This window comes from Pseudonocardia sp. McavD-2-B (assembly GCF_024124365.1).
Taxonomy (GTDB): domain Bacteria; phylum Actinomycetota; class Actinomycetes; order Mycobacteriales; family Pseudonocardiaceae; genus Pseudonocardia; species Pseudonocardia alni.
Window position 1 is genome coordinate 56,069 of record NZ_JAMXSG010000001.1, and the last position, 57,108, is coordinate 113,176.

The 57,108-nt window shown below is 70.7% G+C and carries 55 protein-coding genes and 5 pseudogenes; 27 read left to right on the forward strand and 33 right to left on the reverse strand.

Translation table 11 applies throughout. The annotated features are described in order from the left end of the window. Positions 1-108: 108 nt before the first annotated feature. From NH602_RS00270 to NH602_RS00315, 10 genes are all read right to left on the reverse strand, one after another. On the reverse strand, positions 109-288 hold the full coding sequence (locus NH602_RS00270) for a hypothetical protein (RefSeq protein WP_253066660.1): 180 nt from the start codon (positions 286-288) through the stop codon (positions 109-111). After that, a complete protein-coding gene (locus NH602_RS00275) occupies positions 285-956 on the reverse strand; it encodes a DUF4397 domain-containing protein (protein WP_253066661.1) in 672 nt (223 codons plus the stop codon). The genes NH602_RS00270 and NH602_RS00275 overlap by 4 nt, the downstream gene beginning before the upstream one ends. 233 nt (positions 957-1,189) lie before the next feature. Next, on the reverse strand, positions 1,190-2,653 hold the full coding sequence (locus tag NH602_RS00280) for a glycosyltransferase family 39 protein (protein WP_253066662.1): 1,464 nt from the start codon (positions 2,651-2,653) through the stop codon (positions 1,190-1,192). Continuing rightward, positions 2,650-4,221, reverse strand: a complete 1,572-nt coding sequence (locus NH602_RS00285) for an alpha/beta hydrolase (protein WP_253066663.1) — start codon at positions 4,219-4,221, stop codon at positions 2,650-2,652. Before NH602_RS00285 ends, NH602_RS00280 begins: the two co-directional genes overlap by 4 nt. A 116-nt stretch (positions 4,222-4,337) precedes the next feature. Then, positions 4,338-5,198, reverse strand: coding sequence for a hypothetical protein (locus NH602_RS00290; protein ID WP_253066664.1), 861 nt, complete (start codon positions 5,196-5,198; stop codon positions 4,338-4,340). Continuing rightward, a complete protein-coding gene (locus NH602_RS00295) occupies positions 5,195-6,082 on the reverse strand; it encodes an ATP-binding cassette domain-containing protein (protein WP_253066665.1) in 888 nt (295 codons plus the stop codon). The genes NH602_RS00290 and NH602_RS00295 overlap by 4 nt, the downstream gene beginning before the upstream one ends. Positions 6,083-6,099: 17 nt before the next feature. After that, positions 6,100-6,480, reverse strand: coding sequence for a GntR family transcriptional regulator (locus NH602_RS00300; RefSeq protein WP_253066666.1), 381 nt, complete (start codon positions 6,478-6,480; stop codon positions 6,100-6,102). A 208-nt stretch (positions 6,481-6,688) separates the two neighbouring features. Continuing rightward, a complete protein-coding gene (locus NH602_RS00305; RefSeq protein WP_253066667.1) occupies positions 6,689-6,937 on the reverse strand; it encodes a hypothetical protein in 249 nt (82 codons plus the stop codon). Positions 6,938-7,383: 446 nt separating this feature from the next. Next, the gene (locus NH602_RS00310) at positions 7,384-8,376 is read right to left on the reverse strand and encodes a hypothetical protein (RefSeq protein WP_253066668.1); all 993 of its coding nucleotides are present in this window, start codon (positions 8,374-8,376) and stop codon (positions 7,384-7,386) included. A gap of 361 nt (positions 8,377-8,737) precedes the next feature. Beyond that, the gene (locus NH602_RS00315) at positions 8,738-10,099 is read right to left on the reverse strand and encodes a hypothetical protein (RefSeq protein WP_253066669.1); all 1,362 of its coding nucleotides are present in this window, start codon (positions 10,097-10,099) and stop codon (positions 8,738-8,740) included. Positions 10,100-10,475: 376 nt separating this feature from the next. Here NH602_RS00315 and NH602_RS00320 point away from each other — a divergent pair, with 376 nt between their 5' ends. Both NH602_RS00320 and NH602_RS00325 read left to right on the forward strand, forming a co-directional pair. Continuing rightward, a complete protein-coding gene (locus NH602_RS00320; RefSeq protein WP_253066670.1) occupies positions 10,476-10,763 on the forward strand; it encodes a hypothetical protein in 288 nt (95 codons plus the stop codon). 139 nt (positions 10,764-10,902) lie between these two features. Next, positions 10,903-11,589: a DUF4352 domain-containing protein gene (locus NH602_RS00325; protein WP_253066671.1), complete on the forward strand. Its 687-nt coding sequence runs from the start codon at positions 10,903-10,905 to the stop codon at positions 11,587-11,589. A 498-nt stretch (positions 11,590-12,087) separates the two neighbouring features. Here NH602_RS00325 and NH602_RS00330 read toward each other — a convergent pair whose 3' ends face one another. The 7 genes and pseudogenes from NH602_RS00330 to NH602_RS00360 all read right to left on the reverse strand — a co-directional run. Next, a complete protein-coding gene (locus NH602_RS00330) occupies positions 12,088-12,324 on the reverse strand; it encodes a hypothetical protein (protein ID WP_253066672.1) in 237 nt (78 codons plus the stop codon). Between the two features lie 122 nt (positions 12,325-12,446). Continuing rightward, complete coding sequence (locus NH602_RS31705; protein WP_253066673.1) at positions 12,447-13,757, reverse strand: helix-turn-helix domain-containing protein; 1,311 nt, start codon at positions 13,755-13,757, stop codon at positions 12,447-12,449. A 952-nt stretch (positions 13,758-14,709) separates the two neighbouring features. Continuing rightward, a complete protein-coding gene (locus NH602_RS00340; protein ID WP_253066674.1) occupies positions 14,710-15,981 on the reverse strand; it encodes a hypothetical protein in 1,272 nt (423 codons plus the stop codon). 71 nt (positions 15,982-16,052) lie between these two features. Further along, positions 16,053-16,547, reverse strand: coding sequence for an STAS domain-containing protein (locus tag NH602_RS00345; protein ID WP_253066675.1), 495 nt, complete (start codon positions 16,545-16,547; stop codon positions 16,053-16,055). Between the two features lie 165 nt (positions 16,548-16,712). Beyond that, the gene (locus tag NH602_RS00350) at positions 16,713-16,952 is read right to left on the reverse strand and encodes an antibiotic biosynthesis monooxygenase (protein WP_253066676.1); all 240 of its coding nucleotides are present in this window, start codon (positions 16,950-16,952) and stop codon (positions 16,713-16,715) included. Between the two features lie 68 nt (positions 16,953-17,020). Further along, positions 17,021-18,169: a glutathione-independent formaldehyde dehydrogenase gene (locus NH602_RS00355; protein WP_253066677.1), complete on the reverse strand. Its 1,149-nt coding sequence runs from the start codon at positions 18,167-18,169 to the stop codon at positions 17,021-17,023. Positions 18,170-18,218: 49 nt separating this feature from the next. Continuing rightward, positions 18,219-18,506: pseudogene (locus NH602_RS00360) on the reverse strand (DJ-1/PfpI family protein); the annotation flags it as partial. Here NH602_RS00360 and NH602_RS00365 point away from each other — a divergent pair. From NH602_RS00365 to NH602_RS00375, 3 genes are all read left to right on the forward strand, one after another. Continuing rightward, positions 18,463-18,654: a hypothetical protein gene (locus NH602_RS00365; protein WP_253066710.1), complete on the forward strand. Its 192-nt coding sequence runs from the start codon at positions 18,463-18,465 to the stop codon at positions 18,652-18,654. The pseudogene NH602_RS00360 and the gene NH602_RS00365 overlap by 44 nt on opposite strands. 1,180 nt (positions 18,655-19,834) lie before the next feature. Next, the gene (locus tag NH602_RS00370; RefSeq protein WP_179762060.1) at positions 19,835-20,101 is read left to right on the forward strand and encodes a GlsB/YeaQ/YmgE family stress response membrane protein; all 267 of its coding nucleotides are present in this window, start codon (positions 19,835-19,837) and stop codon (positions 20,099-20,101) included. A 17-nt stretch (positions 20,102-20,118) separates the two neighbouring features. Then, the gene (locus tag NH602_RS00375; protein WP_308292793.1) at positions 20,119-22,248 is read left to right on the forward strand and encodes a glycogen debranching N-terminal domain-containing protein; all 2,130 of its coding nucleotides are present in this window, start codon (positions 20,119-20,121) and stop codon (positions 22,246-22,248) included. A 400-nt stretch (positions 22,249-22,648) separates the two neighbouring features. Here NH602_RS00375 and NH602_RS00380 read toward each other — a convergent pair whose 3' ends face one another. The 3 genes from NH602_RS00380 to NH602_RS00390 all read right to left on the reverse strand — a co-directional run bounded on the left by NH602_RS00380 (position 22,649) and on the right by NH602_RS00390 (position 25,281). Next, the gene (locus NH602_RS00380; RefSeq protein WP_253066679.1) at positions 22,649-23,839 is read right to left on the reverse strand and encodes a glycosyltransferase family 4 protein; all 1,191 of its coding nucleotides are present in this window, start codon (positions 23,837-23,839) and stop codon (positions 22,649-22,651) included. Between the two features lie 649 nt (positions 23,840-24,488). Continuing rightward, positions 24,489-24,764, reverse strand: a complete 276-nt coding sequence (locus tag NH602_RS00385; RefSeq protein WP_253066680.1) for a hypothetical protein — start codon at positions 24,762-24,764, stop codon at positions 24,489-24,491. A 310-nt stretch (positions 24,765-25,074) separates the two neighbouring features. After that, positions 25,075-25,281 (reverse strand): hypothetical protein, encoded by a 207-nt coding sequence (locus NH602_RS00390; protein WP_157818302.1) that lies wholly within the window; start codon positions 25,279-25,281, stop codon positions 25,075-25,077. Positions 25,282-25,389: 108 nt separating this feature from the next. On the opposite strand from NH602_RS00390, the gene NH602_RS00395 reads away from it, so the two are divergent. From NH602_RS00395 to NH602_RS00435, 9 genes and pseudogenes are all read left to right on the forward strand, one after another. After that, positions 25,390-25,704, forward strand: a complete 315-nt coding sequence (locus NH602_RS00395; RefSeq protein WP_179762057.1) for a hypothetical protein — start codon at positions 25,390-25,392, stop codon at positions 25,702-25,704. Between the two features lie 173 nt (positions 25,705-25,877). Beyond that, complete coding sequence (locus tag NH602_RS00400; protein WP_179762056.1) at positions 25,878-26,873, forward strand: AraC family transcriptional regulator; 996 nt, start codon at positions 25,878-25,880, stop codon at positions 26,871-26,873. A 165-nt stretch (positions 26,874-27,038) separates the two neighbouring features. After that, positions 27,039-27,314 (forward strand): annotated as a pseudogene (locus tag NH602_RS00405) (ANTAR domain-containing protein); the annotation flags it as partial. A 103-nt stretch (positions 27,315-27,417) separates the two neighbouring features. Further along, positions 27,418-27,705 (forward strand): annotated as a pseudogene (locus tag NH602_RS00410) (DJ-1/PfpI family protein); the annotation flags it as partial. A 426-nt stretch (positions 27,706-28,131) separates the two neighbouring features. Next, positions 28,132-28,965, forward strand: a complete 834-nt coding sequence (locus NH602_RS00415; protein WP_179762055.1) for an aldo/keto reductase — start codon at positions 28,132-28,134, stop codon at positions 28,963-28,965. Between the two features lie 204 nt (positions 28,966-29,169). After that, positions 29,170-29,343, forward strand: coding sequence for a hypothetical protein (locus tag NH602_RS00420; RefSeq protein ID WP_179762054.1), 174 nt, complete (start codon positions 29,170-29,172; stop codon positions 29,341-29,343). A gap of 85 nt (positions 29,344-29,428) precedes the next feature. After that, on the forward strand, positions 29,429-29,875 hold the full coding sequence (locus NH602_RS00425) for a hypothetical protein (RefSeq protein ID WP_253066681.1): 447 nt from the start codon (positions 29,429-29,431) through the stop codon (positions 29,873-29,875). Then, complete coding sequence (locus NH602_RS00430) at positions 29,872-31,041, forward strand: alcohol dehydrogenase catalytic domain-containing protein (RefSeq protein ID WP_253066682.1); 1,170 nt, start codon at positions 29,872-29,874, stop codon at positions 31,039-31,041. Before NH602_RS00425 ends, NH602_RS00430 begins: the two co-directional genes overlap by 4 nt. A gap of 92 nt (positions 31,042-31,133) precedes the next feature. Beyond that, positions 31,134-31,439: pseudogene (locus NH602_RS00435) on the forward strand (transposase); the annotation flags it as partial. 1,037 nt (positions 31,440-32,476) lie between these two features. Here the strand turns inward: NH602_RS00435 and NH602_RS00440 are convergent. From NH602_RS00440 to NH602_RS00455, 4 genes are all read right to left on the reverse strand, one after another. Beyond that, entirely contained in the window at positions 32,477-34,129 is a 1,653-nt protein-coding gene (locus tag NH602_RS00440) for an AMP-binding protein (RefSeq protein ID WP_253066683.1), read from the reverse strand. 102 nt (positions 34,130-34,231) lie between these two features. Further along, on the reverse strand, positions 34,232-35,002 hold the full coding sequence (locus tag NH602_RS00445) for a crotonase/enoyl-CoA hydratase family protein (RefSeq protein WP_253066684.1): 771 nt from the start codon (positions 35,000-35,002) through the stop codon (positions 34,232-34,234). Beyond that, positions 34,999-35,763: an SDR family NAD(P)-dependent oxidoreductase gene (locus tag NH602_RS00450; RefSeq protein ID WP_253066685.1), complete on the reverse strand. Its 765-nt coding sequence runs from the start codon at positions 35,761-35,763 to the stop codon at positions 34,999-35,001. Before NH602_RS00450 ends, NH602_RS00445 begins: the two co-directional genes overlap by 4 nt. 19 nt (positions 35,764-35,782) lie before the next feature. Continuing rightward, the gene (locus tag NH602_RS00455) at positions 35,783-36,925 is read right to left on the reverse strand and encodes an acyl-CoA dehydrogenase family protein (RefSeq protein WP_253066686.1); all 1,143 of its coding nucleotides are present in this window, start codon (positions 36,923-36,925) and stop codon (positions 35,783-35,785) included. A gap of 78 nt (positions 36,926-37,003) precedes the next feature. Here NH602_RS00455 and NH602_RS00460 point away from each other — a divergent pair, with 78 nt between their 5' ends. Further along, on the forward strand, positions 37,004-38,083 hold the full coding sequence (locus NH602_RS00460; RefSeq protein ID WP_253066687.1) for a CaiB/BaiF CoA-transferase family protein: 1,080 nt from the start codon (positions 37,004-37,006) through the stop codon (positions 38,081-38,083). Positions 38,084-38,140: 57 nt separating this feature from the next. Here NH602_RS00460 and NH602_RS00465 read toward each other — a convergent pair whose 3' ends face one another. Further along, positions 38,141-38,755: a TetR/AcrR family transcriptional regulator gene (locus NH602_RS00465; RefSeq protein ID WP_253066688.1), complete on the reverse strand. Its 615-nt coding sequence runs from the start codon at positions 38,753-38,755 to the stop codon at positions 38,141-38,143. Between the two features lie 18 nt (positions 38,756-38,773). Beyond that, the gene (locus NH602_RS00470) at positions 38,774-39,940 is read right to left on the reverse strand and encodes a thiolase family protein (RefSeq protein ID WP_253066689.1); all 1,167 of its coding nucleotides are present in this window, start codon (positions 39,938-39,940) and stop codon (positions 38,774-38,776) included. Positions 39,941-40,049: 109 nt separating this feature from the next. Here NH602_RS00470 and NH602_RS00475 point away from each other — a divergent pair, with 109 nt between their 5' ends. The 9 genes from NH602_RS00475 (at position 40,050) to NH602_RS00515 (ending at position 50,601) form a co-directional block, all read left to right on the forward strand. Next, positions 40,050-41,198 (forward strand): acyl-CoA dehydrogenase family protein, encoded by a 1,149-nt coding sequence (locus NH602_RS00475; protein ID WP_253066690.1) that lies wholly within the window; start codon positions 40,050-40,052, stop codon positions 41,196-41,198. A 2-nt stretch (positions 41,199-41,200) separates the two neighbouring features. Continuing rightward, positions 41,201-42,790, forward strand: a complete 1,590-nt coding sequence (locus NH602_RS00480) for an acyl-CoA carboxylase subunit beta (RefSeq protein ID WP_253066691.1) — start codon at positions 41,201-41,203, stop codon at positions 42,788-42,790. Between the two features lie 5 nt (positions 42,791-42,795). Beyond that, a complete protein-coding gene (locus NH602_RS00485) occupies positions 42,796-44,787 on the forward strand; it encodes a biotin carboxylase N-terminal domain-containing protein (protein WP_253066692.1) in 1,992 nt (663 codons plus the stop codon). A gap of 64 nt (positions 44,788-44,851) precedes the next feature. Continuing rightward, positions 44,852-45,676: an SDR family NAD(P)-dependent oxidoreductase gene (locus NH602_RS00490; protein WP_253066693.1), complete on the forward strand. Its 825-nt coding sequence runs from the start codon at positions 44,852-44,854 to the stop codon at positions 45,674-45,676. Next, positions 45,673-47,055 (forward strand): acyclic terpene utilization AtuA family protein, encoded by a 1,383-nt coding sequence (locus NH602_RS00495; protein ID WP_253066694.1) that lies wholly within the window; start codon positions 45,673-45,675, stop codon positions 47,053-47,055. Before NH602_RS00490 ends, NH602_RS00495 begins: the two co-directional genes overlap by 4 nt. Then, positions 47,039-47,362 carry a hypothetical protein gene (locus tag NH602_RS00500; RefSeq protein ID WP_253066695.1) on the forward strand — a complete coding sequence of 108 codons (324 nt, stop codon included), beginning with the start codon at positions 47,039-47,041 and terminating at the stop codon, positions 47,360-47,362. Before NH602_RS00495 ends, NH602_RS00500 begins: the two co-directional genes overlap by 17 nt. 34 nt (positions 47,363-47,396) lie before the next feature. Next, positions 47,397-48,161: an enoyl-CoA hydratase/isomerase family protein gene (locus NH602_RS00505; RefSeq protein ID WP_253066696.1), complete on the forward strand. Its 765-nt coding sequence runs from the start codon at positions 47,397-47,399 to the stop codon at positions 48,159-48,161. Next, positions 48,158-48,925, forward strand: a complete 768-nt coding sequence (locus NH602_RS00510; protein WP_253066697.1) for an enoyl-CoA hydratase/isomerase family protein — start codon at positions 48,158-48,160, stop codon at positions 48,923-48,925. The genes NH602_RS00505 and NH602_RS00510 overlap by 4 nt, the downstream gene beginning before the upstream one ends. Before the next feature lie 20 nt (positions 48,926-48,945). Further along, positions 48,946-50,601, forward strand: a complete 1,656-nt coding sequence (locus NH602_RS00515) for a class I adenylate-forming enzyme family protein (protein ID WP_253066698.1) — start codon at positions 48,946-48,948, stop codon at positions 50,599-50,601. A 113-nt stretch (positions 50,602-50,714) separates the two neighbouring features. Here the strand turns inward: NH602_RS00515 and NH602_RS00520 are convergent. Next, positions 50,715-51,419: pseudogene (locus tag NH602_RS00520) on the reverse strand (acetyl-CoA C-acyltransferase); the annotation flags it as partial. 175 nt (positions 51,420-51,594) lie between these two features. On the opposite strand from NH602_RS00520, the gene NH602_RS00525 reads away from it, so the two are divergent. Next, entirely contained in the window at positions 51,595-51,768 is a 174-nt protein-coding gene (locus NH602_RS00525; RefSeq protein ID WP_253066699.1) for a hypothetical protein, read from the forward strand. A 559-nt stretch (positions 51,769-52,327) separates the two neighbouring features. Here NH602_RS00525 and NH602_RS00530 read toward each other — a convergent pair. Both NH602_RS00530 and NH602_RS00535 read right to left on the reverse strand, forming a co-directional pair. Further along, positions 52,328-52,891 (reverse strand): HD domain-containing protein, encoded by a 564-nt coding sequence (locus tag NH602_RS00530; RefSeq protein WP_253066700.1) that lies wholly within the window; start codon positions 52,889-52,891, stop codon positions 52,328-52,330. Between the two features lie 8 nt (positions 52,892-52,899). After that, on the reverse strand, positions 52,900-53,082 hold the full coding sequence (locus NH602_RS00535) for a hypothetical protein (protein WP_253066701.1): 183 nt from the start codon (positions 53,080-53,082) through the stop codon (positions 52,900-52,902). 214 nt (positions 53,083-53,296) lie between these two features. Here NH602_RS00535 and NH602_RS00540 point away from each other — a divergent pair, with 214 nt between their 5' ends. Beyond that, the gene (locus NH602_RS00540) at positions 53,297-54,145 is read left to right on the forward strand and encodes a serine protease (protein WP_253066702.1); all 849 of its coding nucleotides are present in this window, start codon (positions 53,297-53,299) and stop codon (positions 54,143-54,145) included. A 37-nt stretch (positions 54,146-54,182) separates the two neighbouring features. Here NH602_RS00540 and NH602_RS00545 read toward each other — a convergent pair whose 3' ends face one another. Beyond that, positions 54,183-54,458 (reverse strand): hypothetical protein, encoded by a 276-nt coding sequence (locus tag NH602_RS00545; RefSeq protein WP_253066703.1) that lies wholly within the window; start codon positions 54,456-54,458, stop codon positions 54,183-54,185. A gap of 52 nt (positions 54,459-54,510) precedes the next feature. On the opposite strand from NH602_RS00545, the gene NH602_RS00550 reads away from it, so the two are divergent. After that, a complete protein-coding gene (locus NH602_RS00550; RefSeq protein WP_253066704.1) occupies positions 54,511-54,921 on the forward strand; it encodes a hypothetical protein in 411 nt (136 codons plus the stop codon). 43 nt (positions 54,922-54,964) lie between these two features. Here NH602_RS00550 and NH602_RS00555 read toward each other — a convergent pair whose 3' ends face one another. The 3 genes from NH602_RS00555 to NH602_RS00565 form a co-directional block, all read right to left on the reverse strand. After that, a complete protein-coding gene (locus NH602_RS00555) occupies positions 54,965-55,225 on the reverse strand; it encodes a hypothetical protein (protein WP_253066705.1) in 261 nt (86 codons plus the stop codon). A gap of 76 nt (positions 55,226-55,301) precedes the next feature. Further along, positions 55,302-55,832 carry a hypothetical protein gene (locus NH602_RS00560; protein WP_253066706.1) on the reverse strand — a complete coding sequence of 177 codons (531 nt, stop codon included), beginning with the start codon at positions 55,830-55,832 and terminating at the stop codon, positions 55,302-55,304. 608 nt (positions 55,833-56,440) lie between these two features. Beyond that, a partial coding sequence (locus NH602_RS00565) for an electron transfer flavoprotein subunit alpha/FixB family protein (RefSeq protein ID WP_253066707.1) occupies positions 56,441-57,108 on the reverse strand: 668 nt, incomplete at its 5' end.

A 57,108-nucleotide genomic window follows, 5' to 3' on the forward strand; every position in this document is an offset into this window, starting at 1 on the left:
CCGTCAGCAGCAGGGCCGCCGCACCCATCAGCACCACTCGTCCAACGAGGGCCGGCACAGTAGGCCGGTCCCCCCGGGCACAGGGGAACCGGCCTTGTCGTGGTGAGATCAGGACCGGGCTCCGCGACGACGCAGCAGGCCGGCGCCGAGGGTGAGGGCACCCAGCAGCCCGGCGACACCGACACCGGTCGCCATCGTTGTGGAGGCGGAGTCGTAGGGCGCTCCCGAGGGCGCGCCGGAGGGGACACCGGTCGGGGCGGAGTGCAGCCCCTCGACGGTGAAGCTCACCAGGTCGAGTGTGCTCTCCTCGAGCGAGCCGATCGCATGGACGAAGGTCGCGGTCCCTTCGGCCAGCGGAAGTTCCGCCGGGCCGATGACCGGTTCCGTGGTGCCGGCCGCAGCGACCGACGCCGACACCGGGCCAGCAGCTGTTTCCAGCGCTGTTCCTGCGGGTTGGTCACTCCCTCGACCACCGGCTGGCCGCCGGCGAGCACGTCGACGGCCGGGGCCGCAGCCGTGTGACGGACCACGAGCCGGGCCTGTCCAGCGGCGACCGGGGACCCGTCGTCCTCGAACGGGGTCAGAGTGGGGCTGCCCTGCGCGTCGAGGCGGGCGACGAGCGTCGCCGAAGCGCCACCGGCGACGTCGGCGGAGCCCTGCAGGAGTGCCTCACCGGAGTTGTCGGGTGCATCGGCGGGGAACACAGCGACCTCACGCGCACCGGCGGGCAGATCCACCGGACCGGCCACCGTTCCCGGTTCGAAGTCGTCCAGGGCACGCTCACCGTCGACGTAGACGTCCACCGGCTGGCCGGGGATGCCGTGCACCACGCGCACCGACCCGGTCTCCTGTGCCATCGCGACCGGGGCGCCGGCGAGCAGCACTCCCCCGCTGATCACCACCGCGCCGAGCGCAGCGCCCCATCGCGTCGTACTGGTTCCGCTTCCTTCGTCCATACCCTCCCTACCGTCGGCGCGGCGGCCGTGGATGCACCTGCGGCGGGAATATTTTCTCGCCCGGCTCGAAGAGCGGCCCGGATGGTCAGCCGGGGCCCGCCACCGAACCCACTTCGGGCCGCCCTTCCTGAGGTGCCGACCTTCCTCGGTAGCCCCGACGCCCGGAGCGTGAGCGGGGCGGCTCTTGGCTACCGGCGGGGCGGGGCTGTCCGAGTTCCGAGGGAATCTCGGGCTCAGTCCTGCTGGGTGACGGGCAGGTCCCTCAGCTCGGTCCACATCCGACTCCACGGGGTGTGCCGACCCTCGAGGAGCCAGATGGTGGTGCTCTCGTCCACCAGCCCTCCGTAGGTGCCCAGCGGCGTCGGGGACGCCACCGTCTCCAGCGGACGGGCGGAGGTGAAGTAGGGCAGGAACCGGCCGGGGTCACCGACCAACAGCATCGCGTCGGAGCCCTCGGGTGGGGGTGGGAACCAGCCGTAGGCCCGGTTGGTCCCGTGGGCCGTCGGCAGGTCGAGGTCGGGCGGGGCGGCGTCGAGCAGCGCGGCGTACACGTAGGGCACGGCCACCAGGGCGGTGTGGTCGCGCTGCTCGTCGGGGAGCGCGGCCCACGTGGCTGCGGTGGTGGTGGCCAACGATGCGGCCAGGGCCGGGGAGGCGAGCAGTACCGACGATGCGGCTCCGGCGGCGGCCAGTGCCGCGGCGGCGGTGACCACCGGCCAGGTGCGGCGCGGACCGCGGCGTTCCCGCCGCTGCTGCAGCGCCACCGCGCCGACGGCGCCGAGCACCGGGTAGAGCGGGGCCAGGTAGTAGTGGCGCCCCGCGGAGACCAGGACCGCGACGAACAGCAGCAGGGAGGCCACGGCCAGGAAGCGCAACGGCCGCCATGCCGGGTCCCGTAGCAGCGCGACGAGTCCGCACACCGCCAGGCCGAGGGACAGTGGTCCGGTCACGGCGAGCCCGTGCAGGGCGACGACGGCCGGGTGGCCGTAGATGCCGGTGTTCTCCTGGGCCACGGCGGCGGCCATGCCCAGCTGTGGCCAGCCGTTCGCAGCCTGCCAGGCCAGGGCCGGTGCGGCGATCAGCATCGTGAGCGCGATCCCGGCCCAGGCCGCCCGGTGACGCAGCAGGTCGCGCGGCCCGACGACCAGCAGGGCGACAGCCAGGACGGCGCCGAGGGCGAAGACCTGGAACCGGGTCTGCGCGGCGATGCCCCCGACCATCCCGGCTGCGAGCAGGAGCCGGCCGTCACCGGTGCGCTGGTGGCGCACGAGCAGCCACAGCAGAGCCGTCCACAGCGCGGGTTCCAGGGTGTAGGGGGTCAGCCAGTGCCCGAACTGGGCGGCGGCGATCGAGGTGGCCGGGCCCAGCGCGGCGAGGGTCTGGGCGCGGGCGTCGCCGCCGAGCTCGCGAGCGACCAGCCCGGCCAGGACGACCGCGGTGGCGGTGGCGACAACGGCCGGCACCGCGAGAGCCAGCTGTGAGCCTGGGGCGATGGTGTCGGCGAGCCGGGCGAGCAGTGGGGTCAGCGGTGGCTGGTCCACTGCCCCGAGGTCGAGGTGGTGGCGGCCGATGGCCAGCATCAGGTCCTCGTCGAGCCAGCCGCGCGGCACGGTGGCCAGAATCAGGTGGACGACCGCGACGATCCCGGCGATGACGGCCACCGGGATCGCCGCGAAGCGGGGTAGGGGGCCGGTCACGAGTTCGCGGCGCAGCGGGCGCCTTCGGCCGGTGCGCGACCGTCAACGAGGTAGGCGGCGACCGCGTCGTTCACACACGGGTTCGCGCCGGACGCGGCGATCGTGTGGCCGTCGCCGTCGACGGTGAGCAGTGCACCACCGAGGGCCTGCTGCAGGCGCCGGGCCCCCTCGATCGGGGTGGTCGGGTCGTTGGCCAGCGAGATCACCATCGTCGGGGGCAGGCCGTCGACCTTCTCCGGGAAGGGGTAGGCCGGATCCGGATCGGTGGGCCACGCCTCGCAGGCGTCCCGGGCGCCGCCTGGTCCGCGACCGGGGTCGGCGAAGGGGGTTGCGGCGTAGATCCGCGCCCGGAACACTTCGGCTTCCTGCGGGGTCTTGCGCTGCTCGTCGAGGCAGCCGATGGCCAGGTTCGCCGCGGTCTGGTTCGAGCCCCGCCCGTCGGGCTCGCGTCCCCCGACAGCGCGGTTCACCCGCGCGAAGCGGTCGGGGTCACCGGCCTGCAGATCAGCGAGCCCGATCGAGATCGGCTCCCAGGCCGTGGCGTCGGACAGCAGGATCCCGAGGACGGCGTCGACGGCCTCGTCATAACCGAAAACCGTGCCGGTGTCGTCGCGCAGCGGTGCGTCGAGCAGTGGGCGCACGATCTGCTGGAACCGTTCGGTCGCCCGGGCCGGGTCGGGCCCCAGCGCACACTCACGGTTCGGCGCGCACAGCGCGGCCATCCGCTCGAAGGTGTTCTGGAACGAGGCGTACTGCTGCAGCCTGCGCTGATCACCGGCCTGCGGATCCACCCCGCCGTCGAGGACCATCGCCCCCACGTTCCGCGGGTAGGCCTGCGCGTAGAGGGCACCGATGCGGGTGCCGTAACTCTGACCGAGGAACCGCAGCTTGTCCTCCCCCAGAACGGTCCGGAGCAGGTCCATGTCCCGGACGGTGTCGCGCGACGACAGGTGCGACAGACTCTGCTGCCCACCGGAGCGTTCCGCGCACTGGTCGGCCAGCGCAGCGGCGTCCTGCTCGGACCAGCTCCGTGCGGACAGGAAGTACTCGGTGCGGGCCTGCCCGGTGTCGTACTGCTCCCGGCTGAAGCACTCGACGGCCGGGGTGGACGCACCCACCCCGCGCGGGTCGAAACCGACCAGGTCGAACCGTTCGGTGATCGAGCTGTCGGCCAGGGCTGCAGCAGTGGTGACGGCGAAACCCATCCCGGCCCCGCCAGGGCCCCCCGAGTTGAGCACCAGGGTGCCCTCCGACGTTCCGCGGGCGGGCACACGCAGCATCGCGATCTCGCCCGTGGCCCCGTCCGGGTCGTCGTGGTCGAGTGGGACCTGCATGCGCGCGCACTGCGCGCGCGGCTCGGCCGCGAACACCTGCTCGTCGGCCGCGCTGCGCGCATAACCGGCGCACGGGCCGAACGCGAGCTGCTGACCGGCGAAGCGGCCGGGCTCTTCGGGTGCGCTGGTGGCCGGTACCGCGGCGCAGGCACCCGACAGCACCACCAACGACAACGCCGCAGCCCCGAGAAGTCTCCGTCGTCGGACGATCGTGCGGTCCGGGTGGGCAGGCATGGATGTCGTCCCGTTCTGTTGTCGTCGATCGGTCGGGGTCGATCACAACGTGTGCCGTGGCGGCACGGTCAACCCCGCGTCTACCGGATCACCAGCGCAGCGACCCCGGGGGTGGACTATCGACCCAGAGGGCGGCGGAGGCGCACGAACAACAGCGCCAGAACAACGGAGGCGAGCGCCAGATGCAGGCCCGTCTCGACCCAGTGCATCAACCAGCGCAACTCGAGGGGGCGGACGAGTACCCAGGTGCCGTCGCTCCCGGCTGCCTGCAGGCAGGCGAGGTCGGCCGGGGCGCAGTTCGGGGCGACCGTGGCGGGGGCGCCGGCGACGGTGGGTCCGTAGTCGAGGATCTGGTCGCGGGTGGAGTCGACGTCACTTCCGTACGGTGCTGCCCCGACGCGCAGGACCGGCGGGACGAGCACATCACGCAGGACGACCACCGCGACCTCGGTGACGATCACGGTGGCCAGCGTCAGCACCGAGGCCGCCCTGGTCCGTCGTAGGACCAGCCCGATCAGGGCGCCGATCGCGAACGCGGACACGGTGCGCGCGAACGGTATGGCGCCGCTGGTCGAGAAGCTCTCGAACGGATACCAGGCGCCCGCGGTGTTGAGCGGCCGGATGAGCAGCGTCCCGACCGTCACCGCGCCCGCCGTCGCACTGCCCACGACCAGCAGCGACGTGGTGGCCCAACGTCGCCGGGACACCGACTGGGTCAATAGCAGCACGTGCGTGCCGCGCTCCAGATCAGTGGCGAACAGCGGGGCACCGAGGAACGCGCCTGCCAGCGCCGGGGCAAGTGTGGTGAACCAGACCACGGCCTGAGCGGACTGCCTGGCCGAGCCGCCCGGGTCGGCGAGCAGACCGTCGAGACTGCCGGTGATCGACAAGGTGCCCACCACCAGGGCCAGGACAGCGACGAACAGCGTGGCGGTGAGCAACGCCGCGCGGTGGCTGCGCCAGATCACCCAGGTCATCGGTCCTCCTCCCGATCGGCACGGTCGCCGCAGGTGCGCAGGTAGGCGGTGACCACCTCGAGCAGGTCGGGTGCGCTGGCCCGCCACCCCTGCGGTGGTGCGAACGCCGCCCCCCGCAGCAGCACGGTCTGCATGCGACCGTGAACCCGCTGCTCGACCACGGCGTGCTCAGCCGACCAGATGCAGGTTCCGGCGGGGCCGTCGAGTATCCGGTGCTGAGCGAGTAGGCCGTCGATGTCGGCGTCAAGCAGGACGTGGCCGCGTTCGAGGAACACCACGCGGTCGCAGCTGTCCCGCAGATCGTCGATCTCGTGGGATGCAAGCAGGACCGCCGCTCCGGTCTCCGCCACGTAGGCAGTGACCGCGGTCAGCACCTGCCGTCGAGTCAGGGGGTCGAGGCCGGCGAGTGGTTCGTCGAGCAGGAGCAGGTCCGGGGAGCTCCCGAGCACGACCGCGAGCGCGAGCAGTGCCCTCTGCCCGCCGGAGAGCGCCGAGGTGCGCCTGTCCTCCGGTAGCGCGGCGGTCAGCGCGGCCACCCGGTCCGAGTCCCACCGCCCCCGGTTCAGCGACGCGCCCAGACGCAAGGTCTCGGCGACGGTGAAGGCCCCGGGAAGCGGCTGCGACTGGTCGAGGTAGCCGACGGCCGGGTGCGGACCACTGATGGGGACCGGTGCACCGAGGACCTCGGCGCTGCCCTTGGAGGGCAGGTCGAGCCCGGCAAGAAGGCTGAGCAGCGTGGACTTGCCCGCGCCCGGCGCCCCGATCAGCGCGACCACCGAGCCGGGCTCGACCGACAGTCTGCAATCACGCAGTACCGGGGTGTGGCCGTAGCAGTGGCCCAGCCCGCAGACGCGGACGGCGAAGGTCGCTGCGGAAGTCGCCACGGGAGTCATGCCCCTCCTCAGTCGTAGTGTCGGTCGAGTGTGGCGCGCACGAGGGCGTCGATCTCTGCGCGGGACAATCCGGCCGCGACAGCGCGGGCGGCCCAGTCCTCCAGCTCGCCTCGCAGCGGCGAGTTCGCGCCCAATCCAGCGGTGACGGCGTCGGACCGGATGAACGTGCCCACACCGCGTTTGGCCTCGACCAGACCGTCGCGCTCCAACTCGCGGTAGGCCTTGAGAACGGTGTTCGGGTTGATCGCGGTGGCCTCGACGACTTCGCGGGCCGTCGGCAACCGGTCGTTGGGCTGCAGCGTCCCCAGCAGCAGGGCCTCCTTGGTCTGCAGGACGATCTGGGCGAACGGGGCGACCCCGGATCGACGATCGATCCGATACTCGATCAACGGGATCCCCTTCCGACCCTGCGCTCTACGACACTGCGCTCTACGACGCTGTGCTCTCTCATGGTCGCGGGCCGGGTGCCGAATCACCTTGTCGACACCCGGCCCGCTGCCGGCCGAGCTCTTCGCACCCCCCGTGCGAGGAGCCCGGCTGTGCCCGAGGGTCGGTAGCGGCCGCGACTCGGCCGCTGCGATGCCGGCCCCTCGCCGATCAGGAGGTGCGCAGCGCCACCTGCGGGTATTGCGCGCTGCCCAGCATGTCGAACCGCATCACCTGGTCCGGTCGGATGTCGTAGGTCTGCCCCTGTTCCACACCCTCGAAGGTGAACGTGACGCTGCTGGCGAAGTTCGGCGTCGTCGGGAACACCTCGTGCGACCGCGGAGCGATCTGCTGCTGGTAGCCGGCCTTCGGCCCCGAGGTCACCGTCATCGTCACCGGGTAGTCGCTGGTCTGGATCACCAGCGGTGTCGAGTCCTGTTCCCAGACCGGCGAGGGAGCCGGGGCAGGAGCCGGAACCGTCCCGGCAGCGACCCCGACGTCGGGAGATGCCATCGCCCCGGTCGCTGTACCGAGAGCGAGGCCCGCACCTGTGACGAGAACACACAGGGTCTTGACGGCGCGGCGGCTGTTGATAGTCACATCGTCCTCCTCAACACTGTTTCACTAGTTACCTAGTGAATAAGGTGAACGTAGCATGTGTCCGCGACTCGTCAACCCACACGCTCACCGAGGCCGTCGAGCTGCCCGCTCCCGGAACGACACACCCGCCGCGGCGACGAACACCTACGGCTGCTCGCGAAACAGGACGCCGGATGCAGGTTCTTCATCACCCAGGTCGTCTACGACGTAGAACGCGGCCAAGAACGTTGTCTCCGATCTGGACTCGGGCCGTGTACGCGCATCGATCAGCAGCTCGGTAGATCAAGCGTCAGCGACGCCACCGACAGGTAGAACGGTGCGGGCACCGGCGGGCGACGCAGCCGGGCGACCCGCCCAAGCATCAGGCGGGGCCACCGCGGGGTGTCCCGGACGCCCGTCAGCAGCACCGTGGCGCGAGCGGGGTTGGCAGGATCGAACGCGAGCCCCGGGCCGTAGGTTCCGCGGGCCGTCCAGATGGGAGTACCCGGCGCGTCGGTGTCGAGGAGCCGCCGCGGCTGCGACCAGTCCGCGCGGTCGGCGCTGGGGCGCGCCGCTGTGCTCCACCAGAGGCCCTGCGGCGGGAAGCCGCCCGTGTCGTGCAGGTCGGACCCTCGCGCAAGCAGCATCACCCACCCGTCGCCGCGCGGCGCGATCGCGATGTCGAAGAAGCCCTCGTCCGGCCCGGCGAACACGCGCGGCGGCGTCCAACCGGTCAGGCCGTCCTCGCTCTCGACGCAGTGCAGCTCGTAGTCGGGGTGCTCGCCGGGACCGATCTCGTGCGGGTTGGCCTGGTACCACATCCGGTAGCGACTCCCGGAGTGAACGACGCGCGGTTCGAGCACGCTCCACCGCGGGGCGCTGCCCGCCAGCACCGGAGCTCCGCGCCGCCGCCACTGGCCGTCGGTGTGCTCCAGCACGCCGATCGCGTACCTGCTCCCGGGCCCGTAGTGCTTGGCGTTCGCCCGGCCCGAGTAATAGATCCGAGCGCCGTTGCCCGCAGCCGGCGGGACGTAGCTCGGGGTGTGCATGCCGGCAGCGTCCCAACTGCCCTTCGGCGGGTCGGCGGCCAGCGGTCGGGCCCGGCCCCGAGGGTTGCGGTCGATCCGCCATGGACCGACGGGGCCGGTCGCCTCGTCGACCAGGTGCGCGCGGAACAGGCGGTTGCGGAACGTGGTGGTGAAGCCGCCGACGAACAGGGTCCACCGGTCGTCGACGAGGTGGACGTTCGGGTCACCGACACCGAGAAGCCCTCGCGGCATCGGACCGTCAAGCATGTCCCACAGCACAATCGGCGCGGGGCTGCCCTGCGATCGCCACAGATCGGGCTGGTCGGCGTTCATGGGGGTGACCTCCTGGCTGGAGACGCGCGGCAGCGCGCTGACTCCCCTGCGGATCAGGTAGGTCGGTTCCCAGAAGCTACCGCGGTGTCCGGTTCGGCAGCAACCGGCTCACACGATGCCTACGTTCCTGCGACTACCTGGACCTTTGCCGCCATCTGCCGCCGCAAGTCCGCCGACATCGGGTGACCACTTCCAATGACGACACGGGGTGCAGGCTGAGAGGAGCTCGCGCGGCACCTCCTCGACTCGTGGGTACGGGCTACGAACGGTGACTTGTACATCAGCCGACTTCTCCGTCCCGGAAGCGGACGTCAGCACCGACTTGAGCGCCGGTGTCGCCGTCGGCGAGCTCGGTCGAAAACACGCCCTCCCCGCGCAGCCGGGCCGCATTGAAGGTGCGCACGTTCGCCAGCGACGCGGCCAGTCCCAGGGCAGCGGCGATCGGGGCGATGACGAACGCCGGGGTGGCGCCGAGCATGTCGGTGAGCAGCCCAGCACCGAACTGGCCCGCGGCAGTGCCGATCGGTCCCCCGGCGCACAACACGGCCATGGCGGTGGCCATGGCCGGCAACGGTGTCTGGGCTTCGGTCAGCGCGTACAAGGTGACCATGTAAGGGCCGACAGCCAGCCCGGCGACCGCGATCGCGACTGGCAGTGGACCGGCCACCGCCCCCCAGAACAGCAGTATCATGCCGAGCACCAGGGCAAGCGGGAACAGCCAGCGGCGCAGAGCGAGGCTGAACCCCGGAGGCAGCCAGGCGCATGCCGCGCCCGCGATCGCGCTCCCGATTCCGAGCTCGGCGAAGTACAGCCCAGCCAGCTGTGGTGTGCCCTGTGCAGCGGCGTACGCGGTGACGCCGGTCTGCACCACCCCGAAGATGACCCCGACGCTGATCATCGCGACGGTCAGCGTCACCAGGGACGGCCAGTGCAGTCTGGACCCCGCCCGGCCTGCGGCCGAGCTCGGGACCGGCCCGGCGACTGCGGACGACGTACCTGTCGCTGGCCCGCTGGAGCCGGCCTCGGGGGTGGCATCCTCGCTCGACAGGTCTGCGTAGTGGCGAGCGAGCGGCGCGGCGGCGACCACGAGCAGGACAGCGGCGCCCAGCAGCGGGCCTGCCTGCGGGAATCCCCACGCGACGGTAGGAATCAGCAGGAGGAGACCAACCAGCGCCGGGCCGAGCACGAAGCTGCCCTCGTCAGCGGCCCCCTCGTACGACATGGCAGTCCGGACCAGGTGAGTGTCGCCGCCGCGAAGCTGCCCGGACCAGTGCACTCGGACCAGGGGGCCAACCTGGGGCTGCGTCAGCCCGACCAGGACCGCCGCAACAACGTTGATGACCGGCCCGGCACCACGGCTGACGAGCACCAGCAGCAGGATGCTGGCTGCGTTGAGCAGCGCAGCCCAGAACCCGATCCGGCGCGGCGGGACCCAGCGAGCCACCGCGCCTACGCACAGGCCGCCCAGAGCGATCGCGATGCTCTGCGCTCCCGCTGCGAACCCAGCAAAGGCGAAACTGCCGGAACTGGCCTGCAGCAGCACGATCGTGCCCAGAGGCACGACTGCATACGGGAGGCGCCCGATGAGAGCAAGGGCAAGAAAACTCAGGCGCGTTGAACGGAAGAATCGACGGTAGGACATCGGCGTCTCCTGGCCACAGCGAAGAGACGCGCCTACCCAGCCACCGGACGCGTGCCGTTCCCGATTCTGCCTGGAACGCTACCGTCAGACTGCCGAATCGGCACTCGGATACGACGAGGTCGTCGCGCGCCGTATCGACGATCGATCAGCGCGCCGGCACCACGGCGGTGGTTGTGACCACGGCCGGCCCCTGCCGATCGTCGACCCCGCCCGCGGCGAGGCTCCCGCCACCTCGGCGAGCTGACCACATCTCACCTGCTGGGCATAGGACCCGAGCGAGCCCACCCGCCGGGCTGACCGACTTCACTATTCAGTTTGACTCGTGAACCGTCTCGTGACTCTTTGTCCAGTTCATCAACTGAATCTTGGAGTCGACATGTCACTGCCCATCACCGCGATGCTCGACCTGCGCCGGCTCGCCACGCCCGAACTGCACAAGCTCCGGGACGCCCTGACCGTCGAGCTGCAAGGACGTGACGAGCTCGGCGAGAGTTCGCTGCAACCCGAGCAGTTCGAGCGCCTGCCGGCCCAACTCGGTGACTGGGCCCAGGCACAGGTACTGCGCGTCGCAGCGGAGACGAAGGACGGTCAGGTGACTCGGGACCAGGTCTTCGCCTTCCTCGGGCGTTCCGCTGAGGGCCGACTCAACGGCGTCCGCAAGTAGCTTGGCGCCCGTCTCCACAGCCCTCTCCCGGCGAGTGGGCTGAACCCGGCGGGTTGCCCGGGTAAAGAGTAGTTCAACAACCTTGATGATCCGCAGGTCCGAGCGCTAATGAGGGGGTGACGCGGCCGATAAGCGGTACGTGACTACGCCGCAGAGCCCCTACCAGGGCCACCCCCAGCAGCAGCTCTACTACGGCCAGTACCCGCCCCAGCAGGGCGGCCAGTACCCGCCGCAGGGCTACCCGCCCCCGCAGGGCCAGTACCCGCAGTACAACCAGGCCCCGCAGATCCCGCCGCCCGCGCCGAAGAAGAAGCGCACCGGGCTCAAGGTGACCCTCGGGATCCTGGTCGCGATCGTCGTCATCGCGATCGCCACCGGCGGTGGCGGCGACGAGCAGGCCCCGGCCACCGCCTCGGGAGACGCGAACGCCGCCCCTGCCGCCGCCGGTGCCCCCGCGAGCGGAGACCAGCCGGTGAAGTTCGGGCAGGAGGCCACCTCCGGGGACCTGGTCATCTCGGCATCCGCACCCGAGCAGGTCACCGAGTTCGGTATCACGCAGGCGTGCTCGACGGTCACCTACAAGAACAACGGGTCCAGCCCGGCGTCGTTCAACCCGTTCGACTGGAAGTTCACCACCCCGGCCGGGGTCGAGGCGTCCGCGTCGATCCCGTTCAACGCCGGGGCGAAGGCCCTGAACTCCGGTCAGCTCGCCCCGGGCGGCACCACCTCGGGGATGATCTGCGGCGACCAGCAGACCACCGACGTCAACGCGGTGAAGTACGCACCCTCGTTCAGCTTCTCCGACCCGATCACCTGGACGAACTGACCACCCTCCCCCCGAGCTGCGCGCCGAAAGCCGGGGTAGTCACGCACAACGACACGGCGCGAAACCGAAGCCCCCGCTGCAGCAGCCCTGCGGCGGGGGCCTCGTCATCTCCGCGGCAGGCCCCCGCCGCCATCGACACCGCCGCGAGACCCGATCTCCAGGCGCAGGCGCATCCCGAGGGGCTCGCGTGGGGCTGCCGTAGCGTCGCGGCGACGCCTCCTTCCACCTCCGCCCCCTCGACCAGCCAGGGGCGCCGTGAGCTGGGAGACTCGCCGGCCCTGACGCTCACCTCGGTCTTCAACTCCGTCGCCGGCCTTCTGGGGTTTCTGATCGCGGCGTGGGTGATGCCCCAGAACCAGGTCGGGCGGGCGACGGAGTGCCGCTGCGTCGCCGCGATCCAGCGGCGAGCCACCCCCTGGTCCGCGACCCATCGGGCCCATCGGACCCATCCCCCGGGTATCGGACAGCCGGGATATCTCGGGCGATAGGCGCGCCGGCTCAGGTGCCGACCTCGACCTCGACCTCGAGGAGCAATCGCTCGAGGTCGAGGGGACGCCCGGCAAGACCATCGAGGCGAAGGTGCTCACGGCGCCCCGCGGCGGCGTGCACCACAGCGCTACGGGCACGATCGAGGTGCTGGCGATCCAGAACGCGGAACCCGCGCAGGGTGCCGTGGTACGGGCGGCGCCATTGCACGATCGTCAGGTCGGTTCCTTCGATCGGGTGCAGGTACACGTGGTTGCCCATCCAGTCGGCAGACGTGCTGGCGATAGGTCATCACCTCGTTTGGGTGGCGCAGACGTTCTGCGATGCAATCCGGCCGCCGGGTTCGGGGCCGAGCGCAGCCGCGGGCGCGGCTACGCGGGGCCGTTGCGGATCTGCCAGGCGCGGGTGGCGATGTGCAGGTTGAGGCGGGTGTCGACGGCTCGGAGGTCGTATCCGGTGAGCTCGCGGATGCGGCGCAGCCGGTAGCGCAGGGTGCTGCGGTGGATGAGCAGCTCGTGCGCGGTGGCGTCGTAGTTGCCACCGCATTCGTAGTACTGCCAGAGGGTGGTGACGAGGTCGTAGTGGTGGGTCCTGTCGTAGTCGATCAAGTGGCCGAGCCATTCGCGGACGAACTCGGCGACTTCGAGTTCGGATTCTGCGGTGCCGACCAGGCGGTAGAAGCCGAGCTCGGCGAAGGTGGTGACACCGTCGCCGTGCGTCTGGCCCCGCTGGACGCGGAGTGCGCGGTGCGCTTCTCTGTGGGAGCGGGGTAGGTCGGAGGGGTTTGCGCAGGGCCGTCCGACACCGATGGCGACCTCGATGCGCGGAAGGGCGTCGCTCACCAGGCGGTGCAACTCCCGCCACTCGTACTCGACCGTGTCGCTCCTGGTGGGCGCGACGACAACGATCGAGCCCCCGCGGCGGCTGGTCAGCGCCCGGGACCGGGTGATCCTGACGAGAGCCTGGTCGACGGCCCGGGCGACCCGCTCCGGCTTGTCCGAGCCCGTGCAGCCGATCATCAGGATCTGGTGGGGTGGGTGGAGGTCGTGGTCCAGGGCCGCCGATCGTGCGAGCGCGCTCTGGTCATCGGTGCCGGTGAGCAGGTCGTCGACGAGGTCGCCGCGCAGCCGCAGCTCGATCTCCGCCAGGCTGCGTTTGTGGGCCATTTCCATGGCCAGCACGACAGCCGCGAACTCCAGCGCGAGTTTCTCGTAGGGCCCGGCGGTCCGCGACGGGTCGATCAGAGTCAGAACGCCGAGGACCTCGTCGCCCGGTTGGGCCACCGCGAGGACCCGGTCCCGCTCGCGCAACGGGCACCCGTTGCGCCGGACGCGGTTGAGCAGCTCCGCGCGATCGTGCGCGGCGCCCTGCCGGCCCGAGGCGGGGGCCTGGTCACCCGCCCACGCGAGCAGGTTGCCGAACTTGTCCTCGACCTCCACCGCCAGTCCGGTCAGCTCGTGCAGCACGGCGGCGATGGCGACCTCCCCACCCCCGGTCACCACCACGTCGATCAACAGCTCGTGAGCGCGGCTACGTCGTTCGAGATCGGCCAGCGCGGAGATGAGGTTGTCGTTGACCAACGCGAGTTGGTCGTGGCGTGCCTGCAGCTCGCCGGAATCAGCGGCCTGATCGGCGCGGTACAGAGCAGCACTGTGGAGCGCCGCACCGGCCTGCCGGGCCACCGCGCGGACCGGTTGCGGATCCACGTGGTTGTTTATGGCGGCAGGCTGGGCGGCGGCGATCTTGTTTGCTGGTCTCGGTTCGGGCGGGTGGAGCCCGGTTCCGGGTCCGCGCGGGTGATCACCGTCGGGGGTGCTCACGGTGATGTCTGGTCATCGGGGGCCGGAGTGCGCACTCGGTCGGCTGCGCTGCTGAATGATCCGGACGTCACCTGGGCTGACGGGCGCCAGCCCCTGCCCGACCAGAGCGGTTGACCGGTCCTGCTGCTTGTCGAGCCGGTTGAGAGGGGGGGTTCGGAGAGCAGTTGGTCGCGGGCGACCAGCAGGGCGGAGTAGGCCTCGGTGAGGTCGCCGGCTGCGAGGTGGGCGCAGGCGATGCGAGCGGCGGTGTCACCGAGCCTGGTCGGTCGGCTGGTGCTCGGTGCGGGCCGCAGGCGATGTTCGAGGTCGCCGGTCGATGCTGTCTGCTCGGCGGCCGAGAGGGTGCACAGCCACGCACGGCCGGCATCGACGGCCGCGGGCAGCGGGTCGGCCCCGGGCGGGGGCCGACCAGGTGCGGTACCAGTACGGGGCCGAGGGGCGGCGGTGGCGGTCACCCTCGGGTGGGCGGAGGTGGGCATCGGTGTCCCTCTCAGGTCGGCCTGATCGTGAATCTGCAACGGGAGGCTGGGTCGCGCCGCACCTCCCGCAGGGACGGCGTGTCGCCCGTGTGACTCTCGCGAACAGCGTTGACGGTAGGCAGCTCGTGAGGTGTTGCCGAGCCGCAACCGACGGTGGAGGCAGTGTGGAATCGGCGCGGGTCCGAGGTAGCTGACCCGGCTCAGGGTGCGGGCCGTGATGGCTTCGTCCGTGGCGATCGCGCCGGTGGCGCACAGCAGGGTCGAGAGCTCACCCGGGGTCTGCCCTGGGCCACACAGGGATCCGTGATGGACGGGTGCCCTGACAGCGGGCTCGGTCAGGACGACGAGGACGGAGCTCCGCTGGCTCGGTCGTCCTGACCGATCCCGTCACGGCGCTGGCGTTCGCGGTAGCCGTAGGCCGCCCGCCGTACGGCCTCCTCGCTGTCGAGTCCGGATCCCAGCGCACCGGCGACGGTGGCCAGGCCGGTGGCCAGCCAGGCGAGCATCAGGTGGTCGGCGAGCTCGGGTGGGCGGCCCAGGCTCGAGCCGAGGACCGAGGGCTCGAGCAGGAACAGCGACCCGAGGAAAGTGAGGACGTACACGGCCGCAGCCATGACCAGCACGCCGATGCTCAACGTCAACACGGTGGAGGCGTTGTACAACAGGGTCTCCTCCCGCTCACCGTCGTCGTCGGCGCGTTCCCACAGGTGGTGGGCGCAAATGATCCACGCGACCATCAGCGCGACCGACACCACTGTCGTCAGGACGAGTTTGCCCGTCCCGAGCTGGGTGGAGAGCAGCCAGACCGTCGTCGAGGTGATGGTCAGGTAAGCGCTGGTGCCCAGCACGGCGGCCAGGGCGGAGCGCATGCCCAGGACGAGGCGCCAGGGCTGGTTGGTGCGCACCATGCCGGCGAGCAGGCGGGCCCGACCGCGCCATGGGGTCGTCACGTAGCGTCGGGTGTGCCGGTCGTCCCCGATGTCGACGACGCGGACCGGGTGCAGATATCTCGCGCTCACGCGCCCGATGCGGCTCGGGTGGTCCTGCCCACGTTCGAGGCCGGCGTCGGTGGTTCCGGTGAGGTCGGCGACCAGGCGCACGACGGCATTGCGGACCTTCTGATGCTGCAGGAACGGGCCGAATCCGGGTAGCGAGAGGCTGGCGACGCGCCGGTCGTGATCGAGGTCGGCAACGATCGGACGATCCTCGTACTGCATCGGGAGGTCGGTGATGTAGACGCCGACGTCCCACCCGGTGTCGGCGATCCGGTCAGCCACGGCACCGAGGACTTCCTCGGGGTCCTGTGCCGAGGCGGTGACCGGGAGGGTCATCGTTCGCAGCTCCCACACGATGTCGCTGCCGATCTGCGCCCCCAGCATGTCCGGGAGGTCGTCGACCAGCTCGGCGGCGATCTCCGCGGGGGTGTCAGGGTCGGCGAGTAGCCCGACGACGAGAGTCCGTCGACGATCCTCAGTGGTCGAGCCGGAAGCTGCTTGCTGGTCGAGGTCCGTCATGTATTCCTCCTCACTGCGTGCCGCCGACTCCCGGTGGCGATCCCACTGGCGATCTCGATGGCGATCTCGTTGGCAACGGTGAGCCGGATCCACGCCCAGCCGCCGCAGCCCCGGGTGGCCCCGGCCGGAATCAGCCGCACGATCAGGTAGCCGACGATCAGTGGTCATGTCGGTGGCCGGGCCCGAGCGTGGGGTCGGGTCGGCCGTGGCAGGTCGAGACGCGGCCCCGCGAGATCCGGGACGTGTGCGCCTCGTTCGACCGTGCTGGTGGCAGAGGTGCCGGTAATGAGCATCTGCAGGGCCACCTCGGCGGTAGGGAAGGTCCGGAACCCGGACAGCAGCCGGCGGGCCCGCAGCGGCAATTGCGCAACCCTGCCCTGGCAGCCGCTCAGACACACCCCGATGCCGCCCTGTCCGGCCGTGTACGGGGCGTGCCGCAGCGACTCGAGACCACCCGGCTCGAAGCACCGCACCTGCTCGATGTCGAGTACGAGGTCCGTCACCGCCTGATGCCGTCCCGCGATCAGGTCCAGTTGCACGGCGACCAGGCGCAGCACACTGGCTGCGGCAGCCTGGTCCAGCCGCCCGGCGACCCGGATCAACCGCACCGCCGGGATCGGCGCCTCCACGATGACCTGTAGACCGTTGTGATCGTGCACCGGACTCGCCTCCCCGGCTCGTCGTTGTCGGCCGCAGCGCCCGCCCCGGGGGGGCGACCTCCGAGTGCGCTGACTTGAACGGGCGGCGCGGCCCACCGCGCCAGGGGGCGAACCTGCACAGGCCCGGCCGCTTCCCGCCCTTGCCCGTCGTCACGTGGGTCGTGATCAGACGGGCAGCTCTTCTGCGACCACGTCGACCGGCTCGATCGTCGGTGGGGGGAACAGGACCCCGGTGTTGTTCTCGAGGGCGTGGGCGACCTCGCCGGAGAGGTGGGTGTGACGGCCGGAGTCGTCGGGGAAGGCGTCGTCGATGCCGAAGGACGGAGGTCCGAAGCGGACAGCGAACCACCGCACGATGTCGGGCTCCTGCTCCACGATGCCGAGCCCTTGCTGCAGGACTCGCACCCTGTGTGGGTCCGCTCGGCCCACCGCAGCATCCACTACGCCACGGGTCGTGGCGTCCGGCCGGTTGATCAGTTGGGCTGGGTGGGGTTGAGGACGACCTTGGTCCAGCCCTCGTCACGGGCGTCGAAGTGCTGGTAGGCCTCCGGCGCCTGGTCGAGGGTCAGGTTGTGGGACACGATCCAGGACGGGGTGATCTTGTCTTCGACGATGAGGTTGCGCAGGTGACGGTTGTAGCGCTTGACCGGCGCCTGCCCGCAGCCCATCTGCTGGCCCTTGAACCAGAAGTCGCCGAAGTCGAAGCGGGCCTTGCCCTGCTGGGCGAGCTCGTCGGGAGCGCCGGGGTCCTGGGGGACGAACACGCCGACGGTGCCGATTCCACCGGTGAACTTCACCGAGGCGACCAGGTTGTTGAGGGTCAGCGCGTTGTCCTCGTTGCCCTGGGGGTCGTGGGCCTGGTAGCCGACGCACTCGGCGCCGCGGTCGGCGCCGCGGCCGCCTGTCTGCTCCATGACCTGGTCGACCGGGGAGCCCTTCGAGTCGTCGATCGGGATCGCGCCGATCTGTTCGGCCAGCTTGAGCCGGTCGGGGTGGCGGTCGACGACCATCACCTTCGCCGCGCCCTTCACCGTCGCCGACAGGGCGGCCATCAGCCCGACCGGGCCACCGCCGTAGATCACGATCGTCTCGCCGGGCGTCAGCCCGGCCATCTCCACCGCGTGCCAGCCGGTGGGCAGGATGTCGGAGAGCATCGTGAAGTCGTTCTGCTTGCTCTTGGCCTCCTCGGGCAGGCGCAGGCACTGGAAGTCGCCCCACGGGACGCGCAGGTACTCGGCCTGCCCGCCGGCCCAGCCGCCCATGTCTGCGAAGCCGTAGGCGCCCCCTGCGACGCCCGGTTCGTTGGCGGTCAGGCAGTAGTTGGTCAGCCCGCGCTCACAGTTGTTGCAGTGCCCGCAGCTGACGTTGAACGGGACAGAGACCATGTCCCCTACCCGGATCTTGTCGACGCCACCGCCGACCTCGACGACCTCACCGAGGTTCTCGTGGCCGAAGATGCGGCCCTGATCGAAGTCGGTGCGCCCCTCGTACATGTGCAGGTCCGACCCGCAGATGTTGGTCGAGGTGATCTTCACCAGCACGTCGGTGGGCTTCTCGATCCGGGCGTCGGGGACCTCGTCGACGCTGACCTGGCGCGGACCGTGATAGACGAGTGCCTTCATGAGCAAACTCCTTCGCTTGTTTCGGGGTGCCGTGGCGGTCGGTGGTGGGTCAGACCGCAGCCGGGACGGCCGCGAACTGTTCGACGATCGCCGCGCAGAACGCGGGCAGGTCGAACGGTGACCGGCTGGTGATGAACTGGCCGTCGACGCAGACCTCGTCGTCGACGACCTCGGCACCGGCGTTGCGCAGGTCGGTGCGGATCGAGGCCCACGACGTCAGTCGCCGACCGCGGATCACGTCGGCCTCGGCGAGGGTCCAGGGGCCGTGACAGATCGAGGCGACCGGCTTGCCGGTGCTCACGAACGCGCGCACGAACTCCACCGCGGCGGGGTGGGTGCCGGGTCCGCTCGGTCTGGTCGAGCACGGTGAGCCGATACTGGTCGGGTTCGACGGCCGTTCGGGTCGTGTCACCTTCCAGATGGGTTTCACCGTCGAGATGGTCGGTGGCGTGGTCGACGGCCCCAACGGGGCCGGCCAGCAATGACGACATCGAAAATGCGCTACCTTCCGGTGCTCGCGAGAAACCTCGTGATGCGCTCAGTCGGCCCGGGGGCCACGGCGGGGCCAGGACGCTAAGGAACCGATAGCGTCAGACCAGAGCCGTTTCCGGCCGAGGCCGCGGTGCGGAATCGGTGCCACCCGGACCTGCCGCGCTCAGCGCGCGGCCAGGATGGCGGCAGGAGCCCCGCCGTAGTGGCGATAGGTAGTGGCCTGATCGTCTCCCCTCAGTGGCGGCTCTCAGCCTGTTACACATCTGCGGCGTCGACATGGGTCTACCGGGACGAACGCTCCGGCCGATCCTCGGCCTGCGAGCGCAGTCCACCAGCCGCCGGATGAGAAGAAGGCGAGGCGGCGGCGCCGGGACGCGTCGGCCGTGAGAGTCCACCGAGCTGCTTGTCGCCCTCGTGCAGTTCGGCCAGCAGCTCCAGGTCGGTCGGCCTGACCGCGCTGCGCGGGGTGCGCCGAAACGGCCGCGTTCAGTGCAGCGGGCGGGTCAGGGTGGCGGGGGGCCTCGCCGTGCTGGCGTCGGTAGGTGGTGGCGAAGCGGCCCGGGTGGCTGAAGCCCCACCGGTGGCGACGTCGATGACCCGGATCCCGCCGCCGGGGTCGGCGACGGCCAGGCCGCGTGGGCACGGTCGAGGCGCACGTTCTGCAGGTACTGCTTCGGGGACCGGTCCCTCGTGCTGCCTGGGCCTTACCGGTTCTGGCGGGGAACGGTAACGGTGCCGAAGACCACGCCTGTGCCCAGCGCCGACCTCGCCAGCGCAGATGCAGACGTTGCGGACGGACGCGCGCCCCACCGCCGGGCGGCTGACGCCGCCGATAACGACAGCGCCGCCACTGGCAGGACGACGCCAGGACTCTGCTTCGTGGGCCATCGAGCCCCTGTCGGAACCGTCGCCGAGCCACAGCCGGCTGCTCCCGGTACATCTGGCTGGCCCACATCACGGTCACGCCGCGGTGGTCTTTGCGCCGGACCTGACCGGAGCAGGGGACGCCGGCCTCGCACGGCAGGACAAGCGGGGTCGTGGATTCTCGGCCCGGCGTGACCGCGACGGCCGGCGGGCGCCCGGCGGAACGTAGAGGCCTTCGCGGGATACCCGGCCGGGACCGGCCTGCCCGCGACCCGCGGAGACGATCAGGAGCTGAACGAGGGAGGGATCATGGGAATTCTCGGGTGGATCGTGCTGGGGTTCGTAGTGGGTGCGCTGGTCAAGCTGGTCGTGCCCGGCGACGACCCCGGTGGTGTCGTCGTGACGGGCCTGCTGGGAATCGTCGGTGCCCTCCTCGGCGGGCTCGTCGGCCGCACGCTGTTCGGGACCGGTCTGGGCGACTTCTTCGACCTCCGGACATGGGTGCTCCCGTTCGTAGGTTCGGTGATCCTGCTCGGTTTCTACCGCCTGGTGGCCCGCCGGCGGGCCCGGACGTGACGGGAACCGGCCGTACCGTGACCTCTGCGGGAAACGGTGTCTCGGACGAGGCTCCGCCACGGGTCAGCGGCGACGGCGGCACGACCACCCTTGTCGCGGGGACATCCTTCTGCCTGTCCGCGGGAGGGGGAGACGTGGCCCCGGGCGGAGTGCAGGGTCTCTATGTCGACGACACCCGGGTGGTGTCGGCCTGGCGGCTGCTCATCGACGGGTCCCCCGTCGAGCCCCTTGATGTCCTCGAGTGCGAGCGGTTCCGCGCCAAGTTCGTCGGACGCACGCCAGCACGGACTGGGCGGGCCGACGCCACCCTCCTCGTCGAGCGCACCCGCAGCGTCGGCGAAGGGATGGTTGAGGAGGTCCGCATCCGCAACCTCGCTGCGGAGGCGGCCGGGTTGACAGTCGAGCTGCAGGTGGAGGCCGACTTCGCCGATCTCTTCGAGGTCAAGGAGAGTCGCGTCGACACTCGTCCGCGAATCACACTCGAGCACGATGAGCATGCGGTGAGCTTCGTGCTCGCGTCCTGCCCGCACCGGTCACGGATGCGTGTGGTCGGTGACGGAGAGCCGGTGACGGCGGGGTCGACATTCCGGCACACAGTCGTCGTCCCGGGTCGATCGACGTGGACGACCCGCTGGACCGTCACGGTCGCGTTGGGGCCGCACGGAACACTGCCCGCGCTCGACGAGACGTCCCCGGAGGACGAGGCCGCCCGACGGATGGCCCGGTGGAGGCTGTCGGCGCCATCGGCCGAGTCCCCCCGGCCGGGTCTGGAGACCACGCTGCACACGAGCTCGGAGGACCTCGGCGCGCTCCAGATCGCCGATCCGGCCCACCCCGACCGCCGTGTCGTCGCCGCCGGCGCCCCGTGGTTCATGGCGCTGTTCGGTCGCGACTCGCTGCTGACCAGCCTCATGGCGCTCCCGATAGACCAGGAGCTCGCCCTGGGGACGTTGCAAACGCTCGCCGACCTGCAGGGCAGAAGGGTCGAACCGCTCACCGAGGAGGAGCCCGGCCGGATCGTTCACGAGGTGCGGTGTGGTCGGGAGGGGAGCGTCGGCCGGGTCGGGTCCTCCGCGTACTACGGCACAGTGGACGCCACGCCCTTGTTCGTGGTGCTGCTGGGTGAGCTGCACCGGTGGGGCCTGGCCGGCACTGAGCTCCGCGAGCTGCTGCCGGCGGCGGACCGGGCGATGGCGTGGGTGCAGCACTACGGCGACCGCGACGGCGACGGCTTCGTGGAGTACCGGCGGGCCTCCGACCGCGGGCTGGTCAACCAGGGCTGGAAGGACTCCTTCGACGGGGTCTCGACCGCGAGCGGTCGGATCGCCGAGCCGCCGATCGCCCTGGCCGAGGTGCAGGGCTACGTGTACGCCGCGCACTGCGCGCGGGCCGAGCTCGCGGCGGCGGTCGACGACCCCGCAACCGCGGTGGATCACCAGCAGCGCGCCGAGGCGCTCCGCGAGCGCTTCGACGAGCAGTTCTGGTTGCCCGACCGCGGGTGGTACGCGATGGCGCTCGACGGCGAGAAGAGTCCGGTGGACGCGCTGACCAGTAACATCGGCCACTGTCTGTGGTCGGGGATCGTGCCGCCGGAACGGGCCGGCGAGGTCGCCCGGCACCTCGTGGGGGAGACGATGTGGACCGGCTTCGGTGTGCGGACACTGGCGTCGGACATGGGTGCCTACAACCCCATGGGCTACCACACCGGATCGGTGTGGCCGCACGACAACGCGCTGGTGGCCGCCGGGCTCATGCGCTACGGATTCGTGTCCGAGGCGCAGCAGGTGGCACTGGGGATCCTCGATGCCGCCCGCGCCTTCGGTGGCCGCCTGCCCGAGCTGTTCTGCGGCTTCGATCGTGGCGAGTTCCCGGCGCCCGTGCCCTACCCGACATCGTGCTCACCGCAGGCCTGGGCAGCGGCGACCCCGGTCTCCCTGCTCCGGACACTGCTCCGGTTCCACCCCGACCTCGGGAACGGACGGCTCGGTTTCCACCCGGCGCTGCCGGAGGCGATGGTGCCGTTGCGGGTCGGCAACCTGGCGCTGGCCGGGTCGCGGCTGGCGCTCGAGGTGGTGGATGCGGACCGGTGGGACGTGCACGGTCTGCCGCCCCACGTGGCGCCGACGCCGCCGCCCGGTCGTGCCTGACCAGTGCCTCGTCAGTAAAGGTTCGTCGTCGTAACCGGGTCGGTCTGATCGACCGCGGCTGGACGTTGAAGGCTGTCCGGTGAAGGTGGGTGATGCCACGGAATCCACACAGATCACCCGGCCGCCGGTTCCTGCGCCGGCTGCGGCTCCGGTTTCCGGCCGGGCGGCCGCATGTGATGTGCGACAGCTTCTTCCCGCACCATAGGCCCAGATCGTCACCTGGTGCGCCGACCACGACGTCGAGCTGGCGTTCACCCCGGCCAACGCCTCCCGGCTGACTCTCGCGTTTCATGGGTCGCCGTCGCCACGGCGAGAAGCCGGGGGCCGCCGTCTCGGACCAGAGTGTTACTCACCCCTGGGCGGTGGCGTCTCTACCAACGCCGCCCGGTCGCGCGCTCGCTCATGACGCCGGGCGGGAGGCGGCCAACCTCTCGCCGGTCGCGGCGGCTCGGCGATAGACTCGTTCGTAGCCGGCAGCGAGCGCGGTGTCGGAGAACCGATCCTCGACGGTGGCCCGACAGACCCGCGGATCGAGCTCGTGTGCTCGCAGCAGCGCCGCCGGCAGCTCCTCGGGCCGATCACACACCCAGCCCGTCCGCCCGTTTCCGACTACTTCGGGCACCGCGCCCCGTCGCAACGCCACGACAGGGGTCCCGCACGCCATGGCCTCGATCATCACCAACCCGAACGGTTCCTCCCAGTCGATGGGGAACAGCAGACAGCGTGCGCCGGCCAGGAGCTCGACCTTGCGCCGCCCGCCGACCTCGCCGATCCACTCCACGTCGCCGCCGAGCCGCGGCGCGACGGCGTGCTCGAAGTAGGCCAGCTCGACGTCTTCGCGGCACTTGGCCGCCATCACCAGGGGAATGCCCGCCGCACGGGCGGCGTCGATGGCCCACACCGGGCCCTTGTCCGGGCTGATTCGTCCGAGAAAGACGGCGTAGTCGCCCTTCGCAGCGCGGAACGGGAAGCGCTCGGGGCGGACGCCGTTGGGCACCGTCGCCGCCCACCGGGCCGTCGGGAGGCTCTCACGCTGGGCGCGCGAGAGCGCGACGAGCGAGGCGCGAGTCGAGAGCGTGCGGTAATACCCGCCCAGGCCGCCGCACACCGGTCCGTGGGCGGTGACCACTGCGGGGAGCTCATTCGACGCGGTGATCAACGGGCCGGCGAGCGTGTTGTCGTGGACCACGTCGACGGCGAGGTCGGCCAGCAGCTCGGGGAGCTGCGCCGCCTGGACCACCTCGGGGAGCGCTTGTCCCATCAACCGGGGATCGGCGACCGGGCCGGTCGATTGGAACGCAGCGGCCGTCCCGTGGCGTCCTGGGGCCAGCAGGGTGACCTCGACGCCTCTCTGGACCAGGGCGTTCACGAGGTCCGAGCACATCGACTCCACGCCGCCGTATGCAGCGGGCGGTAGTTCCAGCCACGGAGGGGCAACGACCGCGACTCGTAGCGGGTCGGCGGTGCGCTCGCCGTCGGCAACCTCGAGCGCGTCGATCGTCGGGAGCCGACGTGCTGTCGTGATGCCTTGCCTGCTCGGTACCGGGTCGATCACACCGACCGCAGATACCGTCTCCGCCGACCTGGTCACCCGTATCTCCTCGCACTTGATCGCTCTGGTCCTCAGATACGGTGCCGGTGCGTCCTCGCCGGCACATCGACTCGTCAGATCACATCCGTGCGGTGGTGCCGCGCCCCGGGGGCCGAGCCCGGTCAGGCCGGTGCGTCCGATGGAGGATCCACCTCGCCCCGGCGTATCGAAATCGCCACGGTGATGTCCGACGGTCGTACGGGATCGCCAGGGGCCAGTCGCGATCACACGCCGTACTTTGCGCTTCCTCGCAGGTTCGGCAGTCCCGGGTCTACAAGGTCCTGCCCTACCCCGGTGCCGACACCACCGGCTGCGACCTGCCCACGGCCGCCACGGTGGGCCGCCATATCGTCACCCCCGACGCGAGCGAGGTCCTGAACCCCTGTCCTGCACCGGTACCGCCCGCAACACCAGCAGCCTGCACAGTGCGGTTGTGCAGCTCGACTGCACCCTGACCGGCGGTTCGTCCAAGTCGGCGTGGATGACCGACCTCGACCCGACAACGGTCCTGGGTTCGTCACCGCGGTCGAGTCGATCGGCGGGGACTCCTCCGTCAGCGGCCCATCCCTGGGTGTCGAGGCCGAACGGCTCTACCGCGCGGCCGACCACACCTGAACTCGCCGATTCCTACGGCCGGTGGAGACGTGGGTCATCGGGTGCCGTCGTAGAGCTGCTGGGCCCGTGAGCGGGACAGCCCGAGCTCGGCGGCGATCCGGCCGTAGCTCATCCCCTGCTCGTCCTTCATCGCCTGCACCGACTCCCGGATCAACCCGGCCAGCTCCGAGACGACCCCCGAATTCTCCGCCAGCACCTCACCGATCAACCGGTGCCGCTCCGCAGGGTCCTCCACACCGCGCATCACCGCGATGATCTGCTCCGACATCTGCGCAGCCAGCTCACACGCCGTCTCCACCCGCTCACCCATGCCGGCCATCCCGTCGAGCTACGGGTCGAATACGCCTGCGACCTGCACGTCTCGCGACTGCAGGCGCCGCGGGAGCTGCTCGACCGTGACCGCGCCGCGCTCGACCGGCGCCGCGAGCAGCACGCCCTCGGCGCCGCCGGCCAGGTCTACGAACGGCCGGGCCCGCTCGCGACCGGTGCCACAGGCCGGCAACGCCTGCGCCGTGCCCTGGCCCTTGCCGCACCGTCTGGGGCGTGGGCAAGCTCCGGGACCGGGCCATCGTCCTGATCGCCGGGCCGGGTGGGCCGCCGCAGGCGTCCGCTCCCCCGTCTCAGCGGCTGTAGCGCTGGGGCAGCACGTCGCGGATCCCCGTCAGCTCGAGCTCACCGTCGCCGGTCTCGCCGGGATACACATATGCCTCGTTCTCCGCGACCTGGACCCGGAACTCCTGGCGCCCCTCGGCCAGGACCCGCGCGTATACCGCGGCGTCGCGGGCGGATTCCCGATCCTGACCTTCCCCGTGGTCAGTCCAGGCCACGCTCTCTGCGCCGGACCGCAGCACCCCTACCCGCCACCGCTCCATGGTCGTGAGCGTGACGCAGCGGGGCCCGGCTGCACCAGCAGCCGGGCCCGACCATCCACAACCGTGGCCGCGTGGACCTACTCGGTCGCTGCCGTGACGGTCCACCACGGTGCCGAGCACTACCGGTTCGCCGAACAGAGCGTGGTGGTGAACCGGCTTCGGAGCGCGTCCGGGGTCGGTGTGTTGCGCGAGGGGGTGGACGCAGCGGTGCTGGGCTGTCAGATCGCGTCGCTGATGGCAGGGCACCACCTCATCTGCGAGCGCAGCGACACCACCGACGAGCTCCCCTCCCAGGTCCGCGCCATGTGGTCGACGGTGTCACCGCTGGTCGCCACGGAGGACTGGGTCGCGCGTCACCCCACCTGCGTGCGCGCCTGAGCCCGGCCCGCCCGTTCAGCTACTCATCGCTTCCGCGCGGTTCCCTACCGGACGCCCTGCTCGTATCGTGACCGGTGACACACACCTGCGGGTCCGGTGCCGGTCCCCAGTTCGTCCCCGACGCGGCGAGCGCCCCGCCTGCCCGCGGTGTGCGGCTCCCCGGGGGTGCCCTGATGGGCGAGGACGACAGGCATGGTCTGTGGGTCCGGCCGTTGGTGCGCTGCGACGATGTCGACGACCTGGTGCAGCAGGTCACCGCGATCATGTCGCCCCACACCGTCCTCCCGGCCCGCGCGGGCGCGTTCACCGCGCAGGTCTCCGGTGCCCGCGCCCCGGGACTCTCGCTGCTGGAGTTCGACTACCGGATGCCGGTGCGGATCACCGCGGACCCGTTGCCCGGATACGTGGCGGTGTGTCTCCCGCTATCCGGTTCGATGACCGCCCGCCACCAGGGTCGTCGGCTCGACGCGTGCGCCGGCGGTGCCGCGTTGGTGGGGACCCCGGCCTCGGAGCTGATGATGGACTGGGGTGAGGCGCTGCGGCTGCTGGTCCTGCGGGTCGATCTCGTTGCGCTGCGCTCGCTGGCCGCGCGGCTGGTCACCGACCTGCCCGAAGAACCGGACCTGCAGTTCGACCCGGCTATGGACATACCGGAGATCACCGCTGCGGTACTGGGACAGGCACAGCTGATGCAGCACATACTCGCCGGGGCCGGATCTGAGGCGGTGAACCCGCTGGCTGCGGCGCAGCTGCGCGAGCAGATCATGTACACACTGCTGCTGGGGCAGCCCAACAGCTGGACCCGGGCCTTGCGTCACCGCCCAGGACCCGGGCGCCACTCGGCCGTCGCCGACGCTGCCGAGCTCATGCGATCCCACCCCGATGATCCGCTGACCATCGAAGCGGTCGCGCGCTCGGTGGGGCTGTCGGTGCGGGCCCTGCACGCGGGTTTCTGCCGTGAGTTCGACCGGTCCCCGAAGCAGTACCTCCAGCACGTGCGTCTCGAGCGTGCCCACGACGACCTCGTCGTCGCCGACCCCGTCGACGGGCTCCGGATCATCGACGTCGCCCACCGGTGGGGCTTCAGTCACCCGGGACGCTTCGCCACCACCTACCGACGCCACTACGGCGAGCCCCCCGCCGCCACCCTGGCTCGCGCGCTGCGCTGAGGGCGGAGCGGCCCGTCGGTGGCCGCCGTTTCCGCACCGGCCGCCTCGCCGGAAACGTCTCTGCGACGACGCCGGGGCTCCCTAGCGTCATGGCGGCGCCATCGTCCCTGGTGGACCCGGCGCACCAGGAGATCGCCGCGAGCACAGGATGGGAGCACACCGTCGATGTCGACACTGCTGACCGGCCCCGATCGAGTCACGGACCACACCGGACAGCTCGGAGGCGACAGCACACGCACGGCGGCCGTCCGGTCCGACCAGAGCCGGATCACCCTGCTCCAGGACCAGGTCGAAGGCCTGACCCGCGCCCTGCGTAACCGCGACACGATCGGGCAGGCCAAGGGCATCCTGGTCGCCCACTACGACATCGGCCCCGACGAGGCGTTCACGCTGCTGGTCCAGGTCTCCCCGCACTCCGACACCAAGCTCGCCGAGCTCGCGACGGTCGTCGTCGCCGGGGTCCGCGAACACGGTCCGGCGCAGCAGTGCCGGGTCGTGACCGAGGTCCTGGAGAGCCTGCTCGACCAGACCGAGCGGACCCGGCACCCACCCCGCCGCGGTGGAGTTCGTGCGCGCGTTCGTGAGCACCGGCAAGCCGGTCGCCTCGATCTGTCACGGCCCCTGGACCCTCGCCGAGGCCGACGTGATCCGCGGTCGGCGACTGACGTCGTGGGCCTCGATCCGCACCGACCTGCGCAACGCCGGTGCCGAGGTCGTCGACGACGAGGTCTGCGTCGACGGCCAGTTCATCACCAGCCGGTCACCGTTCGACCTGCCCGCGTTCTGCGCGGCGATCGTCGAACAGTTCGCGGCCGTCCCGGCTGCGGTCTGACCCACCACCGACCGCCACCTTTCTACGACTCCGCCGCCGCACCGCCGGCACGGCTCGTCGGGTTCTTCGTCTACGCCACCGGCGAGGACACCTTCGGCCGCGACCTCGGCGTCCTCGCCACGCTGATCGGGCGCGGCAGGCTCGACCCGCAGCTGGGCTCGGTCCGTGACTGGGCGGAGATCGCCGACGCCGTCGAGGCGCTGTGCCTGCGCACGGCCACCGGGAAGGCAGTACTGACCGAGCCGACGGGCGCCGGATGACGTTGGAACGACAGAAGGGGAAAAGGGGAATTGTGACATGACAATCCAGCAGGAGTCGGACTCCTCCCGTCGGTGACGCCGTCGGCGATCGACTCCATGGCCGGGAATGAGGACCGGAAGTCGCGGCTCTCATCCCACCCGAGGACGCGGAAGGAAGTGATCGCGGATGCGACGAATCGCGCTGGCGAGAGGGGAAACCGTCCCCGTTCTGGGCCAGGGCACCTGGGGATGGGGCGAGGACCCGGGTCGCCGCGGCGACGAGGTCGCGGCCCTGCGCACCGGCCTGGACCTGGGCATGACCCTGGTCGACACCGCCGAGATGTACGCCGACGGCGGAGCGGAGGAGGTGCTCGGTGAGGCACTGGCGGGCCGCCGCGACGAGGCCTTCGTCGTCAGCAAGGTACTGCCGTCGAACGCGTCCCTTGCCGGCGCGATCGCGGCCTGCGAGCGCAGCCTGGAACGCCTGGGCACCGACCGGATCGATCTCTACCTGCTGCACTGGCAAGGCAGGCACCCCCTGGAGGACACCCTCGAGGCCTTCCAGCACCTGATCGAGGTCGGGAAGATCCGGTACTGGGGCGTCAGCAACTTCGACCACGCCGCCCTCACCGAGCTCCGAGACGTGTCGGGCAGCGAAGGACTGACCACGGACCAGGTGCTGTACAACCTGTCGCGGCGGGGGCCGGAATACGACCTGCTGCCGTGGTGCGCCGACCACGAACTGCCGGTGATGGCGTACTCGCCGATCGAGCAGGGGCGCATCCTCGGCGACGCGACACTCGGCGAGGTCGCGGCCGCCCACGGCATCAGCCCCGCTGCGGCGGCCCTGGCGTGGGTGCTGCGCCGCGACTCACTATGCACCATCCCCAAGGCGAGCAGCCCGCAGCACGTGCGCGACAACGCCACGGCACTGGACGCGAAGCTGACCCGCGAGGACCTGGATGCTCTCGACCGTGCCTTCCCGCCGCCGAGCGGTCCGCGACCACTGGAAATCCTGTGATCCTGCCCGGGGGTGCAGCCGGTCAGCGCGATGACCACCAGGAAGCCCGGGGCAGAAAATCAGACCGAGATCGTAGAAGAGCCACCGACCCAATCACCGACCGAGCGCCACGGCGCCGGGTCGGACAGGGCAGAGGGGTGCCGAGCCGGACGGAGGCCCTGAGGTGAAACGGAGCAGGACCTGTTGGACCGGATCCAACACCTGGTGAAGCGGGAGACGTCGCTGCGCGCCCGGCGTGGCGACGGCCGGCTGAGCGGTCACGAGGAAGCCGAACGCCTCCGAGCGGCCTACGGCTGCCGCGAACTCCAACGCCGCGACGAAGTCGGCCACGACGACGAGACCGGCGAAGCCGCTTCCGAGTCCTCGTCCGCGTCCTGACCGAGACCAGAGCGGTCCGTCGCAGCACCATCTGACCCCCGCGGACTGCGACATACGCAGCGACGTCAGACAGAAGGAGGAAACGATGAGCAAAGTGGTGGACGCCGCGACGACCGTGCCGAGATGGGCGGTCAAGGCGCTGCGAGGGCTGACCGGGGCCACCGACCAGCGTCCCGACGGGGTTGATGGCCCGGGGCGGTGGCTGGTGGTCACCGTCTACCGGAAGGCCGAGGACGTCCGGACCCAGGTGGACGACTCCGGCCCATTGAGCCGGATGCGCGGCGAGATCGAGCTGACGGTTCGCCCGGCCCCCGGCGACAAGGGCACCGAACTGGCCGCGCGCCCGACCACATCCGACGACGGCCAGGTCGACGCCCGACGCCGGCTTCGGGCCGCGTTGCGCGAGACCAAGTCGATCCTCGAGTGCGGCGAGGTCGTCGAACCATCCCGGCCGGGGTCGAGTCACCCCGGGCCGGCCGGACATCTGCTGCGCGCGGTCACCGCGCGGGCCTGGGGAGAGGGTCGACTGTGAAGGCACTGTGCTGGGAGGGCGTCGACAAGCTCGCCGTGGAACGGGTCCCCGACCCGCGGATCCAGAACGCGCACGACATGATCGTCAAGGTCCGCTACACCGCATCGTGCGGGTCGGACCTGCACCTGCTCGGCGGATACATCCCGGCCATGGAGGCCGGCGACGTGATCGGCCACGAATTCATGGGTGAGGTCGTCGAGACCGGCCCCGACGTCACCAAGCACCAGGTCGGGGACCGGGTGGTCGTGGTGTCGTTCATCGGCTGCGGCACCTGCTGGTACTGCGACAACGACCTGTGGTCGCTGTGCGACAACACCAACACCAACCCCGGCATCGGCCAAGGCCTGTGGGGCTACGAGCCCGGCGGCATCTTCGGCTACTCCCACGCCATGGGCGGGTTCATGGGTAGCCACGCCGAGTACGTCCGGGTCCCGTTCGCCGACCACGGCGCCTTCACCGTCCCCGAACAGGTCGACGACCTGTCCGCGGTGTTCGCTTCCGACGGCGTCCCCACCGGCTGGATGGGCGCCCACCTCGGCGGTGTCCAGGCCGGGGACACCGTCGCGGTGTGGGGCGCCGGCGGAGTCGGGCAGATGGCCGCCCGCGCTGCCACGCTGCTCGGCGCCGAACAGGTCATCGTCATCGACCGCCTCCCCGAGCGGCTGGCCATGACCGCACAGCACGTCGGGGCGGAGACCCTCGACTACAGCCGTACCGACGTCGGCGCCGAGCTGCGGGAGCGCACCGGAGGACGGGGCCCGGACGTGTGCATCGAGGCCGTCGGCCAGGAGGCGCACACCGACGGCCCGGAGTACCTCTACGACAAGGTCAAGCAGCAGCTACGGCTGGAGAACGACCGGCCGATCGCGATCCGCGAGGCGATCATGTCGTGCCGCAAGGGCGGGTCGGTGTTCTCCCTCGGGGTGTTCGCCGGGCTGGTCGACAAGTTCCCGCTTGGCGCGTTGATGAACAAGGGACTGACCCTGCGCGGCGCGCAGCAACACGGGCAGCGCTACCTGCCGATGCTGCTCGGCCGCATAGCCAACGGAGAGATCACCACCAGCCACCTGGCCACCCACGTCATGTCGTTGGACGACGGCCCACACGGCTACGACATGTTCAAGAACAAGAAAGACGGCTGCGTCCGAGCGGTCTTCCAACCCTGACCTCGATAGCGACCGTGACGCCAGCCGGCGAGGTCGACGGAGCCGCCCTGGGTGCTGTAGAGACTCTGGGCCTTGGAAACGAGGATGGAGTCATGTCGTCAGATCGAACTGCGGGGAAGCCGACGACGCGGCGGTACTCGCGGGAGGAGAAGGCCGCGGCGGTGCGGATGGTCCGCACCCTGCGCGCCGAGCTGGGACACGATCACGGCGTGGTGAAGGGGGTGGCCGATCAGCTCGGCTACGGCGCAGAGTCGGTGCGGTTGTGGCTGCGCCAAGCCGACCTCGACGACGGCCACCAGCCCGGTGTGACCACCGACGAGGCAGCCCGGGTACGCGAGCTCGAGCAAGAGGTCCGCGAACTGCACCGGGCCAATGAGGTGCTCAAGCGCACCGGGTCGATCCCGGCGTAGACCCGGACGCGGATGGTGCCACGGGGAAGCGTGGTGATGCTGCCCCGGGCGCGAGCCGTGCTCGCGGGCTGTCGACCTGCCATGCAGTCAACGCTAGGACCGACTCGCACCACGTTTGATGCACGAAATCTGTCTCAAGATCAGAGCTGATCAGTGTTTACGCTGGTCAGGTGGTGGAGCGGGCGACGGGAATCGAACCCGCGTAGCCAGTTTGGAAGAAAGTTCTCGGCTCTCGTCTGCGTCAACGACCTGCGACAACGATCGCCGATCGGTATTCGCGAGCTGCCCTGGCAACTCCGTTTGCCGCCAGCTCGTGTCACGCGGCGTGTCACACCCACACGGCCCGAGACCGAGAGCATGGCCGTCAGCGGCCTGGGTGGGGCCCGACGGCCGGCCAACCTCGAGGCAGCGCTCGGGGCTCCTCCCCGCCGCCGCTGAAGGCGACCCGGCACGGCTTGGCCGGCTACGCCCTGCTTGGCGGGATCATCGGCGACATCCCACATCTCGCTCAGCCCGTCAGGTTCAGCCACACTCCGGCCCGGTGGACGCACCCGATCATCATTCCCCGTAGGTCCTGCCGTCCGGAGTGGGTCAGCCTCAGCACCGGGCCGGGTGCCTCGTGATGAGCGGTCATAACCGACCCGGAAGTGCAGGCCGACGTGCTTGCCTCGATCACGCCGGACGAGGTCCGCGCCCCGCCGGCGGAAAACCTGGAGGACCTAACCGCCGCGGCGGGCGTCGTCCTCACTCCCCTGCTCGCGGAGTCTCCGTCGACGCTCGCCGCCCGGGGGGACAGGCCGACCGCGACGCAGGCCGCCAGCGCGTCGTCCCCGCGCTAGCGGGGGTGATCCCCTGCAGGTCGGGGCCGCCGGCGTGGCGCGCTGGTCGTCCCCGCTAGCGGCAGGGGTCACGGCGCCGAGCCGGCGAGCGTCGTGCACCTCGGTCGTCCCCGCCCTGGCGGGGGTGGTTCCGTGTGCCCGTGCCCCTTCGGAGCCGGGACGGGCTGAGCAGCCTGCTCCGGCTGGTCAGACACCGCCCGAGTTGAGGTCCTTGGTCATGATCTCTCGCATGACGTTCTTGCGGACCTTGCCAGTGACGGTCATCGGGAACTGGTCGACCACTCGCACGTAGCGCGGGATCTTCTGCCGCGACAGTCGATCCTTCCAGTGCTCGCGCACGCTGTCGGCGTTCAGCTCGGGCGAGCCCGGTCGCATGATCAGCCATGCGGCGACTTCTTCGCCCATCCGATCATCGGGTACGCCGACGACCTGGACGTCGACCACGTCCGGGTGCCCCATGAGGCATTCCTCGATCTCGCGCGGGTAGATGTTCTCGCCGCCGCGGATGATCATGTCCTTCAGTCGGCCCACCACGGTCAGGTAGCCGTCCTCGTCCATCACGGCGAGATCGCCCGTGGAGAGCCAGCCGTCGTCGCCGAGGACCTCGGCCGTGCGTTCCGGGTCCTCCCAATAGCCGATCATCACGGAGTAGCCGCGGAAGCAGGCCTCCCCCACCGACCCGCGCGGCACGATGTTGCCGGTGACGGCATCGCGCACAGCGATCTCCAGGTGCGGCATCGCGACGCCGACGGTCTCCGTCTTGCGCCGGATGCCGTCGTCGCGCTTCGTCTGCGTGGCGACGGGCGAGTTCTCGGTCATCCCGAAGCAGATGGTGACCTCGTCCATGCCCAGTTCGCTGATCACGCGAAGCATCGCGTCGACAGGGCAGGGAGACCCGCCCATGATCCCGGTCCGCAGCGACGAGACGTCGAGGCCGGTCGAGGCGAGGATCTCCAGCTCCGCGATGAACATCGTCGGGACCCCGTAGAGCGAGGTGCACCGGTGCAGGGCCACGGCCTGCAGGGTCTGCAGCGGGTCGAACCACGGCCCGGCCAGGATCGCGGTCGCGCCATGGTAGAAGGTCGACAGCGTGCCCATCACCATGCCGAAGCAATGGTAGAGCGGTACCGGCACACAGACCCGGTCTTCCGGGGTGTAGGCGAGGCCGTCGCCGAAGAATCGCGCGTTGTTCACGATTCCCCTATGGCTGAGCGTGGCGCCTTTCGGTGATCCGGTGGTCCCGGAGGTGAACTGGATGTTGATCGGGTCGTCCGGGGCGAGGGAGGCGGCGATGTCCTCCACGACCTCCGTGTGCTCCGGCGCACCGCCCGCCACCCGCTCCCAGTCGGCACTACCCAGTTCGATCACCGTACGGAGATCGGGACAGTCGGCGCGCACGTGGTCCAGCAGCTCGCGGTAGGACACGTCCCGGAAGCCCGTGGCGGACACTAGGGTCGAGACCTGCACCTTGCGCAGTGCATACCCGAGCTCGGGGGCACGGTAGGCCGGGTTGATCGTCACCAGGATCGCGCCGATCTTCGCCGAGGCGAACTGCACGAGGACCCACTCGGCACAGTTCGCCGACCAGATACCCACGCGTTCTCCCGGGCGTACGCCCGTGGCGTACAGACCGGTCGCGCAGGCGTCCACAGCGGCGAGTAGCTCGCTGTAGGTCCAGGTGCGCCCCGTGTGGTGCTCCACGAGCGCGAGGCGGTCCGCTTCGCGCTCCGCGGACCGGGAGAGCACTCCGTACACGGGGGTCTCGTCGAGCTCGGCCGCTGTGGGGCCTGCGGAATAGGACAGCCCCTCATACTCGGTAGGAGCGGTGCGCGCATTCATGTGTCCTCCACTTCATTGGGGTATCAACACCGAGCGACGTGCTTCTTCCAGCCGTGCGACAAGCGGGTCGTGCTATCCCCGGCGTGCGACGAGCCGCGACGGTCAGCGTCCGGTCCAAACCGGGTCTCGTCGTTCTGTGAAGGCGCGGCTTCCCTCTGCGGCGTCCGCCGAGTCGAAGACGGCGTCGGTCCACTGCTGCTGCCACTCGAACATGGAGGACTCGGACCGGTCGTACGCTGCGCGGGCGATCCTGGCGGAGGTCGCCACGGCGAGCGGGGCGTTGGCGGCGATCGCATTCGCGAGGTCCAGGGCCGTGTCGAGAGCGGCGTTCTCCGCCGCGACTCGGTTGACGAGCCCGTACTGGAGGGCGACGGCGGGCTCGAGCATCGTGCCGGTCAGCAGCAGTTCCATGGCGATCGCCCGGGGAAGCGCGCGCGGGAGCCGAAACATCCCACCGCCGCGGGCGACGAGCCCACGCCGCACCTCCGGCAGGGCGAACCGTGCCGTCTCCGACGCGACGACGAGGTCGCAGGCCAGGGCCATCTCGAATCCGCCGCCGAGGGCGAAGCCCTCCACCGCGGCCACGACCGGTTTGATCGGTGGCGTCTCGACCAAACCGCCGAAGCCGCGGCCGGGCACGAATGGGCGCTCACCGCTATCGACGAACCGCTTCAGGTCCATGCCGGCGCAGAAGTGCCCCCCGTTGCCGGTCAGGACGGCGACAGACAACGAGTCGTCCGCGTCGAGGTCGCTCATCGCCCCGGCGATCACGCGTGCCGCGTCGAGCGTCATCGCGTTGCGCTGCCGAGGTCGGTCGAGCGCGACCAGGAGCACCGACCCGCGACGCTCGACCAGGACCTCGCCGTCCGTCATCTCGGTGCCATCCGGATGGCACCGTCGAGCCGGAGGGTGGCTCCGTTGGCGTAGCCGTTGGTCAGGAGCGCGACGGCCATGTCCGCGAACTCGTCCGCGTGTCCGAGGCGCGAGGGGTGCGGCACCGCCGCACCGAGCCGAGCGCGGATCTCATCGGGGAACCGGGCGAGCATCGTCGTGTCGAACGTCCCCGGTGCGATGGTGTTGACCCGGATGCCGTAGGCGGCGAGATCGCGCGCGGCGACCAGGGTCATGGCGTGCACGCCGCCCTTCGATGCGGAGTAGGCGGTCTGGCCGACCTGCCCGTCGAAGGCGGCGACGGATGCGGTCAGGACGATGGACCCGCGGTCGTCCCCTACGGGCTCGGTGCGGGCGATCCGTTCTGCGGCCAGCCGCAGAACGTTGTAGGTGCCGGTCAGATTGATCCGCACGACGTCGGCGAAGCTGGCTTCCGGGCTGGCGTTGCCCTCACGGTCGAGGATGCGCAGTCGGTCTCCCCCGCGGCCTGCGCAGTGCACGACGGCCCGAAGCGGACCGGCGGCCTCCGCCTCGTCGAAGGCCGCGGCGAGGCTCGCGGCGTCGGTGATGTCGGACTGGTGGAACCGGGCCTGCGGGCCGAGCTCCTCGAGCAGCTCGGCCGACGGTTCGGCGCGGTCGGTGATGACGACACGGGAGCCTTGTCGGGCGAGGAGGCGGGCCGTCGCGGCTCCGAGACCGGAGGAACCGCCGGTCACGACGGCCGAGATGTCGCTGAGTTTCATGGCCTGGTTGTCCTGTCGGTCATCCGGCGATGTCGCGACCGATGATCTCCTTCATGATCTCGGTCGTACCGCCGACGAGGGTTTGGACCCGGGCGTCGATGAACGCGCGGGCGATGGGGTACTCGCTCATGTAGCCGTAGCCGCCGTGGAGCTGGAGGCAGGCGTTGACGACGCGCTGCTGGAGCTCCGTGCACCACCACTTGGCCTTGGCACCCGTGGTCGCATCGAGGTCGCCGTCGAGGTAGCGCTGCACGGCGCGCTCCAGAAACGCGCGGGTCACATCGAGCTCCGTCGACAGCTCCGCCAGGCGGAAGCGGGAGTTTTGGAAGTCGATCACACGGCTGCCGAACGCCGTGCGCTCCTTCGTGTACTCGACCGTCCACGCGAACGCCGCCTCGGCGGCGACGAGCGCTCGCCAGGCGATGGACAGTCGCTCCAGGGGCAGTTGGTTGGTGAGATGGTGGAAGCCGCGCCCCTCCTCGCCGAGCAACGCGGTCGACGGCAGCAGCATGTCGTCGAACGCGAGCTCCGCAGTGTCCTGCGCGTGGAGCCCGATCTTGCCCAGCTTCCTGCCCCGGCTGAAGCCGGCAGTGGTGGTGGGGACCACGAACAGAGACAGCTGCGGGCGCCCCTCCTTCGTCCCGGTGCGGGCGGCCACGATCACGACGTCCGAGCTGTACCCGCTGGTGATGAAGGTCTTCGACCCCGCGAGCCGCCAGGAATCGCCCTCCCGGACGGCCGTAGTCCGCATCCCGCGCATATCGCTGCCCGCGCCCGGCTCGGACATGGCGATCGAGGCGACGACGTCACCGCTGGCCATGGACGGCAGCCAGGTGCTCTGCTGCTCCTCGGTGCCGAAGCGGGTGAGGTACCCGACCACGACGTCGTCGTTGATGGACATGCCCGAGGCCAGCGATGCGGCGCCGACGCGGGCCAGTTCCTCCTGGACGACACAGCGGAAGCGGTAGTCGGACACGCCGGCGCCGCCGTACTGCTCGGGGATCCGCAGCCCCAGGATCCCGACCTTCGCCGCCGTCCGCCATACGTCCCGCGGGATGAGCCCGTCCCGGTCCCAGTCGTCCAGGTCGGGGCGCACCTCCCGATCCACGAAGGTGCGCACCGACTCGCGGAAGGCTTCGTGGTCGTCGTCGTAGAAGGTCATCGCACACCCACACCTCATCCGTGTACCGTTCGGTCGGTACAGTACAGCACTCCCAGGATTTGTGAAGAAGGAGCTTCGATGGGCTCAACGATGTTGAACGGTGTGCGCGTGGTGGAGCTGGCGGGCCTGGGACCGTTGCCATTCGCCGGGATGCTCCTGGCGGACCTCGGCGCCGAGGTGATCAGTGTGCGTCGACCGGGCGCCGCGCCGACCGCGCTGACGCGGGGCCGTCCCTCGCTCGAGCTCGACCTCAAGAGCAGCGCCGGTCGAGCCGACCTGCACCGGTTGCTGGCTCGTGCGGACGTCGTCATGGAGGGATACCGCCCGGGAGTGCTCGAACGGCTCGGACTCGGTCCGGACGAGGTCCAGCAGGCGCACCCCAGGGTGGTGTACGCGCGGATGACCGGCTGGGGCCAGACGGGCCCGCGGTCCGCGACGGCAGGCCACGACCTGAGCTACATCGCCGTCACCGGCGCGCTGCACGTCGCGCAGCGCCGCACCCCCTCAGCGGCGCTGCCGACGCCACCGGCGAACCTGCTCGGGGACTTCGGCGGTGGGGGGATGTACCTGGCGACCTCGGTCCTCGCCGCGCTGCTGCGCCGCGAGCGCGACGGCGTGGCCGAGGTCCTCGACGTCGCGGTTCTCGACGGGACCGTCTATCTGACCTCGATGCTCCACGAGTACCGCTCCCAGGGCAGATGGAGCGACGAGCCCGCCAGCAACAGGTTGGACACCGGCGCCCCCTACTACGACGTTTACCCGTGCGCGGACGGCCGATTCGTCGCCGTCGCCGCGCTGGAGGACCCGTTCTTCGTCGACCTGCTCGACCTGCTGGGCATTGCCTCGCCCCTCCCCTTCGACCGCACGGACCCGACGAACTGGGCCCACCTCAGGGGCATGATCGGCGACGTCGTCCTGACCCGGACCCGCGACGAGTGGTCGGAGCTGGCCCTCCGACGAGACGCCTGCCTCGCACCGGTGCTCGATCTGGCCGAGGCCGCACATGACCCCCAGGTCGCCGCGCGAGAACTGCTGCAGCCACGAGCGGACGCCGGCGGATTCCGACCGAGTCTGCCGTGGGGGACGGCTCCGGAGCCGAAGAGCGACCCACAGACCGTCGACGAGGTGCTCCTGAGCTGGGGAGCCGGGCACGCATAGCCGGACCGGCCGCCCGCACGCCGTCCTGGAACGGCGCGCGGGCGGACCCGGCCGGGTTCACTCGCGCATGACCCCGTGGAGCATGAAGTCCAGGTACGTCGCGCTGATCTCCTGCGCGGAGAGCGCGCCGTGGGGTGCCAGCCAGCTGTGGATGCTGGTGAACATCCCGACGATCGCCTTGCGCAACGTCGGGTCGACCCGGCGCGTCACCCCGAGCTCGGCACCCTCGTCGAACAGCCGCTGCCAGATCGACTCGTAGTGATCGCGCATGGCCAGGATCTTCGCGCGCCCCGCCTCGTCGAGTGACGTCCAGTCGCGCATGGAGGTCATCCACGCCGACCGCTCCGCCATGAGGTCGGTGATGAGGTACTCGGTCAGAGCGGTCAGCCGGTCCGGCACCGAGACGTCCCTCGCGACGATCTCCTCGGCGTTGTCGATCGCGCGTTCCAGCAGCCGGGTGGCGATGCGCAGAAGCAGTTCCTGCTTGCTCTTGATGTGGTAGTACAGCGCCCCACGGCCGAGGCCGGTGGCCTCGGAGAGCTCCTGCACCCCGGTCGCATCGAAGCCACGCTGGGCGAACAGGTCCGTCGCCAGGCGGAGGACCCGTTCAGGCGTCGTCTCGTCGTCCGCGACGGGACCCGACGCCGTCACCTCGGAGCGGCCCGCGACCATGGACGAGTCGACCCCCGCTCAGTCCAGGAGTTCGAACACGGTCGCATTGGCAGTTCCGCCTCCCTCGCACATGGTCTGCAGACCATACTGCAGCCCGTGGTGACGCTGGTGGTGGAGCAGACGCGTGGCGAGGATCGCCCCTGATGCGCCGAGGGGGTGGCCGACGGCGATCGCGCCGCCCAGTGGGTTGAGGCGCTCGGGATCTGCGTCGAGCTCGACCTGCCAGGCCAACGGGACGGGGGCGAATGCCTCGTTGACCTCGTAGGCGCCGATGTCCCCGATCGACAGCCCGGTGCGGGCGAGGACCTTGCGCGTGGCCGGGATGGGAGCCGTGAGCATCTCGACGGGGTCCGCCGCCGCCACCGCACCGGCCCGCACCCGGGCCATCGGCCGCATACCGAGCTCGCGGGCCCGGGCGGCCGTCATGATCAGCAGCGCCGCGGCGCCGTCGGAGATCTGTGAGGCGTTGCCGGCATGGACGACCCCGTCCTCCCGGAAGGACGGCTTGAGTCCGGCGAGCGTCTCGACCGAGGTGCCACGGCGCAGGCCCTCATCGACGGCCAGCTCGGCGTCGGCCGTCTTGACGGGCGCGATCTGACCGTCGAGGTCGCCCCGGTCGATCGCACCTGCGGCGAGCGCGTGCGAGCGCGAGGCGTACTCGTCGAGAGCGCGCCGGGAGAACCCGAACCGGGCGGCGATCAGCTCGGCGCCGACCCCTTGGTCGAGGGTGGCGACCTGGTACCGGTCGAGCACCGTCTGCCCGTAGGGCTGTCCGAACTGACGCGCCGCACCGAGCGGCACGCGGCTCATCGTTTCGACACCGCCGGCGACGGCCACGTCGTACGCGCCCGCGGCCACGGCGTGCACCGCACTCTCCAGCGCCTGCTGGCTGGAGCCGCACGCGCGGTTGATCGTCACCGCCGGAACGGTCTCGGGCCAGCCTGCGGCGAGCACGCCGAACCGGCCGACGTTGCTCGACTGGTCGCCGAGCTGGGTGACACATCCCCACATGACGTCGTCGACGGTCGAGGGGTCGAGTCCGGTGCGTTCGACCAGCGCGTTCAGGACGTGGGCCGAGAGATCGACGGGATGGACGTCCTTCAAGGAGCCGTTCCGCTTGCCGATGGGCGTGCGTACGGCGTCGACGATGACGACCTCGCGGGCTTCGAGCGACGTGGCGGCCACAGTGGTTCCTCTCGTGCGGGGTCCGGCTTGGCGAACGAACCGTTGCCAGGTAGTGTACCGACCGAACGGTACACAAAGAAGGTGCCGGCGCTGCCGGGAGGCGAGTCACATGCGAGAGACCGACGAACATCGGGCGCTGCGTTCGTCCGTCCGCCGGATCGCGGACGGATACGGCCACGACTACTTCGTGGAGCAAGCGCGGTCCGGCGGCAAGGCCGACGAGTTGTGGGCAGACCTCGGGGCGCAGGGCTTCCTGGGGGTCAATCTGCCGGAGGAGTTCGGCGGCGGTGGGGCGGGTCTGCTCGAGCTGTCGATGGTGGCCGAGGAGATCTCGGCCGCCGGGTGCCCGCTGCTGATGCTGATCGTCTCGCCGACGATCTGCGGCAGCGTGATCGCGCGGTTCGGCACCAATGAGCAGAAGAAGGAGCGGCTCCCGCGGATCGCCTCGGGCGAGGAGAAGTACGCCTTCTCGATCACCGAGCCGGACGCAGGCTCCAACACCCACGCGATCAGCACCCGCGCCGTCCAGGACGGTTCGGACTGGGTGCTGAACGGCACGAAGTACTGGTGCTCGGGTGCTGACGAGGCCACCACCATCCTTGTCGTGGCGCGGACCGGCGAGCGCGCCTCGAACGGATCGGGTCGGCTGACCCTGTTCCTCGTCGACGCCGATGCGCCGGGCTTGACCACGACCGTCATCCCCGCCGAGGTCACGAGCCCGGAGAAGCAGTTCACGCTGTTCTTCGACGACGTCCGCGTGCCGGCCGAGAACGTGGTCGGCGAGGTCGGCGAGGGCCTCGGACACGTCTTCCACGGCCTGAACCCCGAGCGGATCATGTGCGCGGCGACCTCGAACGGCATCGCCCGGTACGCCATCGCCAAGGGGGCGACCTACGCGCGCGAACGCTCGGTGTTCGGGGTCCCGATCGGCACCCACCAGGGCATCTCCCACCCGCTCGCCGAGGCACACGTCCAGGTCGAGCTGGCTCGCCTGATGACGAACCATGCGGCCGGGCTGTATGACGACGACCTGAGCGCGGGAGAGGCGTCGAACATGGCCAAGCTCGCCGCGGCCGACGCCTCCCTCGTCGCCCTCGACCGCGCCATCCAGACCCACGGCGGCAACGGCATGTCGACCGAGTACGGGTTGTCGGACATGTGGGCGATGGCGCGCCTGCTCAAGGTCGCCCCGGTGTCGCGGGAGATGGTCCTGAACTACGTCGCCCAGCACTCCCTCACACTGCCGAAGGCGTACTGACCATGGCGAACACAGCGACCCGTCCCGGCGAGGTCACCTCCGCGAACCGCGAGGCCGCCCTGGCCGCCATCGGCCGGCTGGAGGAGACCCAGGCGCGCGCCCGCGCCGGCGGCGGCCCCGTCTACGTCGAGCGGCACCGCGCCCGCGGCAAGCTGCTCGTGCACGAGCGGATCGAGCTGCTCCTCGACCCGGGCACGGCCTTCCTCGAGCTGTCCACGACGGCGGGATGGGGCTCCCCGTTCCCCGTGGGGGGCAGCGTGGTCACCGGGATCGGGGTGGTCTCCGGCGTCGAGTGCATGGTGGTGGCCAACGACCCGACCGTGCGCGGCGGCACCTCCAACCCCTTCACCTGGACGAAGATCATCCGGGCGCTCGAGATCGCCCGGACCAACCGGCTCCCGGTGGTCAACCTGGTCGAGTCGGGCGGGGCCGACCTCCCGTCGCAGGCCGAGCTGTTCGTGCCGGGCGGGGCGCTGTTCCGCGACCTGACCCGGATGTCGGCCGACGGCGTCCCGACCGTCGCGCTGGTGTTCGGCAACTCGACGGCGGGCGGCGCCTACGTGCCCGGCATGTGCGACCACGCGGTGATGGTGCGCGAGCGGGCCAAGGTGTTCCTCGGCGGCCCTCCGCTGGTCAAGATGGCCACCGGCGAGGTGTCCACCGACGAGGAGCTCGGCGGGGCCGAGATGCACTCACGCGTCTCGGGTCTGTCCGACTACCTGGCCGAGAGCGAGCAGGACGCCATCCGAATCGGCCGCCGGATCATCGCGACCATCAACTGGCGCAAGCAAGGCCCCCGCCCCACGCTGCCGGTCACGCCGCCCGTCCGAGACCGCGAAAGCATCCTCGACGTCATCTCGGCGGACCTGCGCGTCCCGTTCGACCCCCGTGACGTGCTCGCACACGTCCTCGACGGGTCGACCTTCGACGAGTACAAGCCGACCTACGGCACGAGCCTGGTCACCGGCTGGGGCACCCTGCACGGCTACCCCGTCGGAATCCTGGCCAACGCAAACGGCGTGATCTTCCCGGAGGAGGCACAGAAGGCCACGGAGTTCATCCTCCTCGCCAACCAGATCGACGTGCCACTGCTGTTCATGCAGAACACGACCGGCTACATCGTCGGCAAAGTCTACGAGCAGGCAGGGATGATCAAGGACGGCGCCAAGATGATCAACGCCGTCTCCAACAGCGCGGTCCCGCACATCACGCTGCTCATGGGGTCGGCCTACGGAGCGGGCTACTACGGCATGTCCGGCCGCGCCTTCGAGCCGCGTTTCGTCTTCGCCTGGCCCGGATCCCGCACCGCGGTCATGGGGGCCACCCAGCTGGCCGGCGTGCTCTCCATCATCGCCCGCAGCGCCGCCAAGTCCTCCGGCAACGAGTTCGACGAGGCCGCCGACGCAGCGCGACGACAGCAGATCGAGGACCAGATCCGCACGGAGTCCGACGCATTCTTCATGAGCGGCAAGCTGTTCGACGACGGGATCATCGACCCGCGCGACACCCGCACCGTTCTCGGGATCGCCCTCTCCGCCATCGCCTCCGGCCCGGTCCAGGGCCGTCGGGGCTTCGGCGTCTTCAGGATGTGACGACCATGTCGATCAGCAAGATCCTCGTCGCGAACCGTGGCGAGATCGCGTCCAGGGTGATCAGGACGTGCCGTGAGATGGGCATCGCGACGGTGGCCGTCCACTCCGACGACGACGCGTTCGCCCCCTACGTGGCCGACGCCGACGAGTCGGTGCATCTCCCGGGCAGCCGGTCGGCGGACACCTACCTCCGAGCCGACCTCGTCGTGGAGGCTGCGCGCCGGACCGGCGCCGACGCGGTCCATCCGGGATACGGCTTCCTCTCCGAGAACGCCGGGTTCGCCGAAGCGTGCCAGGCGGCAGGGATCACCTTCATCGGCCCCACGCCCGACGCGATCAGGTCGATGGGCGACAAGCTGCGGTCCAAGGAGCTCATGGGCGCCGCGGGGGTCCCGATCCTGCGCAGCGTGCGGCTCGACGACGCCACGGTCGACCGGGCCACCGCCGAGGACGTCGCGGGCATCGGCTATCCGGTCCTGGTCAAGGCCAGCGCCGGGGGCGGCGGCCGCGGCATGCGCGTGGTTCTCGCCCCGGAGCACCTGCAGGAGGCCGTCGACTCCGCGCGTCGCGAGGCCGCGTCCGCCTTCTCAGACGACACGGTCTTCGTCGAGAAGTACGTCGTCGACCCGCGCCACGTCGAGGTCCAGGTCATGGCGGACGAGCACGACAACGTCGTCGCCCTGTTCGAGCGTGAGTGCTCGATCCAACGGCGCCACCAGAAGGTGCTCGAGGAGGCCCCGTCCCCCGTCGTGGACGAGGACCTGCGCCGCCGGCTGTGCGACGCGGCCGTCGAGGCCGCGCGCGCCGTCACCTATCGGGGAGCCGGAACCGTCGAGTTCGTCCTCGCGCCCGACGGCAGCTTCGCCTTCCTCGAGATGAACACCCGCCTGCAGGTGGAGCATCCGGTGACGGAGCTTGTCACCGGTCTCGACCTCGTCCGCCTCCAGATCGAGGTGGCCGCGGGACGACCGCTCCCGTCCGAGGCTCTGGCCCCCCGGCTGCACGGGCACGCGATCGAGGCCCGGCTGTACGCCGAGGACGTCGCCGCCGGCTACCTGCCCACGTCCGGGACGCTGACACGGCTGGACTGGCCGGCGGACCCAGGCCTGCGGATCGACGCCGGCGTCGTCGGCGGCTCGCACGTGCCCCCGCACTACGACCCCATGCTCGCGAAGGTCGTGATGTGGGCGCCGACCCGGGACGAGGCGGTATCCCGACTCGCCTCGGCACTGCGCCGGACCCGGATCGCGGGCCTGACGACCAACCGCGACCTGCTTGTGCAGGTGCTGGAGCACGACGCCTTCCGCCGGGCCGAGTTCAGCACGTCCTTCCTCGACGACTGCGACGTCGAGTCTCTGCCCTCCCTGGTGGCGCCGGAGGACGCGGCGGGTCATCTCGCCGCCGCCGCGGTCGTGCTCGACCACGTCGACCGCGCCGGGGTCGCGGTGCAGCAGTCCATCCCCACGGGGTGGCGCAACAACAGGTCGGCCCCTGCGTCCCGGGTGTTCGATCATCGCGGGGAGCAGGTCGCCGTCCAGCACGTCCTCGCCGAGGACCGGACCCTGACGGTCCGCGTCGGCGACGGCCCCGAGCTGCGCGGACGCGTGTGGGACCTCGCGTCCGACTCGGTCGACCTCGACCTCGACGGGGTTCGCCGCCGCTACGGCGTCGACGCCGCGCACGGGCGGGTGGCCGTCTCGTCACCGCGCGGGTCCGTCACGGTCACCGCGGTCGAGCGGTTCCCCGACGAGTCCCGGGTGGCCCCACCGGGTGCGCTGACGGCGGCGATGCCCGGGACGGTCGTCGCCGTCCACGCGAAGGTCGACGACGAGGTCGTCGCGGGTGCCCCGCTCGTGGTCCTGGAGGCGATGAAGATGGAGCACAGCGTCCTCGCCCCCGAGTCGGGCCGTGTCGCCGAGATCGTCGTCGGCGCCGGTGAGCAGGTCGAGGCCGGTGCGTTGCTCGCTCGGATCGAGCCTGCGGAGTCCGACGTATGAAGCCCACCGCCCAGTCGTCGCCCTCGCGCACGCCCCGTGCGCGAGGGCCGGAATGGAGAACGTCATGACCACCACCCCCGGCGGCGACCGAGTCGCCCTGGTCACCGGGGCCTCCCGTGGCCTCGGCCGAGAGATCTCGGTCCACCTCGCCCGATCCGGCCACGACGTGGTCGTCAACTGCCGACGCAACCTCGACCACGCCGAGGAGGTCGCGGACGAGGTCCGCGCCCTCGGCCGTCGGGCCCTCGTCGTCCAGGCGGACGTCGAGGACGAGGCGGCCGTCACCGACATGTTCGCGCAGGTCGAGCAGGAGTTCGGCCGGGTCGACGTCCTCGTCGCTAACGCCGCCGCCACGGCCTTCAAGCCGATGCTGGAGCTGTCCGACGCCAACGTGGCGCGCACGCTCAACCTCGTCGTCGGTGGCTTCGTCCGCCTCATCCGCGCCACCGTCCCCCTGATGGGGCCGGGCGGCCGGATCGTCGGCATCAGCGGGATCGACAGCTTCCGCTACATGCCGGGACACGGCCTCCTCGGCGCCGCCAAGGCGGCCATGGAGAGCCTGGTGCGTTCCTACGCCGTAGAGCTCGGGCAGGCGGGGATCACCGTCAACTCTGTGTGTCCTGGCGGCTTCGAGACCGCCTCCTCGAAGATCTGGGGCGGCTCGGAGTTCGAGTTCCTGAAGGAGCGGTTCACCGCACAGTCCGCGGTCAAGGACTTCGGCACCGTCGACGACATGGCCTGCACCGTGGACTTCCTCGTCTCCCCCGGGGCCCGGTTCCTCACCGGCCAGACCATCGTCGTGGACGGCGGGCTCACCGCGAATCTCGGGGAGCTCGACGCGCTGAACTCGGCGACCCGCAAGTTCGCGAACGGGATGGCGCTGTCATGAAGACCGTCCGGCTGGGAGCAGGCTCCGGCTACTGGGGCGACATGATCGAGTCGGCGACGACGCTGGCTCGGCACGGCGAACTCGACTACCTGGGTTTCGACTTCCTCGCCGAGCTGACCATGTCGCTGCTGCAGGGTGCGAAGCGTCGCGACCCCCACAAGGGCTACATCCCCGACGTCGTCCCGTGGATGCGGCAGCTGCTGCCCATCACCCACCCGAACGGCACCCGGATGGTGCTCAACGGCGGCGGGGTCAACAGCGTCGCCGCGGGTGAGGCCGTCGCCGCCGAGATCCGCCGGGCCGACCTGGACTCCGTCCGCCTCGCGACGATCGCCGGAGACGACCTGACCGACCGCATCGGTGACCTCCGGGCCGCCGGCGTCCCGTTCGTCAACCTCGACACGGGCAGCTCCGACTTCGACGGCATCGCCGACCGTGTCGTCTCCGCGCACGCGTACATCGGCTCAGAGGCGATCGTCGAGGCCCTCGAGCTCGGCGCCGAGGTGGTGATCGGGGGCCGCCTCGCCGACAGCTCGCTCTACGTCGGGCCGCTCGCCCACGAGTTTGGGTGGACACCGGAATCGGGGCGGTGGGACGCCATCGGCGCGGCCGTCACGATCGCCCACGTCATCGAGTGCGCCGGGATCTGCTGCGGCGGCATGAGCTCGCAGTGGAAGCACGTGCCGGAGCCCTGGAACATCGGCTTCCCGATCGCGGAGGTCAGAGAGGACACCTCCGCGATCATCTCCAAGGTGGCGGGCACCGGGGGCCTGATCAACCAGTGGACGATCAAGGAACACCTGCTCTACGAGACCCACGATCCGGCCGACTACCGCATGCCCGACGGCATCGCCGACCTGACGACCGTGCGCGTTGAGGAAGTCGGCCCCGACCGGGTCGAGCTGACCGGGATGACGGGCCGGGAGCGGCCGGACCAGCTCAAGGTCCAGATCGGGTACACCGACGGCTGGATCGCCGAGGGGCGTGTGCTCATCCCGTGGCCCGACACCCTGGAGAAGGCTGAGCGGTGTGAGGAGTTCATCCTCAAGCGCCTGGACATCATCGGCATCAAGCCCCGTGAGATCCGCTTCGACCGCGTCGGCGTCAACGCCCTCGGAGGCAGCCTGATCCCCCTGCCCTCAAGCGACCCCGAGGAGATCGAGGTGCGGGTGGCGGCCAGGGTCGAGACCCGCGCCGAAGCCGACGCCATCCGGCGCGAGCTGACCCACTTCACCACCGCCGGCCCGGTCGGTACGGCGTTCGGTGCCCAGATGAAGGCTCGCGAGGTCATCGCACTGTGGCCGACCCTCGTGCCGCGAGACCTCGTTCCGACCAGCGTGGCCGTAGAGGAGGTGACTCGTCGTGTCCACATTGCTTAACGATCTGGCCTACACCAGATCCGGCGACAAGGGCGACGTGAGCAACATCGGGATCATGGCCAAGGGGCCTACGGAGTTCGAGGTCCTGCGCGCCGCCGTGACCCCCGAGGCGGTCAAGGGCTTCTTCGGCGACCTGGTCACCGGTGAGGTCCACGTCTACGAGCTGCCGCTCATCGAGTCCCTCCAGGTGGTCATGTACGGGGCCCTCGGCGGAGGCGCCACCCAGACCCTGCGGTTCGACGAGACCGGGAAGTCCATGGCCGCCCTGATGAGCCGGTTCCCCATCCCCGGGGGCGACGATGACTAGCAAGGTCCTAGGGGTCGAGCACCCCGTCACGGGCGTGGCGGTACTGCACCTCGACCGGCCCGACCAGCTCAACGCCCTCGACGACGAGCTCATGCGCGCACTGCCTGACGCCCTGCGCGCGCTGGGCCGCGACCCCGAGGTCCGCGCCGTCGTATTCACCGGTTCCGGGCGCGCGTTCTGCGCGGGCGGCGACCTCCACGACCTCGGCCCGCGGCTCTCCGCGGGCATCGAGTCGGCACGTCAGCTCATGCTGACCTACCACGAGGTCATCCGCGCCATCCAGGAGGTGGACCTCCCCGTCATCGCCGCGGTCGACGGAGCCTGCGCGGGCGCCGGGTTCAGCCTCGCCGCAGCGTGCGACCTCGTGGTCGCCGGCCGGTCCGTCCGGTTCGTCCCCGCGTTCACCACGGTGGGGCTCGTCCCCGACCTCGGCGCCCTCCACTTCTGGGTCGAGGCCCTGGGCCCGCACCGCGCAAAGGAGCTCGCCATGCTGGGCGAGCCGATGACCGCCGACGTCGCGGCCGTGCACGGGCTCGTGAACCACGTCGTCGACGACGGCGGCGCCCTCGCCGAGGCCACCAAGCTCGGTGAACGGCTCGCCAGTGGCCCGTCCGCGTCATACGCGATGATCAAGTCGATCGTGAACGGGGTCACGTCGAAGACTCGCGACGATGTCATGGCGCTGGAGGCCTTCGCGCAGGCCGCGGCCTTCCGGACCTCGGAGTTCGACGAGGGCGTGGCCGCCTTCCGCGCGAAGCGACCGCCCGCCTACGGACCTCGACAGGTGGGGTCCCGATGAGCTCCGACGCCGTGCTCACGCGCGTCGACGACGGGCTCCTCTGGATCACCATCGACCGCGCCGAGTCCCGCAATGCGCTCAGCCGCGAGGTGCGTGACGGGCTGTGGGAGGCGCTGCGGCGGCTTCGTGACGACCCCGACGTCGGGGTCGCCGTGCTCACCGGGAGTGGTGACCGCGCGTTCTGCGCAGGCGGGGACCTGAAGGAGATGTCCGAGACCGGGATGACCGTTCCCCCGCCGGACTTCCTGCCGCACCTGGGGCGCAACATCCACACCGACAAGCCGCTCATCGCGGCGGTCAACGGTCAGGCCTTCGGTGGGGGCTTCCTGCTCGCCCAGATGGCCGACCTGTGCATCGCGTCGGACAAGGCCGTGCTCGGTATCACCGAGGCACGCTGGGGCCGGGGCTTCCCCTGGGCCATGCCGCTGCTGCCGCTGGTGCCACCCCGTGTCGCCCTCGAGATGATGGTGTCCGCGAAGCCGATCACCGCGGAGCGGGCCTACGAGATCGGTCTGGTGAACCGGGTCGTGCCGGCGTCGGACCTGCTCGACGACGCCGAGGCGACAGCACGGACCATCCTCGCCAACGCACCTCTCACCGTGCGTGCCGCCAAGCGAATGGTGCACCTGTCACTGCGCGGCACCTACCGGGACCTGTTCGACGAGGCCGAGGAGATCTTCCGGCCGGTCTACCTCAGTACTGACGCTCAGGAGGGCCCCACCGCCTTCCGCGAGCGACGCGCGCCGCGATGGAGCGGCGCCTGACTCCGTGAAGGAGGAGTTCGATGTACCACGAGGGGCTCAACCAGACCGTCAACCGAGTTCTCGACGAGAGCTGCCGTCGCTGGGGTACCCGCACCGCCCTGGTCGAGGGCGACCGTCGCTGGAGCTACCTCGAGCTCCGCCGAGAGGTCGCCCGGCTCACCCACGGCCTGCGTACTGCGGGAATCACGCAGGAGGACCGCGTCGCGTTCCTCATCGGCGTGACCTCGGATTGGATCGTCCTCTACTACAGCCTCATGCGGATCGGGGCGGTCGCCGTGCCCCTGAACCTCACCTGGGAGGGCCGGGAGATCCACGAGGGTCTCACGCTCACCCAGGCGACGGTGCTGGTGGCCACGGAGGACTTCCGCGGCGCCGACTACGTCGCACGGACGGTCGGTGCCGTGGAGATCAACCCGGTGAGCGGGGAGGACGGGCGCAGCGGCCGGGTCACGTCCGATGCCCTCCCCTATCTGCGCATGCTCATCTCCGTCGAAGGCTCAGGTCGCCACGCGCCCCTGGCGGCGTCGCTGGTCGAGCTGAAGGAGGAGGGCACGGAGACGGACGCCGCCGGGTTCGCCGCCCTGTCCTCGACCGTGCACCCCGACACGCACTCGATCTACCTACTCACCTCGGGCACCAGCAGCTTCCCGAAACCGGTCATCCACGACCACCAGTCCCTCCTGGTCGGCGTCGCGAACTACGCCGACGGCGTCGAGGCGACATCGGACGACTCCACACTCATCATCGCGCCCAACTACCACGTCGCGGCCTACTTCACGGTCCTGATGCTCCATCTGCGTGGCGGCGCCGTCCACCTCACGCCGCACTTCCTCCCGCGGAACGCACTCAAGATCATCGAGCGCGAGCGCATCTCACTGCTCTTCGGGTTCGACGTGCACTTCCTGATGCTCAAACGCGACCCGATGTTCGAGCTCTACGACTTCAGCAGCGTGACGCGCACGATGATCGGCTCGAGCCCCGCATCGTTCGATGAGATCGCCGCCATGGGCGTCCAGCACCAGGGCAACATCTACGGGTCGAGCGAATACGTGGCGGCACAGACCTTCTTCCCGTTCCGGGACCGCCACGACACCGCCCGGATGAGGACCTCCCACGGTCGCCCCGGACTGGGCATGCAGCTGCGGATCGTCGACTTCGACACCGGCCTCGAAGTGCCGACGGGCGAGCCCGGCGAGATCTGCTTCAAGGGCCCCGCGCTGTTCAAGGGCTACTACAACATGCCCGACGAGACGAAGAGCGCGTTCGACGACGACGGCTTCTTCCACAGCGGCGACATCGGCTGGGTCGACGCCGACGGCTACCTCTACTACCGCGGACGGCGCAAGGAGACGGTCAAGTCCGGCGGGGAGAACGTGAGCATGCAGGAGGTCGAGCTGTTCCTCCAGCTCGAAACGGAAGGCGTCGCCAAGGCACTCGTCGTCGCCATGCCCGACCCGCGCTGGGGCGAACAGGTCTGCGCCATCATCGAGCCGGCCCCAGGAACGACATTCGACGAAGCGGCGATCATCGCGTCCTGCCGCGGCCGCATCGCCGGCTACAAGATCCCCAAGCGTGTGGTGCGCGCCGAGACGGACAACTGGACCTACACCCCGACCGGCAAGCTCGACCGCCGAGCGATGACGGAGTGGGTGAAGCGCCGCGACTCAGCGGACTGACGGGGCCGGCACGCCTGCCCGGGGCATGGCGCGAGATCTAGCCGACTCGCGCCGTGCTCCGCACACCACCTCGACCGCCAGGCCTTCGCACGAGCTCGACGTCGCCGCTCGCTTCAGAGCAACTCGATCAGCGTCGCATTCGCCGTCCCGCAGCCTTCGCACATCGTCTGTAGGCCGTAGCGGATGTCCTCGCGTCGCATCCGGTGGACCATCCGGGTCATCAGGATCGCACCGGAGCCGCCGAGCGGATGGCCGGTGGCGATGGCTCCGCCGTCGGGGTTGACGCGGTCTCGGTCCACGTCGAACTCCGCGAGCCAGGCCAACGGGATGGGCGCGAAGGCCTCGTTGACCTCGAAGGTCCCGATGTCGCGCGCCGCGATCCCGGTGCGCTTGAGCAATTTCGCCGTGGCCGGGATGGGTCCGGTCAGCATCTCGATCGGGTCGGAGCCCGCGACCGCGCCACCCACGTAGCGGGCAATGGGCGTGAGTCCTAGCTCACGCGCCCGCTCCGCGCTCGTGATCAGCAGCGCGCCCGCGCCGTCGGAGATCTGGGACGAGTTGCCGGCGTGGATGACACCGTCCTCGACGAAGGCGGGCTCGAGCGCTGCGAGCGTCTCGACCGTGGTGCCGCGGCGGATGCCCTCGTCCGCGGTCAACGACGGTGCCTCCGGGATGATCCCGATCTGGCCTGCCAACGCCCCGTTGTCGGTCGCGGCCGCCGCGCGGGCGGGCGACTCGGCCGAGAACTCGTCGAGGTCACGGCGGGTGAGGCCGTAGCGGCGCGCGATCAGCTCCGCGCCGATGCCCTGGTTGAAGTCACCGCCCGGGAGGAGGTGCTCGGGCGATCTGCGCCGCGTACCACTCGCGAACCAGCGGACCGAAGGGCCGGCGGGCGTGCCTCACCCCCCGGTGAGTCTGACGGCGAGCGCGACTGCGGTCTCCGGTCAGGCGCCGGGGACGGCCGTCGTTGCGGGTGGCGGGAGGTACGGCGTCGTGGACGGCGGCGCGGGTGGGACGCTCGGCGGCGGGAAGTCTTCCGGGGCGGGCCGCGGTGCGGAGCTGCCCGGCGGCGGCGTGCTGGACGATGATGATGCGGACGTTGACGACGTTGACGACGTTGGCGGCGCGGTCGTGGTGGTGACCGGTGCGGGGCCGACGCCGGTCTGATCGCACAGGTAGCGGGTGCTGGTGCCGAGCTGCCGGCAGGTCAACACGATCTGGCCGCCTGGAGCGCCGGGGGCCGCGGTCGGTAGCGCGATCGTCGGCAACGGCGGGACGGCCGGTCGAGGCGCAGGGCTGGCCTCCGCCTCCTGGCAGGCGGTGCCGAGCAGGGCGACGGCGAGCACGGCGGCGGCGATGCCGGCGGTTCGCCTGGTGCGCACATGAAGCGCGGGGAGCTGCATGGTCGGTACGACGTGCGGCGGCCCGCCCGGTTCGCGACCGAACGGCGCAATCCGGGCGAACGGCGCGGCCGGGCCAGGTGGTCAGTAGCGGCGGCGACCGCGCTGCGTCGGAGACCAGGAGGCCCTGGCCACGATGGTATCGGGCGTCGGCGGGCATCGTCAGGTGCGTCTGGTCGTCAAGGGCGGCGAGGTAGTGTCGGGTGTCGACGGCTTGTCCGGGTCGCCGGCGTGGGCTCGCTCGGCGGCGATGCCTCGGATCGCGGCCACGCACGCCCGGCGTGACTACGCCGACTGTTTTTCTGCGGGGCGACGCTGACGAGGATTTAGGTGTGGTCCGGTCGGTGACCGGCGTCGACCAGCCATCGGAGCGCGCGGTCGACTGCGGCCTGGCGGTCGCCCATGCTCGGCCCCAGTGCTCGCCCGACGAAGTGCTCTGGTCCATACCGGGCGCGTACGTCGGCCATCCGTGCGGCGAAGGACACCGGCTGCCCGTCGGGGCTGGTGGTCATATCGAGGTACCAGAGCAGATCACGCACCAGCCCCTGCTCGTCGCGGAACTGGTAGAGCTGCTCGGCGACGCCGAACTCGCGGGCTTCGTGGATCGCGGCGGAGTGATGGGCGACCAGCCCCCACAACCGCTCCCCGACCCCGAGCTCGCGCATAGCGTTCGCGCCGTCGAGCGGGTGGAATCCAGTGGTGGCCAGGGGCGGGGCGTAGCCGATGTCGTGCAGCCACGCAGCGTTCACCAGCAACTCCCCATCAGCGGGAGAGAGGTGCGCGGCGACGGCCTCGGCGCGCCGGGCCACACCCTGCACGTGTCGCCACCGGCGTGGCAGCACGCCGGCGAGGTAGAGCTCGGCCAGGTCCCGGTCGGAGTCGGCGCTCATCGTCGGGCTCAGGGGACGATCCGCAGCCGCGGATAGGCACTGCCGCTCTCGGCGACGGACCGGCCGGGTGCAGGTTCGAGGGCGCGGCGGCTCCAGATCTCGGTGACCGCATCGACATCGTGTGCGTCGGTTGGGTTGTCGGGGTCGAGGCCGAGACAGCGCAGCGCGCCGTCGAGGTCGGGAACCGTCATACCGACAGCGTCCCCGCCCGACACCGTCACCGAGGCCCGTTCGCGCAACTTCCGCCGCAGACACCGCGCCCCGTGCCGGCCTCGTGCTGCTCGAGCGACAGACCACAGCGGACTCGTTCGCAGTTGCGCATTCGCCCGTGGTCGCCCGCGGGGTCGGATGTACTCCCCCCCTGTTCGGCCGGAGCGGTCCGGCGTATCGGCGGGGAGGTAGTCGGTGGGGCAGGGCGTCGAGGTGCGGTCGCGGCATCGGGTCTGGCTCGCACTGCTGGCGGTGCTACTGCTCGGCTGGACCGCCGGCCTGATCGGCTGGTGGCTGTCCACCGACGGCCGCGGGTCTGGGGCGAGCCCGTCGGCGGCGGTGTCGCTCAACCCGGCCGAGCGCGGGGAGTACTCCGCCGGCGCCGGGCCGGCGCCGTCGACGATCGGGGTGCTGTTCAACGACGCCCACCGCTGCACCGCCACCCTGATCTCCTCGAACTCGGGCAGCGTCGCAGTCACCGCCGCGCACTGCGTCTACACCGACGGCCGCTGGGTCGAGGGCCTGGCCTTCGCCCCCGGCTACAGCAACGGCAACCCCCGCTTCGGCACCTGGCCCGTGGAACGGGCCTGGGTGCCCGCCGCCTGGCAGGACGGTTCCGGGCGGGCCGGCAACGGTGAGCTGATCTATCCCGAGCACGACGTCGCGTTCCTGCGCCTGGCCCGCGACCCCGACGGCAACACCGCCCAGGACGTCCTCGGCGCACAGGGCTTCACCTTCGACTCCCCCGACCAGCAGCAGGTCACCATCACCGGCTACCCCGCCGCGCCCCCCTACGACGGGGAATCCCAGCAGTCCTGCACCGGTACCGCCCGCAACACCGGTGGCCTGCACGGCGCGGTCGTCCAGCTCGACTGCACCCTGACCGGCGGCTCGTCCGGGTCGGCGTGGATGGCCGACCTCGACCCCGCCACGGGCCTGGGTTTCGTCACCGCGGTCGAGTCGATCGGCGGCGACTCCTCCGTGAGCGGACCGCCCTTGGGTGTCGAGGCCGAACGGCTCTACCACGCCGCCGACCACTCCTGACCCCGCCCGGCCGCCCCGTGGCCGGCAGGGACGTGGGTTATCGGGTGCCGTTGTAGAGCTGCTGGGCCCGTGAGCGGGACAGGCCGAGCTCGGCGGCGATCCGGCCGTAGCCCATCCCCTGCTCATCCTTCATCGCCTGCACCGACTCCCGGATCAACCCCGCCAGCTCCGAGACGAACCCCGAGTTCTCCGCCAGCACCTCACCGATCAACCGGTGCCGCGCACCCGGGTCCTCCACACCGCGCACCACCTCGATGATCCGTTCCGACATCTGCGTGTGCAGCTCGCACGCCGATTCCCGCCGCTCGCTCATGCCGGTGTGTATAGCCCACCTTGACGACGTACACCCCACCCTATACACCTGCATGGTGGACGACGACGGCGAGCCGGAACGGATCTCATGGTGCCTGGGCCAGGCCAGGTGCGGCGCCTATCGCTTCGCCGGATTCCGCGGCCAACCCCGCCCTTGCACCCACCCACCACGCTGGGCCGGCCTCGTCCTGGTCGAGCACCGCCACCCCGTCGAACTGTGGATCGAATACGCCTGCGACCTGCACGTCTCCCGTCTACAGGCGCCCCGGGAGCTGCTCGACCGTGACCGGTCCGCGCTCGACCAGCGCCGCGAGCAACACGAACTCGGCGCAGCCGGCCAGGTCTACGAACGGCCGGGCCCGATCGCGACCGGCGCGGCCGGCCGCCACCGGCTACGCCGCGCCCTGACCCTCGCCGCACCACCCCAGGCGCAGGCCGGCTCCGGGACCGCGCCGTCGCCGTGATCGCCGGGCCGGGTGGGCCGCCGCAGGCGTCCGCTCCACCGTCTCAGCCGCTGTAGCGCTGGGACAACACATCGCGGATCCCCGTCAGCTCGAGCTCACCATCGGCCGTCTCGCCGGGGAACACATACGCCTCGTTCTCCGCGACCTGGACCCGGAACTCCTGACGCCCCTCGGCCAGGACCCGCGCGTGCAGCGCCTCGACCGCGGCGTCGCGGGCGGATTCCCAGTCCGAGCCTTCGCCGTGGTCGGTCCAGGCCACGTTCTCTGCCCCTGACCGCAGCACTCCTACCCGCCACTGCTTCATGGGTTCGAGGGTGACGCAGCGGGGCTCGGCTGCACCAGCAGCCGGGCCCCGCCATCCACAATCCGACCCTCGCGGGCTACTCGGTCGGGGTCTGTCCACAGGCCAGCAGGTCCTCGGCGATCCGCCACGCATTCAGCATCGAGGTGTAGGCCACCGCGTCGGCCAACTCCCAGGTGACCGGGCCGACCTGCATCCGCAGCAACGGCGGCACCTCCCGACCCGGCGCCGGGGTCAGCATCGACGCGGTCACCGCCGGAGTACCGGCGGAACGCACCATCGCCGACAGCAGCCACGGCCCCACCGCCACCGCCGCATCGCGGCGCCCCTGGGGCAGGGCGTGCGACAGACCCCGCGCCAACGGAGCGGCGGCGGCCCACTTGTCGGCGATCGTCGCCGCGGTGCGATGCATGCTCACGTACACCAGCACCGTGCCCAGGGTGATTCCGAGCTGCTGCTCGGGGGTTCCGGCGAAGCGCATGTCGACCCGGGTCGGAACGAACCCCGCGACCCGCACCGCCAGCGTACTCACCGACGCCAGACCGCGGCCAGCGTTCTCCTCGGCGATGGACCTGTCGGTGGTGGTGATGGTCTGCTGCGCCTTGCCCATGGTCGCCTCCGCGAAACGAGAAGGGGCCTGTCGGCCCGGGAACCCCGAAGGGGTGGCGGGGAGCTGTTACCCCGCCGCCCCTTGGGGCGACCCGGCACGGCCGGCGAGGCTCGCGGTCAAGGGCCGGCCGCAGGCCGGTCGCGCAGCGACGCGGAGCGCCAGCGCAGCGCCCTTGACCGGGAGACCGGCCGTGCTAAGCCACCGGGCTAACAGGCCACGCCGCAGGCGTTCCACTGAAGTTCTCGGCCGCGCGGCCTTAAGCGGAACTAGAACGTGATGGGTTCTTGATCCTATGTCGGGCCGTGAGCAGCAACGATCTGACAAACATGCTCGCGCTGTTCAGCAGACGAATCCATTAACTTGGGCAGTCGCCGGCAGGCACTGGCGATCGAACAAGGCATGAGGTTCAGATCCTTGAGCGCGGCGGCTCCCCATCTCGGTGACCGCATCGATATCGCGCAACAACTGAGTCGTCGGGGCAGCCCGCCGGGATGTCAGATACCTGCCTCGGGCGCGGTCGACGTCACGGCTACGCCCACCGGGGGGTTCTGCCCGGACAGACGCGTCGCTCGGACGACGGGTGGTCGTTTCGAGCAGGAGGAGGCGCGTTAGCCCTTGCGCTTGGCCACTTCCTCCTGCAGCTGCGGCGCCACCTTGAACAGGTCGCCGACGATGCCGAAGTCGGCGATCTCGAAGATCGGCGCCTCCTCGTCCTTGTTCACCGCGACGATCGTCTTCGACGTCTGCATGCCGGCGCGGTGCTGGATCGCGCCGGAGATGCCGAGGGCGATGTAGAGCTGCGGCGAGACCGACTTGCCGGTCTGGCCGACCTGGAACTGCGGCGGGTAGTAGCCGGAGTCGACCGCGGCGCGCGAGGCACCGACGGCGGCACCGAGGGAGTCCGCCAGGCCCTCGACGACGGTGAAGTCGTCGGCCGAGCCCACGCCGCGCCCACCGGAGACGATCACGGTCGCCTCGGTCAGCTCCGGACGGGACCCGCCCTGGATCGGCTCGCGGCCGGTGACGGTCGCGGCACGCCCGGACGGGGCCGGGACCTCGACGGTCTCGCGGGCACCCGCACCTGCGGCGGCCTCGATCTCGATCGAGCCCGGGCGCACGGTGATGACCGGGTGCTCGGTGTTCGACTTGGCCTCGGCGGTGTAGGCACCACCGAAGATCGAGTGCGACACACCGTCGGCCGAGACGCCGACGACGTCGGACAGCAGCCCGGAGTTCGTCCGGACGGCGAGCCGACCGGCGACCTCCTTGCCGTTGC

Bases quoted from the DNA above. Each gene is read 5' to 3' on its own strand.
- NH602_RS00440 (WP_253066683.1), bottom strand. From the start codon at position 34,129: ATGAATGCGCGCACCGCTCCTACCGAGTATGAGGGGCTGTCCTATTCC.
- NH602_RS00285 (WP_253066663.1), bottom strand. From the start codon at position 4,221: ATGCCTGCCCACCCGGACCGCACGATCGTCCGACGACGGAGACTTCTC.
- NH602_RS00480 (WP_253066691.1), top strand. From the start codon at position 41,201: ATGGCGAACACAGCGACCCGTCCCGGCGAGGTCACCTCCGCGAACCGC.
- NH602_RS00515 (WP_253066698.1), top strand. From the start codon at position 48,946: ATGTACCACGAGGGGCTCAACCAGACCGTCAACCGAGTTCTCGACGAG.
- NH602_RS00560 (WP_253066706.1), bottom strand. From the start codon at position 55,832: ATGGGCAAGGCGCAGCAGACCATCACCACCACCGACAGGTCCATCGCC.
- NH602_RS00490 (WP_253066693.1), top strand. From the start codon at position 44,852: ATGACCACCACCCCCGGCGGCGACCGAGTCGCCCTGGTCACCGGGGCC.
- NH602_RS00555 (WP_253066705.1), bottom strand. From the start codon at position 55,225: ATGAAGCAGTGGCGGGTAGGAGTGCTGCGGTCAGGGGCAGAGAACGTG.
- NH602_RS00315 (WP_253066669.1), bottom strand. From the start codon at position 10,099: ATGTCCTACCGTCGATTCTTCCGTTCAACGCGCCTGAGTTTTCTTGCC.
- NH602_RS00310 (WP_253066668.1), bottom strand. From the start codon at position 8,376: ATGCCGCGAGGGCTTCTCGGTGTCGGTGACCCGAACGTCCACCTCGTC.
- NH602_RS00450 (WP_253066685.1), bottom strand. From the start codon at position 35,763: ATGAAACTCAGCGACATCTCGGCCGTCGTGACCGGCGGTTCCTCCGGT.
- NH602_RS00475 (WP_253066690.1), top strand. From the start codon at position 40,050: ATGCGAGAGACCGACGAACATCGGGCGCTGCGTTCGTCCGTCCGCCGG.
- NH602_RS00535 (WP_253066701.1), bottom strand. From the start codon at position 53,082: ATGACGGTTCCCGACCTCGACGGCGCGCTGCGCTGTCTCGGCCTCGAC.
- NH602_RS00415 (WP_179762055.1), top strand. From the start codon at position 28,132: ATGCGACGAATCGCGCTGGCGAGAGGGGAAACCGTCCCCGTTCTGGGC.
- NH602_RS00495 (WP_253066694.1), top strand. From the start codon at position 45,673: ATGAAGACCGTCCGGCTGGGAGCAGGCTCCGGCTACTGGGGCGACATG.
- NH602_RS00400 (WP_179762056.1), top strand. From the start codon at position 25,878: ATGGGCGAGGACGACAGGCATGGTCTGTGGGTCCGGCCGTTGGTGCGC.
- NH602_RS00455 (WP_253066686.1), bottom strand. From the start codon at position 36,925: ATGACCTTCTACGACGACGACCACGAAGCCTTCCGCGAGTCGGTGCGC.
- NH602_RS00425 (WP_253066681.1), top strand. From the start codon at position 29,429: ATGAGCAAAGTGGTGGACGCCGCGACGACCGTGCCGAGATGGGCGGTC.
- NH602_RS00355 (WP_253066677.1), bottom strand. From the start codon at position 18,169: ATGAAGGCACTCGTCTATCACGGTCCGCGCCAGGTCAGCGTCGACGAG.
- NH602_RS00370 (WP_179762060.1), top strand. From the start codon at position 19,835: ATGGGAATTCTCGGGTGGATCGTGCTGGGGTTCGTAGTGGGTGCGCTG.
- NH602_RS00485 (WP_253066692.1), top strand. From the start codon at position 42,796: ATGTCGATCAGCAAGATCCTCGTCGCGAACCGTGGCGAGATCGCGTCC.
- NH602_RS00290 (WP_253066664.1), bottom strand. From the start codon at position 5,198: ATGACCTGGGTGATCTGGCGCAGCCACCGCGCGGCGTTGCTCACCGCC.
- NH602_RS00550 (WP_253066704.1), top strand. From the start codon at position 54,511: ATGGTGGACGACGACGGCGAGCCGGAACGGATCTCATGGTGCCTGGGC.
- NH602_RS00465 (WP_253066688.1), bottom strand. From the start codon at position 38,755: ATGGTCGCGGGCCGCTCCGAGGTGACGGCGTCGGGTCCCGTCGCGGAC.
- NH602_RS00545 (WP_253066703.1), bottom strand. From the start codon at position 54,458: ATGAGCGAGCGGCGGGAATCGGCGTGCGAGCTGCACACGCAGATGTCG.
- NH602_RS00445 (WP_253066684.1), bottom strand. From the start codon at position 35,002: ATGACGGACGGCGAGGTCCTGGTCGAGCGTCGCGGGTCGGTGCTCCTG.
- NH602_RS00530 (WP_253066700.1), bottom strand. From the start codon at position 52,891: ATGAGCGCCGACTCCGACCGGGACCTGGCCGAGCTCTACCTCGCCGGC.
- NH602_RS00510 (WP_253066697.1), top strand. From the start codon at position 48,158: ATGAGCTCCGACGCCGTGCTCACGCGCGTCGACGACGGGCTCCTCTGG.
- NH602_RS00320 (WP_253066670.1), top strand. From the start codon at position 10,476: ATGTCACTGCCCATCACCGCGATGCTCGACCTGCGCCGGCTCGCCACG.
- NH602_RS00275 (WP_253066661.1), bottom strand. From the start codon at position 956: ATGGACGAAGGAAGCGGAACCAGTACGACGCGATGGGGCGCTGCGCTC.
- NH602_RS00460 (WP_253066687.1), top strand. From the start codon at position 37,004: ATGGGCTCAACGATGTTGAACGGTGTGCGCGTGGTGGAGCTGGCGGGC.
- NH602_RS00385 (WP_253066680.1), bottom strand. From the start codon at position 24,764: ATGGGTGAGCGGGTGGAGACGGCGTGTGAGCTGGCTGCGCAGATGTCG.